Origin of the sequence: Pseudomonas sp. UMAB-40, assembly GCF_900095275.1 — a bacterium.
GTDB lineage: Bacteria > Pseudomonadota > Gammaproteobacteria > Pseudomonadales > Pseudomonadaceae > Aquipseudomonas > Aquipseudomonas mandelii_B.
Map to the genome: position 1 here is coordinate 57,248 of NZ_LT607572.1, position 56,539 is coordinate 113,786.

Annotated in this window: 55 protein-coding genes, 1 tRNA gene and 1 pseudogene (2 of these 57 cut by a window edge); 27 read left to right on the forward strand and 30 right to left on the reverse strand. The window is 58.1% G+C overall.

Going from position 1 to position 56,539, the window contains the following annotated elements; genetic code table 11:
• Together rlmD and cysM are read right to left on the reverse strand one after the other, a co-directional pair.
• On the reverse strand, positions 1-585 hold the beginning of the coding sequence (gene rlmD / locus K0F88_RS26115) for a 23S rRNA (uracil(1939)-C(5))-methyltransferase RlmD (protein ID WP_219097150.1). It extends 768 nt beyond the left edge of the window; the window shows 585 of its 1,353 coding nt (coding positions 1-585); the start codon lies at positions 583-585; its stop codon lies beyond the left edge, outside the window.
• Complete coding sequence (cysM, locus tag K0F88_RS26120) at positions 585-1,487, reverse strand: cysteine synthase CysM (RefSeq protein ID WP_219097151.1); 903 nt, start codon at positions 1,485-1,487, stop codon at positions 585-587. The genes rlmD and cysM overlap by 1 nt, the downstream gene beginning before the upstream one ends.
• Positions 1,488-1,835: 348 nt before the next feature.
• Between cysM and K0F88_RS26125 the strand changes: the two genes are divergently transcribed.
• The 6 genes from K0F88_RS26125 to K0F88_RS26150 all read left to right on the forward strand — a co-directional run bounded on the left by K0F88_RS26125 (position 1,836) and on the right by K0F88_RS26150 (position 8,765).
• Entirely contained in the window at positions 1,836-3,116 is a 1,281-nt protein-coding gene (locus tag K0F88_RS26125; RefSeq protein ID WP_219097152.1) for an HlyD family secretion protein, read from the forward strand.
• A gap of 39 nt (positions 3,117-3,155) precedes the next feature.
• Positions 3,156-3,341, forward strand: a complete 186-nt coding sequence (locus K0F88_RS26130; RefSeq protein ID WP_219097153.1) for a response regulator transcription factor — start codon at positions 3,156-3,158, stop codon at positions 3,339-3,341.
• A gap of 469 nt (positions 3,342-3,810) precedes the next feature.
• Entirely contained in the window at positions 3,811-4,122 is a 312-nt protein-coding gene (locus K0F88_RS26135; RefSeq protein ID WP_219097154.1) for a hypothetical protein, read from the forward strand.
• Between the two features lie 58 nt (positions 4,123-4,180).
• Positions 4,181-5,335 carry a JmjC domain-containing protein gene (locus K0F88_RS26140; RefSeq protein WP_219097155.1) on the forward strand — a complete coding sequence of 385 codons (1,155 nt, stop codon included), beginning with the start codon at positions 4,181-4,183 and terminating at the stop codon, positions 5,333-5,335.
• A 32-nt stretch (positions 5,336-5,367) separates the two neighbouring features.
• A complete protein-coding gene (locus K0F88_RS26145) occupies positions 5,368-7,455 on the forward strand; it encodes a peptidase domain-containing ABC transporter (RefSeq protein WP_219097156.1) in 2,088 nt (695 codons plus the stop codon).
• Positions 7,452-8,765, forward strand: coding sequence for a TolC family outer membrane protein (locus K0F88_RS26150; protein WP_219097157.1), 1,314 nt, complete (start codon positions 7,452-7,454; stop codon positions 8,763-8,765). The genes K0F88_RS26145 and K0F88_RS26150 overlap by 4 nt, the downstream gene beginning before the upstream one ends.
• A gap of 21 nt (positions 8,766-8,786) precedes the next feature.
• Here the strand turns inward: K0F88_RS26150 and K0F88_RS26155 are convergent.
• The 3 genes and pseudogenes from K0F88_RS26155 to K0F88_RS26165 all read right to left on the reverse strand — a co-directional run.
• A pseudogene (locus K0F88_RS26155) lies at positions 8,787-9,001 on the reverse strand (DUF1016 N-terminal domain-containing protein); the annotation flags it as partial.
• 218 nt (positions 9,002-9,219) lie between these two features.
• Complete coding sequence (locus K0F88_RS26160; RefSeq protein WP_219097158.1) at positions 9,220-10,638, reverse strand: sensor histidine kinase; 1,419 nt, start codon at positions 10,636-10,638, stop codon at positions 9,220-9,222.
• Positions 10,625-11,347 carry a response regulator transcription factor gene (locus K0F88_RS26165; RefSeq protein ID WP_219097159.1) on the reverse strand — a complete coding sequence of 241 codons (723 nt, stop codon included), beginning with the start codon at positions 11,345-11,347 and terminating at the stop codon, positions 10,625-10,627. The genes K0F88_RS26160 and K0F88_RS26165 overlap by 14 nt, the downstream gene beginning before the upstream one ends.
• A 214-nt stretch (positions 11,348-11,561) precedes the next feature.
• On the opposite strand from K0F88_RS26165, the gene K0F88_RS26170 reads away from it, so the two are divergent.
• Positions 11,562-14,315, forward strand: coding sequence for a response regulator (locus K0F88_RS26170; RefSeq protein WP_219097160.1), 2,754 nt, complete (start codon positions 11,562-11,564; stop codon positions 14,313-14,315).
• A gap of 117 nt (positions 14,316-14,432) precedes the next feature.
• Entirely contained in the window at positions 14,433-15,422 is a 990-nt protein-coding gene (locus K0F88_RS26175; protein WP_219097161.1) for a 2-hydroxyacid dehydrogenase, read from the forward strand.
• A gap of 5 nt (positions 15,423-15,427) precedes the next feature.
• Here the strand turns inward: K0F88_RS26175 and K0F88_RS26180 are convergent, their stop codons facing one another.
• Entirely contained in the window at positions 15,428-15,829 is a 402-nt protein-coding gene (locus K0F88_RS26180) for a hypothetical protein (RefSeq protein ID WP_094471155.1), read from the reverse strand.
• Positions 15,830-15,963: 134 nt separating this feature from the next.
• On the opposite strand from K0F88_RS26180, the gene K0F88_RS26185 reads away from it, so the two are divergent.
• Together K0F88_RS26185 and K0F88_RS26190 are read left to right on the forward strand one after the other, a co-directional pair.
• Positions 15,964-16,398 (forward strand): hypothetical protein, encoded by a 435-nt coding sequence (locus K0F88_RS26185; protein WP_010457109.1) that lies wholly within the window; start codon positions 15,964-15,966, stop codon positions 16,396-16,398.
• Positions 16,398-16,802, forward strand: a complete 405-nt coding sequence (locus tag K0F88_RS26190) for an META domain-containing protein (RefSeq protein ID WP_010457111.1) — start codon at positions 16,398-16,400, stop codon at positions 16,800-16,802. Before K0F88_RS26185 ends, K0F88_RS26190 begins: the two co-directional genes overlap by 1 nt.
• Before the next feature lie 177 nt (positions 16,803-16,979).
• Here K0F88_RS26190 and K0F88_RS26195 read toward each other — a convergent pair whose 3' ends face one another.
• On the reverse strand, positions 16,980-17,447 hold the full coding sequence (locus K0F88_RS26195) for a TlpA disulfide reductase family protein (protein ID WP_219097162.1): 468 nt from the start codon (positions 17,445-17,447) through the stop codon (positions 16,980-16,982).
• Positions 17,448-17,561: 114 nt separating this feature from the next.
• Here K0F88_RS26195 and arsC point away from each other — a divergent pair, with 114 nt between their 5' ends.
• From arsC to K0F88_RS26210, 3 genes are read left to right on the forward strand one after another with little or no spacing between them, the layout of a single operon-like run.
• On the forward strand, positions 17,562-17,915 hold the full coding sequence (gene arsC / locus K0F88_RS26200) for an arsenate reductase (glutaredoxin) (RefSeq protein WP_192411056.1): 354 nt from the start codon (positions 17,562-17,564) through the stop codon (positions 17,913-17,915).
• Positions 17,912-18,508 (forward strand): NAD(P)H:quinone oxidoreductase, encoded by a 597-nt coding sequence (gene wrbA, locus K0F88_RS26205; RefSeq protein ID WP_219097163.1) that lies wholly within the window; start codon positions 17,912-17,914, stop codon positions 18,506-18,508. The genes arsC and wrbA overlap by 4 nt, the downstream gene beginning before the upstream one ends.
• A 1-nt stretch (position 18,509) precedes the next feature.
• Positions 18,510-18,935, forward strand: coding sequence for a DUF2069 domain-containing protein (locus tag K0F88_RS26210; RefSeq protein ID WP_219097164.1), 426 nt, complete (start codon positions 18,510-18,512; stop codon positions 18,933-18,935).
• A gap of 129 nt (positions 18,936-19,064) precedes the next feature.
• On the opposite strand, the gene K0F88_RS26215 is transcribed toward K0F88_RS26210, so the two are convergent.
• Complete coding sequence (locus K0F88_RS26215; RefSeq protein ID WP_219097165.1) at positions 19,065-19,739, reverse strand: DNA-3-methyladenine glycosylase I; 675 nt, start codon at positions 19,737-19,739, stop codon at positions 19,065-19,067.
• A 134-nt stretch (positions 19,740-19,873) separates the two neighbouring features.
• Positions 19,874-20,698 (reverse strand): tRNA 2-thiocytidine(32) synthetase TtcA, encoded by an 825-nt coding sequence (ttcA, locus tag K0F88_RS26220; RefSeq protein WP_219097166.1) that lies wholly within the window; start codon positions 20,696-20,698, stop codon positions 19,874-19,876.
• Between the two features lie 439 nt (positions 20,699-21,137).
• On the opposite strand from ttcA, the gene K0F88_RS26225 reads away from it, so the two are divergent.
• A complete protein-coding gene (locus tag K0F88_RS26225; RefSeq protein ID WP_010457124.1) occupies positions 21,138-21,740 on the forward strand; it encodes a Yip1 family protein in 603 nt (200 codons plus the stop codon).
• A gap of 155 nt (positions 21,741-21,895) precedes the next feature.
• A complete protein-coding gene (locus K0F88_RS26230) occupies positions 21,896-22,390 on the forward strand; it encodes a SprT family zinc-dependent metalloprotease (RefSeq protein WP_219097167.1) in 495 nt (164 codons plus the stop codon).
• 136 nt (positions 22,391-22,526) lie between these two features.
• Here K0F88_RS26230 and K0F88_RS26235 read toward each other — a convergent pair whose 3' ends face one another.
• Together K0F88_RS26235 and K0F88_RS26240 are read right to left on the reverse strand one after the other, a co-directional pair.
• Positions 22,527-23,708, reverse strand: a complete 1,182-nt coding sequence (locus K0F88_RS26235) for a CaiB/BaiF CoA-transferase family protein (protein ID WP_219097168.1) — start codon at positions 23,706-23,708, stop codon at positions 22,527-22,529.
• A 144-nt stretch (positions 23,709-23,852) separates the two neighbouring features.
• Positions 23,853-25,187 (reverse strand): dicarboxylate/amino acid:cation symporter, encoded by a 1,335-nt coding sequence (locus K0F88_RS26240; RefSeq protein WP_219097169.1) that lies wholly within the window; start codon positions 25,185-25,187, stop codon positions 23,853-23,855.
• 24 nt (positions 25,188-25,211) lie between these two features.
• Between K0F88_RS26240 and K0F88_RS26245 the strand changes: the two genes are divergently transcribed.
• Positions 25,212-25,535 carry a hypothetical protein gene (locus K0F88_RS26245; RefSeq protein WP_219097170.1) on the forward strand — a complete coding sequence of 108 codons (324 nt, stop codon included), beginning with the start codon at positions 25,212-25,214 and terminating at the stop codon, positions 25,533-25,535.
• Positions 25,528-26,526 carry an AraC family transcriptional regulator gene (locus tag K0F88_RS26250; RefSeq protein ID WP_219097171.1) on the forward strand — a complete coding sequence of 333 codons (999 nt, stop codon included), beginning with the start codon at positions 25,528-25,530 and terminating at the stop codon, positions 26,524-26,526. Before K0F88_RS26245 ends, K0F88_RS26250 begins: the two co-directional genes overlap by 8 nt.
• Before the next feature lie 148 nt (positions 26,527-26,674).
• Here the strand turns inward: K0F88_RS26250 and K0F88_RS26255 are convergent, their stop codons facing one another.
• The 3 genes from K0F88_RS26255 to K0F88_RS26265 form a co-directional block, all read right to left on the reverse strand.
• Positions 26,675-28,021: an ATP-binding protein gene (locus tag K0F88_RS26255; RefSeq protein WP_219097172.1), complete on the reverse strand. Its 1,347-nt coding sequence runs from the start codon at positions 28,019-28,021 to the stop codon at positions 26,675-26,677.
• Positions 28,018-28,695 (reverse strand): response regulator, encoded by a 678-nt coding sequence (locus tag K0F88_RS26260; RefSeq protein ID WP_219097173.1) that lies wholly within the window; start codon positions 28,693-28,695, stop codon positions 28,018-28,020. Before K0F88_RS26260 ends, K0F88_RS26255 begins: the two co-directional genes overlap by 4 nt.
• A 164-nt stretch (positions 28,696-28,859) precedes the next feature.
• Positions 28,860-29,462 carry a hypothetical protein gene (locus K0F88_RS26265; RefSeq protein ID WP_094471139.1) on the reverse strand — a complete coding sequence of 201 codons (603 nt, stop codon included), beginning with the start codon at positions 29,460-29,462 and terminating at the stop codon, positions 28,860-28,862.
• 147 nt (positions 29,463-29,609) lie between these two features.
• Here K0F88_RS26265 and K0F88_RS26270 point away from each other — a divergent pair, with 147 nt between their 5' ends.
• Positions 29,610-30,401 carry a dienelactone hydrolase family protein gene (locus K0F88_RS26270; protein WP_094471138.1) on the forward strand — a complete coding sequence of 264 codons (792 nt, stop codon included), beginning with the start codon at positions 29,610-29,612 and terminating at the stop codon, positions 30,399-30,401.
• A 162-nt stretch (positions 30,402-30,563) separates the two neighbouring features.
• Positions 30,564-31,289 (forward strand): 4'-phosphopantetheinyl transferase, encoded by a 726-nt coding sequence (locus K0F88_RS26275; protein ID WP_219097174.1) that lies wholly within the window; start codon positions 30,564-30,566, stop codon positions 31,287-31,289.
• 24 nt (positions 31,290-31,313) lie between these two features.
• Here the strand turns inward: K0F88_RS26275 and K0F88_RS26280 are convergent, their stop codons facing one another.
• The 3 genes from K0F88_RS26280 to K0F88_RS32600 form a co-directional block, all read right to left on the reverse strand.
• Complete coding sequence (locus K0F88_RS26280; RefSeq protein ID WP_219097175.1) at positions 31,314-32,924, reverse strand: ATP-binding protein; 1,611 nt, start codon at positions 32,922-32,924, stop codon at positions 31,314-31,316.
• On the reverse strand, positions 32,921-33,634 hold the full coding sequence (locus K0F88_RS26285; protein WP_219097176.1) for a response regulator: 714 nt from the start codon (positions 33,632-33,634) through the stop codon (positions 32,921-32,923). The genes K0F88_RS26280 and K0F88_RS26285 overlap by 4 nt, the downstream gene beginning before the upstream one ends.
• Positions 33,635-34,032: 398 nt before the next feature.
• Complete coding sequence (locus K0F88_RS32600) at positions 34,033-34,167, reverse strand: hypothetical protein (protein WP_255142588.1); 135 nt, start codon at positions 34,165-34,167, stop codon at positions 34,033-34,035.
• A gap of 199 nt (positions 34,168-34,366) precedes the next feature.
• Here K0F88_RS32600 and K0F88_RS26290 point away from each other — a divergent pair, with 199 nt between their 5' ends.
• Positions 34,367-37,261, forward strand: coding sequence for a ribonucleoside-diphosphate reductase subunit alpha (locus tag K0F88_RS26290; protein WP_219097177.1), 2,895 nt, complete (start codon positions 34,367-34,369; stop codon positions 37,259-37,261).
• A gap of 303 nt (positions 37,262-37,564) precedes the next feature.
• Here the strand turns inward: K0F88_RS26290 and flgE are convergent, their stop codons facing one another.
• The 6 genes from flgE to K0F88_RS26320 all read right to left on the reverse strand — a co-directional run bounded on the left by flgE (position 37,565) and on the right by K0F88_RS26320 (position 42,695).
• On the reverse strand, positions 37,565-38,881 hold the full coding sequence (gene flgE / locus K0F88_RS26295; RefSeq protein WP_219097178.1) for a flagellar hook protein FlgE: 1,317 nt from the start codon (positions 38,879-38,881) through the stop codon (positions 37,565-37,567).
• Between the two features lie 31 nt (positions 38,882-38,912).
• Positions 38,913-39,635 carry a flagellar hook assembly protein FlgD gene (gene flgD / locus K0F88_RS26300; RefSeq protein WP_094471132.1) on the reverse strand — a complete coding sequence of 241 codons (723 nt, stop codon included), beginning with the start codon at positions 39,633-39,635 and terminating at the stop codon, positions 38,913-38,915.
• 15 nt (positions 39,636-39,650) lie between these two features.
• On the reverse strand, positions 39,651-40,094 hold the full coding sequence (gene flgC / locus K0F88_RS26305; protein ID WP_010457154.1) for a flagellar basal body rod protein FlgC: 444 nt from the start codon (positions 40,092-40,094) through the stop codon (positions 39,651-39,653).
• Positions 40,095-40,097: 3 nt separating this feature from the next.
• Positions 40,098-40,505: a flagellar basal body rod protein FlgB gene (gene flgB, locus K0F88_RS26310; protein ID WP_010457156.1), complete on the reverse strand. Its 408-nt coding sequence runs from the start codon at positions 40,503-40,505 to the stop codon at positions 40,098-40,100.
• A gap of 383 nt (positions 40,506-40,888) precedes the next feature.
• Positions 40,889-41,716: a protein-glutamate O-methyltransferase CheR gene (gene cheR / locus K0F88_RS26315; protein WP_010457158.1), complete on the reverse strand. Its 828-nt coding sequence runs from the start codon at positions 41,714-41,716 to the stop codon at positions 40,889-40,891.
• A gap of 46 nt (positions 41,717-41,762) precedes the next feature.
• Complete coding sequence (locus K0F88_RS26320; protein ID WP_219097179.1) at positions 41,763-42,695, reverse strand: chemotaxis protein CheV; 933 nt, start codon at positions 42,693-42,695, stop codon at positions 41,763-41,765.
• A gap of 82 nt (positions 42,696-42,777) precedes the next feature.
• Between K0F88_RS26320 and flgA the strand changes: the two genes are divergently transcribed.
• From flgA to K0F88_RS26340, 4 genes are all read left to right on the forward strand, one after another.
• The gene (flgA, locus tag K0F88_RS26325; RefSeq protein ID WP_219097180.1) at positions 42,778-43,539 is read left to right on the forward strand and encodes a flagellar basal body P-ring formation chaperone FlgA; all 762 of its coding nucleotides are present in this window, start codon (positions 42,778-42,780) and stop codon (positions 43,537-43,539) included.
• 165 nt (positions 43,540-43,704) lie between these two features.
• Positions 43,705-44,031, forward strand: a complete 327-nt coding sequence (flgM, locus tag K0F88_RS26330) for a flagellar biosynthesis anti-sigma factor FlgM (RefSeq protein ID WP_109633993.1) — start codon at positions 43,705-43,707, stop codon at positions 44,029-44,031.
• A gap of 48 nt (positions 44,032-44,079) precedes the next feature.
• Positions 44,080-44,547, forward strand: a complete 468-nt coding sequence (locus K0F88_RS26335) for a flagella synthesis protein FlgN (RefSeq protein ID WP_094471126.1) — start codon at positions 44,080-44,082, stop codon at positions 44,545-44,547.
• A gap of 92 nt (positions 44,548-44,639) precedes the next feature.
• Positions 44,640-45,386, forward strand: coding sequence for a flagellar brake protein (locus K0F88_RS26340; protein WP_219097181.1), 747 nt, complete (start codon positions 44,640-44,642; stop codon positions 45,384-45,386).
• A gap of 65 nt (positions 45,387-45,451) precedes the next feature.
• Here the strand turns inward: K0F88_RS26340 and K0F88_RS26345 are convergent, their stop codons facing one another.
• From K0F88_RS26345 to K0F88_RS26360, 4 genes are all read right to left on the reverse strand, one after another.
• Positions 45,452-46,822, reverse strand: a complete 1,371-nt coding sequence (locus K0F88_RS26345; protein WP_219097182.1) for an MFS transporter — start codon at positions 46,820-46,822, stop codon at positions 45,452-45,454.
• 69 nt (positions 46,823-46,891) lie between these two features.
• Positions 46,892-48,133 (reverse strand): glutamine synthetase family protein, encoded by a 1,242-nt coding sequence (locus K0F88_RS26350; RefSeq protein ID WP_176457769.1) that lies wholly within the window; start codon positions 48,131-48,133, stop codon positions 46,892-46,894.
• 200 nt (positions 48,134-48,333) lie between these two features.
• Positions 48,334-49,026 (reverse strand): sensor histidine kinase KdpD, encoded by a 693-nt coding sequence (locus K0F88_RS26355; protein ID WP_094471122.1) that lies wholly within the window; start codon positions 49,024-49,026, stop codon positions 48,334-48,336.
• Complete coding sequence (locus K0F88_RS26360) at positions 49,023-50,627, reverse strand: tetratricopeptide repeat-containing response regulator (RefSeq protein WP_094471121.1); 1,605 nt, start codon at positions 50,625-50,627, stop codon at positions 49,023-49,025. Before K0F88_RS26360 ends, K0F88_RS26355 begins: the two co-directional genes overlap by 4 nt.
• 204 nt (positions 50,628-50,831) lie before the next feature.
• On the opposite strand from K0F88_RS26360, the gene K0F88_RS26365 reads away from it, so the two are divergent.
• Positions 50,832-54,977, forward strand: a complete 4,146-nt coding sequence (locus K0F88_RS26365) for a CheR family methyltransferase (RefSeq protein WP_094471120.1) — start codon at positions 50,832-50,834, stop codon at positions 54,975-54,977.
• Position 54,978: 1 nt separating this feature from the next.
• Here the strand turns inward: K0F88_RS26365 and K0F88_RS26370 are convergent, their stop codons facing one another.
• Positions 54,979-55,518, reverse strand: coding sequence for a hypothetical protein (locus K0F88_RS26370; protein ID WP_094471119.1), 540 nt, complete (start codon positions 55,516-55,518; stop codon positions 54,979-54,981).
• Positions 55,519-55,663: 145 nt separating this feature from the next.
• Positions 55,664-55,740: transfer RNA gene (locus K0F88_RS26375), tRNA-Arg, on the reverse strand.
• 290 nt (positions 55,741-56,030) lie between these two features.
• Here K0F88_RS26375 and K0F88_RS26380 point away from each other — a divergent pair.
• Both K0F88_RS26380 and K0F88_RS26385 read left to right on the forward strand, forming a co-directional pair.
• Positions 56,031-56,267 (forward strand): hypothetical protein, encoded by a 237-nt coding sequence (locus K0F88_RS26380; protein WP_094471118.1) that lies wholly within the window; start codon positions 56,031-56,033, stop codon positions 56,265-56,267.
• Between the two features lie 22 nt (positions 56,268-56,289).
• Positions 56,290-56,469: a PA3371 family protein gene (locus K0F88_RS26385; protein ID WP_094471117.1), complete on the forward strand. Its 180-nt coding sequence runs from the start codon at positions 56,290-56,292 to the stop codon at positions 56,467-56,469.
• On the opposite strand, the gene phnN is transcribed toward K0F88_RS26385, so the two are convergent.
• A protein-coding gene (phnN, locus tag K0F88_RS26390; protein WP_094471116.1) for a phosphonate metabolism protein/1,5-bisphosphokinase (PRPP-forming) PhnN crosses the window boundary here: on the reverse strand, positions 56,444-56,539 show its end. The gene runs 477 nt beyond the window's last position; the window shows 96 of its 573 coding nt (coding positions 478-573); its start codon lies beyond the right edge, outside the window; its stop codon occupies positions 56,444-56,446. The genes K0F88_RS26385 and phnN overlap by 26 nt on opposite strands.

Below are 56,539 nucleotides of genomic sequence, written 5' to 3' on the forward strand. Positions count from 1 at the left end.
TTCCGGCAAGCGGGTCATGATCGGCTGCAAGGGCGGGACCAGTACCGGGCATTCGTTGATGGCCACGATGTCCTGACTGCCCGCGGCGCGGAAACCGACTTCGAGTTTTTTCGCCTTCATGTCCCAACGTACCGCCACTCGGGCGCGACGGCGGTAACCGAACTCCGGACCGATCAACGGCGCTGCCCACTCTTGGGGTTCGACCCCGGCAACCTTGGACAGTTGCTCGGCGAGCATGCGCTGTTTCAGGGCGAGTTGCTCGGTGTGCGGCAGATGTTGCACGCTGCAACCGCCGCAACGACCGGCATGCGGACACGGTGCCGGACGACGCAATTCGCTGGCCTGGAACACCCGTTCGGTGCGCGCCTCGACCACTTTGCCGTGGGCGCCCAACACGCGCGCCTCGATTTCTTCACCGGCCAATGCGCCGATGACGAACCAGGTGCGACCTTCGAAAAACGCGATACCGCGACCGTCATTGGCCAGGCGCTCGATGCTCAAGCGCTGCTTTTTGCCGGTCGGAATTTGCGGGGCCTTGCTGCCACCGGTGGGTTGGAAGCGCAGGCCTCTCTCTTGCTTGGCCATCAGTTGGGCGCGTCGAAAATGCCGGTCGACAAGTAACGGTCGCCACGGTCGCAGATGATCGCGACGATCACCGCGTTTTCAACTTCTTTGGACAGGCGCAGCATGGCTGCCACCGCACCGCCCGAGGACACGCCACAGAAGATGCCTTCTTCGCGGGCCAGACGACGGGTCACGTCTTCGGCTTCGCTTTGCGCCATGTCGACGATCCGGTCGACGCGCTCGGCCTGGTAGATTTTCGGCAGGTATTCCTGCGGCCAGCGACGGATGCCCGGAATCGCCGAGCCTTCCATCGGTTGCAGGCCGATGATCTGCACGTTGTCGTTCTGCTCTTTCAAGTAGCGCGACACGCCCATGATGGTGCCGGTGGTGCCCATCGAACTGACGAAATGAGTGAGGGTGCCCTCGGTCTGGCGCCAGATTTCCGGGCCGGTGGTGGTGTAGTGCGCTTCGGGATTATCGCCGTTGGCGAACTGATCCAGCACCTTGCCACGGCCTTCGGCTTCCATTCGCTGAGCGAGGTCGCGTGCGCCTTCCATGCCTTCTTCCTGGGTGACCAGGATCAGCTCGGCGCCATAGGCCGTCATCGCGGCTTTACGTTCGGCGCTGGAGTTGTCCGGCATGATCAGGATCATCTTGTAACCCTTGATCGCGGCAGCCATGGCCAGCGCGATACCGGTGTTACCCGAAGTCGCTTCGATCAGCGTATCGCCGGCGTGGATCTGCCCACGCAATTCAGCGCGGGTAATCATCGACAGCGCCGGCCGGTCCTTGACCGAACCCGCCGGGTTATTCCCCTCGAGCTTGAGCAAAAGGGTATTGCTGGTGGCGCCTGGCAGGCGCTGCAAACGGACCAGCGGGGTGTTGCCGACGCAATCGGCGATGGTTGGGTACTGCAAGGTCATGGCGTATTCGCAATCCAGACTGCGGGGGCGCCTATCATACCGGCAAACGTTCGCAGGCCATATCACGCAAAGTGTGGTGCTTATGGCTTATGGGAATAAGGCCGATTGGATCAGCGATTCCTATCAGAGGCAGGCGGCGTCCTACAGCAAAAACGCGCTAATGGCGTAGGAAAAGAGTTGCTATTCAAAACGTCTCGCTCTTAGGAGACGCGTTTATCGGACATTTCACTCAGATTTTAACGACTAAATGAACTGGGCAGTAAAGGGCTTCATCGATAGCCTTTGTACTGCGCTCACGCTCAACAGCGTGATGCAGCAAACCGTAAACCTCCTGAAGACCAAAAAACGATGTCCGATGCTTTAGCTTTATTTCGCTCTGAAGCCGTTAATGCAAAGACCAAGCAACGCTTCGGCAGCGTACTGATCCATCAGCCTTGGGGTTATGGCGTGGCGTCCGTTCTGGCTGGAACATTAATACTGGTGGTCATGATCTATTCTTATTTTGGGACGTATACCCGTAAAGCGACCGTGGGTGGTTTGCTCATCCCTGAGCAGGGCATGTTACGCCTGACTTCTCCTACTACAGGGCTGCTCACTGAAGTTTTTGCTCACGAAGGCCAAACCGTAGGCGCCAGTGAAGACTTGTTAGTAATTTCCGGTGAACGCGTCAGTGGAACCGGCAGTACGCAACAGTTGATATCGGCAGAGCTCACCCAGCGCTTACTGGTACTGGAACGTAATCGCACATCCGCAAATGATCGCATCACAGGACAAGTTCGCCTACTTGACAGTCGACTCGTCACGATTAACGGAGAGCTGGGTCAGTATCGAGAAGAGATACGCCTGATCGCTCGACGTGTAGATTTATCCAAGATTCAACATCAGCGACTAAAAGACCTGTTGGCGGCTGGATTCATTTCTGTCGCCCAGTATCAACAAGAGGAAGGAGAACTTCTCGCATTACTTGGACAACAGCAAAGTATTCAGAGAGCTTGCGCTAGTCTCAATCGCGAACACATGGAATTGCAAATGCAGCGTCAGGAGGCCGAGTTACGGCATCGCAACGAAATTGCCGAGATAGACAAAGGTATCTCACTAGTTAGACAGGAACAGGCTGAAAACGACATCCGCAGCAAGCAAGTTATCTCTGCGCCATTTGCCGGAACTATAACCGGATTAAATATTCAAGTTGGCCAGCAAGTCACAGCCGGGACACTTCTTGCCAGCCTCATCCCCCAAGATGCTGACCTTATAGCTCATCTATATGTAGCCTCACGAAAGATGGGTTTCATAGAAAAGGGCCAGACAGTACTCATCCGATACTCCGCATATCCCTATCAAAAATTCGGTATGGCACGAGGTCGAATTATCGATCTGGCGAAAAGCCCTTATGCGGTTCAGGAACTACCAACACACATTGCAAGCGTTGTTCATGAAACAACCCTGCCAACCGAACTCTTCTACCGCGCAACCGTCAAGCTCGATTCTCAGACAATTAATCTATACGGCAACTTACACCCACTACAGGCCGGCATGTTGCTTGTGGCTGATATCGTGCAAGACAAACGCCGACTCTATGAATGGGCCCTGGAGCCGATCTATTCAATCACTGGAAAACGCTCGCATTGAATCTGTCTTTAATCACGAACAGCCTGGAGCAACACCTAATTGACTAACAGGGAAAAAGAAATCCTGCATTTACTTCTACAAGGAAAGACAAACAAACAAATCGCTCGGGAGCTTGGGATAAGCGACTTTACAGTGCGTGATTACGCATCCTCAATCTTTCATCAACATGGGGTTAATTCTAGAGTTGAGCTATTGGCAAAAAAAATGAAAAATCCAAATATTTAAGCCATACCCTACACATGTAGGGTTCCATCACCAAACCGTCAAAGCAATACTCTTACACAGACCTACCACAACAAAACCAAACATACTTTAAAGCTCAAGCCGATAGACCGCAATCCGACTTCTCACCGACTAAAAAACAACCATATAGGTAATATACAATAAAGAGAACGCAACCTCATGACCAAGCAAAATCTTGTTGATAACATCGAAGAGATGAGTATACATATATTTGGCATACGCTTTATGGATGGCACAGTCTCTGACGCCCTTACCCCATCTATTGTCGTCGCCATTGTATTTCTTCTCTACTACTGTTTTTTTAAACTACTACGCATGCGATGGGGGATACAGAGAAGTCTAGCAATCACCATACTGACAGCCTACATAGTCCCACTAATAGCATATTTAACAATAAAGCATATTCTCCCCACCATCTCAAAATAGATAAATAGAATAATGGAGCTCAATCATGAAAGAACTTTCTATAGATGATTTAGAATTTGTTTCCGGTGCCGTAGGGCCACCCGGTGCCTTAATTGGTGGTGTTACAGCAGCTGCTGGATATGTAGGAAACTCCATGGCAACCGGAGGAGGTAATGTTGAAGGACTTATTGGAGCTACCGTGACCGGCGCAGTCGGAGGTTTTATCTTAGGGCCCGCAGGTTTAGGGGCGGGTCAAATAGCAGCATCAACCGCTGTTGGCGCCCACGTTGGTTATTACAGTGGAATGCTAGGCGGCCAGATTCAAAACGCTTTCACTGCCGGGACAAATTACAACTAATACTTGCTGCTAAAAAACCATCTAAACAAACAATTAAAACGCATTTGAGGTCTATCGGATGAGCATCACTTTCAACATATCTCCTGGTGATTTCGCCGAGCAATATCAGGAAAAAAAGCCACTATTAATAAAAAGCGCAGTTGCTAAAACCTATTTTCCTTGGCAAGAGGCTAATGAAGTATATAACAACAGTGACGTCGCATCCGAAGACCTCAAGTTATTTCTGAATGGCTTGATACCCAAACACGAATACATTGAAAGATACTTAGAAGTCGGAACGTTGAGACATAGACTTGTCAAACCGAATGTATATGAGTATTTAAAAAATGGCGCTACATTAATCGCTAACAAAATCAAGCACTCTGCAAAAGCCGAACAACTCTCAAGACAAGTAGCAGCATTTACTGGAAGACAGGTAGTTAATAGTGCTTACGTGGCACTAGGTGAAAGGGAGTCTTCTCCCTGCCACTGGGATACCCGTGATGTGTTTGCAATCCAATTGATTGGTCGCAAGCGCTGGATAATTTACAAGCCTTCAATGGAGTCGCCCATATTTACTCAACAAAGCAAAGACTACAAAGATCAGCATCCCTGCCCATCAGATCCTTACATGGACATTATCTTGGAAGCGGGAGATATTTTATATATTCCACGCGGCTGGTGGCATAACCCACTGCCATTGGGAGAGCCAACTTTCCATTTATCCGTGGGGACATTTCCTGCCTTGGCTGTAGATTATCTATCTTGGCTGTTCACACATATTGGAAATTACGCAGACTCACGAAAATCTCTCAATAATTGGCAACAGGACACTCAAACTCTCGCCTCCGTAGGTAATCATATTAATGAATTAATAAACAACCCTGAAAACTATTGCCGTTTCATGGATGAGTTCACTGGCGCCACTCGCATAGATTCGCCATTAGCTCTGGAACTTTTTGGAAACCCTAGTGCTAGCGCACTACCCGAGCACCTTGGAATTCGGATTTGTGCAATCTGTCACCCAGGGTTAGACAGTGGTTATATTATTGCTAATGGCACTCGACTAAATCTCGACCAGAAGAGTTTAAAGATAATTCAACATATAGCAGATTCACCTGGATCCAACATTTTTGAACTAAGAGGAAAACTTCCAGAAATCCCTTCCGATGAACTTATGGCAATAATTACCGAACTATGCCGGCAAGACATATTAGAAATATTCGATCACTGATTGAAGTTTTTATTTTTAGAGCACGCTAAACTATGCGAGTAACTTTACAAACAGAAAGGCCGGAGTGCGGACTCGCCTGCCTAGTCATGATCGCGGCATTCCATGGATTGCATTTGGACTTAGCAAATATTCGCAGACGCTTCTCCATTTCCCTAAAAGGAACAAACTTAGCTCAACTTATGCGCTACGCCCATTCACTAAACTTCTCGCCTCGCCCACTGCGCTTGGAATTGGACGAAGTATTTAAGTTGAAAACCCCATGCATCTTGCACTGGGACCTTGATCACTTCGTAGTATTGGAAAAATTAAAAGGAAAAAAACTAATACTGCTAGATCCTGCTTTTGGTCGAAAAACCATGACAATAGCAGAGTCATCACAACATTTTACCGGAGTAGCATTAGAGTTAACGCCCAATGCAGTTTTTAAACCCGAGCCTCTGAAACCTCGGATTCGCCTAAGTTATTTCACTAAACATATTGTCGGATTAAAGCGTGCGTTGGCCAACATTTTTGTCCTTGCATTAGGAATAGAAATGGTTGCACTGCTAGCTCCGCAAGTAACTCAGTGGGTGGTAGATGGCGCTTTGGTATCGGCGGATCACGATCTATTGCTACTAGCAGCTATTGGTGGCTGCCTGTTAATGGTGACTAGTTTCGTGTTGAAAATGGCGCAAGGATGGATGGGACTGCGCCTGAGTCAACAATTAGCAATCCAACTCTCGGGGAATTTATTCAGTCATATGTTACGCCTCCCTTGGGCGTATTTTGAAAAGCGTCAACTTGGAGATATTGCAGCTCGCTTTCAATCGCTTTCCGCTATTCGCAACGTTTTGACCAACAGTGCAATTACGGCGACCCTCGACGGGGTGGTCACATTGATTACTCTGACCATGATGTTTCTATACAGCACGACACTAACAGCGATAGTTTTAACCGCGCTAGCCTTTTACTGCATATTAAGAATTGTATTTTACTTCCCCTTGCGCAATGCTTCTGAAGAACGCATCGCGTTAAGCGCACGGGAAAACTCGTACTTTTTGGAAACTATAAGAGCAGTTTTACCTCTCAAGCTATTCAATGGCACTACATTGCGTCTGGCAACTTGGCAAAATCTGATTATCGACGTTCAAAACAGAGACATAACAACACAGAAGCTATTATTGATGTTTGCCAGTCTTAACACTCTGATATTTGGACTGGAAGGAATGTTACTTCTATATGTCGGAGGAGTGGCCGTACTACACGGCGCGCTATCGCTAGGTATGCTACTGGCCTTCATTGCCTACAAGGGGCAATTCACAGGACGTGCAAGCAAACTAATAGATCTGAGCATCGAAATCCGGATGCTTTCGCTCCATACCGATCGACTAGCAGACATTGCGCTAGAAGTACCAGAGCCGAACGAAACAACTGAAACGGATCTTGATCGTATAGAACCAAGTATTGAATTCAGAGAAATTTCTTTCAGATACGCGCCAAATGAACCATGGGTAATTAAAAATCTTTCACTCATGGTCCACGCAGGAGACTCAGTTGCTATAGTTGGCCGTTCTGGCTGCGGAAAAACAACATTATTCAAATTATTACTTGGTTTACTTACACCGACAGAAGGGGAGATTTTGATCGGAGGAATACCAACGCGTCAACTCGGAAGTTTGGCTTGTCGAAATCTGGTCGGATCAGTGATGCAAGATGATCAATTGCTGGCTGGCTCATTAGCTGAAAACATATGTTGTTTCGAACCTCACTTCTGCCAGAAGCGCATGAAAGAAGCAGCCAAATTTGCAGATATCGACAAAATCATAGACAGTATGCCTATGGGCTACCAGACATTGGTATCTGAGTTGGGAGCGGGACTTTCCGGAGGAGAGAAACAGAGGATTTTAATAGCGCGAGCCTTATATCGAAACCCCAAAATACTTGCTTTGGATGAAGCCACTAGCCATCTCGATTTACACAGTGAACAGAATATAACTAAGGCATTAGACGAAATGCCGACGACTCGAGTATTTATTGCTCACCGTCATGAAACACTTGCTTTCGCTAAGCGTCTTGTTCGCTTAGATAATGGGGCGCTCGTGGAGGACGTCTGTCTCGATAGAACAAAGGATCACGTGTGAAGAGCGAAAATGTTGTCTTGGGTGCAATAACGTTGCTAGGTACGATAGCAGCTCAGGCCACCGACTTTGACCTTCTGCAAATCTATCGTCAAGCATTACTTCATGATGCCCATTACTCTGCGGCAAAAGCCCAACTACGCGCGGGATATGAACGCTCAACACAAGGTAAAGCTGGGCTTTTTCCTCATGTATCGCTTGATGCCCAGATTCATTGGGTGGAAACAGACTACCAAATCCCGAACGGTAACATCCAACACAAAAGGCAAAATCGTAGTTACGGTATACAGCTAATACAGCCAGTCTTTCGGCGGCAGAATTGGATTCAGTTTCAGCAGGGAGAACTTCAACATTTACAAGCGCGAGTTCAGTTCGAACGCGCGGTGCAGGATTTGTTGCTGCGGGTTGTTCAAGCCTACTTTGAGATCCTAAATGCAACTGACGTACTAGAGGCGGTTCGGGATCTGCGAACTGCGGATGCTGAACAACTGGAGAGCGCCAAAAAAATGTTTGAAATTGGAAACGTCAGCATTATCGATGTGCATGAAGCTCAAGCGAGTTTCGATCGAAGTATGGGGCAGTTTATAAAAGCTAGAAGTGATCTTGATCTAGCTCAATTCACCTTATTTCGAATCACTGGTCAGAATCCCAGCACATTGAAAGGCTTGCACGACAGCGTGGTACTTTCACCTCCGCAGCCATTTGAGCTCGACACATGGGTAGCGGCGGCTCAGCGGGATAATCTTGATGTACAAGCTCAAGAGCTTCTCCTGGATATTGCTGGTAACGAAGTACGTATCCGAAAGGCTGAACACCTGCCGACCGTTGATCTAGTTATCAGTCAAAACATGCAGCAAAACCCTAATGCTAATACCACTCGCACTGACTCATCTAGTATCGGGCTGCGTATGAACATACCACTTTATAGTGGAGGCCGACTTGGCTCTGCTACTCGGCAAGCGTTGGCTATCCAGGAGCAAACCGAGTTTGAACTGGATGATGCACGCCGTGCGGCTACTCTAGCAGCCAGACAGGCTTGGTCGGGGGTAGTGGATGGAATGGCACAGGTTAAGGCACTGGAGGCTGCGAAGTCGTCCGCACATTTGGCGCTGGACTCCAATCACATCGGCTACAAGGTAGGCATGCGAGTTGGTATCGATGTATTGGGGGCTCAGGGCAAACTGAGTGACATCGTTCAACAGTTGTCTCGCGCCCGTTATGACACTTTGATGGCTAAGCTACAGCTCAAGGCCGCGGCCGGGACCTTAAGTGAAGTTGATATTACTGAAATCAACGCATTGTTGAGTGGATAAAAACACGAACTTTTACGGACTTTGAAATTCAAGAGTCAACCACTTTTCCTGGACTGCCATACACACATAGAAGCCCCTCTCTTCCGGGTGTTTGCTCCGACTGAAGATGATCACGTTATGTATTAGGATAATTGTCGCACCAGTGGTGCGACTTTCTTTTCAGCATGGTAGATCTCATAGAGTTGGCGCATCCGGAACAAATTCGACCGGACAAACCCGCGCATTCCTGATTGAGTCTGAACCGATGATGGGAACGGCAAATTAGAACGGTAGTAATAGGTAGGGCTTCTTCGTCGGAACACCACCGGAGCAAGCTCGCTCCTAAAGGGGAGAGTTGTTTATTCAGTTTGTAGGCTAAATGTCTCACCAGTGGTGAGACTTTCTCTTCAGCAAGGTAGAGGGTAATGACCGAAAGGGATTTCATTGAAACAGCAACGTTGCTCCATCAATTGTGTCAGCAGCGCTGACACTTTTTCATCGGATGGTAAGGTCTCATCGCGATGGCGTCGTCACTAGCGCCATCAACACCCGCCAACAACCGCATATTCAACCGCAACCCCACCTCAGTGTTCTCAGCCCAAAGCGTCCCACCCTGGCGCTGCACCGCATTCCTGGCAATGCTCAATCCCAACCCGAATCCGCCATCCCCCGGTCGCGAGCCGTCGAGTCGAATGAACGGGCAGAAGATGCGCTCCAGATCCGCCTCAGCCACCCCGCCGCCTTCGTCTTCCAGCCACAGATGCCAGAAGTCGCCCTCACGTTGCCCGCCGAAACGAACGATGCCGGCACTCGGCGAATGACGAATGGCATTGCGCAGAATGTTTTCCAGCGCTTGGGCCAAGGTGTTGAGATTGCCGCGAACCCAGCACGACGAATCCACCAGACACTGCAACTGGCTTGCTGGCCAGCCGCTTTCATAGCAGGCGTTTTCCGTGAGCATTTCCCACAGCGCCTGGACCTGGATCGCTTCGTCGGGCAACGGTGTGCGCTCGGTGTCGAGCCAGGCCAGTTGCAGGGTGTCTTCTACCAGCCGCTGCATGCCATCGACTTCTCGACCAATGCGCTCGCGCAATTGCACCAGCCCCTGTTCGCTTTCGCTGGCGACCCGCAGACGGCTCAGCGGCGTGCGCAGTTCGTGGGACAAGTCGCGCAGCAATTGCTGCTGCAGGGCGACGGTGCTTTGCAAACGCTCGGACATGTGATCGAACGCCCTGCCCAGTTCGCCAAGTTCATCCGAACGATTGGTGGTTCTGCTCGACAAGCGCACGTTCAACTGGTCGGCACGCCAGGCATTGGCCTGTTCGCGCAGTTGGTTCAACGGCACGACCAGCAATCGATAAAGACCGACGCACAATAAAAGGGTGAACAGGCCGGGGATCACGCCGTTGGTGATCACGCGCCAGAACACCCGGTATTGGCCGGGCATGAAGCGCTGGGGCAGTTCGATCACCAGGTTGCCGGCGTAGGGGTTGCCGGGGAACGGCACGCGCAGCCACGGCAGGTTTTTCTTGTGAATAGGCCAATCCAGGCCACGCAGAAAAGTCAGTCGCTCGATTTCCTTGTCCGTGAGCGGCTGGCTGCTCAGGGATTGCAAATCGCCGCCGATGACGCCAACCCAGCCGGTTTCACGCTGTTTCATACCTTGCAGCCAGGCATCGACGCCCGCGCTCTGCCCTTGGCGCCACGCCTGTTCGGCCTCGGCGGCATACCCCGTCAGCGTGCCTCGGGCCTCGTTCGACAGAAACTGGTTTCGCTGCTCCATGTAGCGACCCCAGGACCAGCTCAGCCAGATCATCAGCAGACAGAACGCCACCAGCAGACACGCCAGCTTCCAGAACAGCGAGTGCCGGCCCGGCAGGTCAGACCATTTCATCGCCGGCACTCAACACGTAACCCTTGCCCCAGACAGTACGCACTTCCCGCTCGGTGTAGCCGATGCCTTTGAGTTTGCGGCGAATCTGACTGATGTGCATGTCGAGGCTGCGGTCATGGGCGGCAAAACCGCGTTGCAACACGTGCTGATAAAGGAAAGCTTTGCTCAGCACTTCATCGCCATTGCGATTCAGCGTGTCCAGCAATCGATACTCACTGCGGGTCAGGCCGGCGGCGTGTTCGCCATAGAAAACCTCACTGAGCTCGTCGTCGAAACGCAGGCTGTCGACCGTGGACGCCGCCACTGCCGGCTCCGGCCGACGGTCGAGTGCCACCCGGCGCAGGATCGCTTCGATGCGCACGCGCAACTCGGCCATGCTGAAGGGTTTGGGCAGGTAATCATCGGCCCCCAGGCGAAAACCGCTGATGCGATCCGCCTCCGCGCCCAGCGCCGACATCAGCACCACCGGGGTCGAATGGCTCTGGCGCAATTGCGTCAGCACGTTCAACCCGTTCAGCCCTGGCAGCAAAATGTCCATCAGCACCACGTCGAAGGGCTGCTGGCGGGCAATGTCCAGGCCTTCCTGCCCGTTCTGGCACCAGGTCACCTGAAAACCGCAACGGCCCAAATGCTCGTGCACATAAGCGCCGAGCACGAGATCGTCTTCAATGGACAGAATGCGGGGATGGCCAACAGAGATGGGAGTCATTAGTATCTGCAAATAATTCTCAGTTGGCGATTATTCAAGATTGCCTGACGATGGGCAACCCAAGGTTTGCCCGTGGCGCAAAAGAGGCGATCCGGCCGACGAATGACGACATCAATTTTACGAAGATTGCCTGCCTGCAAATCGCTACACTGGCCCGGTGGCGCGTGCCGGACGCACGTGCAGGTCAATCAATAGCTGGATGCAGGAGAGATGCGTGCTCAAGAAACTGGGAATTAAAGGCCGCGTGCTGTTGCTGACCCTGTTGCCGACCAGCCTGATGGCGCTGGTCCTGGGCGGCTATTTCACCTGGATGCAGCAATCCGACCTGCAAACCCAACTGATGCAGCGCGGCGAGATGATCGCCGAACAGCTCGCGCCCTTGGTGGCCCCAGCCATGGGTCACAAAGACAACGAGTTGCTGGAGCGTATCGCCACCCAGTCGCTGGAAACACCGGACGTGCGCGCCGTGACCTTCCTCGCCCCCGACCGCACGCCCGTGGCCCACGCCGGCCCGACCATGCTCAACCCGGCGCCGATGGGCAGTGGCTCGCAGATGCTGCGCCGCAGTGGCAACGATGCGACGCGTTATCTGCTGCCGGTATTCGGCAAGCACCGCAACCTCGCCGGCGACTTGATACCTGATGAATCCGACCGCCTGCTGGGCTGGGTCGAACTCGAACTGTCCCACAGCGGCATGCTGCTGCGCGGTTACCGCAGTCTGTTCGCCAGCCTGCTGCTGATCGGCGCGGGCCTGGCGGGTGCGGCGCTGCTTGCCTTGCGCATGGGCCGGACCATCAATCGGCCGATCAGCCAGATCAAACTGGCGGTGGCCCAACTCAAGGACGGCCATCTGGAAACCCGCCTGCCGCCCCTCGGCAGTCAGGAACTGGATGAGCTCGCGTCCGGCATCAACCGCATGGCCGGCACGTTGCAAAACGCTCAGGAAGAGTTGCAGAACAGTGTCGACCAGGCCACCGAAGACGTGCGCCAGAACCTGGAGACTATCGAGATCCAGAACATCGAACTGGACCTGGCGCGCAAGGAAGCCCTGGAAGCGAGCCGGATCAAATCCGAGTTCCTGGCCAACATGAGCCATGAAATCCGCACCCCGCTCAATGGCATTCTCGGCTTCACGCACCTGCTGCAAAAAAGCGAACTGACACCGCGTCAGCTCGACTATCTGGGCACCATCGAAAAGTCCGCCGACAGTCTGCTGGGGATCATCAACGAGATCCTCGACTTCTCGAAAATCGAGGCCGGCAAACTGGTGCTCGACAATATTCCGTTCAACCTGCGCGACCTGCTGCAAGACACCCTGACCATCCTTGCCCCGGCCGCCCATGCCAAACAGCTTGAGCTGGTGAGTCTGGTTTATCGCGACACGCCGTTGTCGCTGGTGGGCGATCCGCTGCGACTCAAGCAGATCCTCACCAACCTGGTGAGCAACGCGATCAAGTTCACCCGCGAAGGCACCATCGTCGCCCGGGCCATGCTCGAAGAAGAACACGAAGACAGCGTGCAACTGCGCATCAGCATTCAGGACACCGGCATCGGTTTGTCGAGCCAGGACGTGCGCGCCCTGTTCCAGGCGTTCAGCCAGGCTGATAACTCGCTGTCCCGCCAGCCAGGTGGCACCGGTTTGGGGCTGGTGATTTCCAAGCGTCTGATCGAACAGATGGGCGGCGAGATCGGCGTCGACAGCACGCCGGGCGAAGGTTCGGAATTCTGGATCAGCCTCAGCCTGCCCAAGACCCGCGACGACGCCGAAGACCTGCCCGGCCCGCCGCTGCTCGGGCGCCGCGTGGCGGTGCTGGAAAACCATGAACTGGCCCGTCAGGCCTTGCAGCATCAGCTGGAAGATTGCGGCTTGGTCGTGACGCCGTTCAATACCCTGGAAAGCCTGGCCAATGGCGTGACCGGCGCGCATCAGACCGATCAGGCGATCGATCTGGCGGTGCTCGGCATCACCAGCAACGACATGCCACCGGAGCGTCTCAACCAGCACATCTGGGACCTCGAACACCTGGGCTGCAAGGTGCTGGTGCTGTGCCCGACCACCGAACAGACGCTGTTCCACCTCTCGGTGCCCAACCCGCACAGTCAGCTTCAAGCCAAGCCGGCCTGCACCCGCAAGTTGCGTCGGGCGTTGTCCGATCTGGTCAACCCGCGCCAGCAGCGCAGCGAACCCGGCGAACCGGTATCGAGCCGCGCACCGAAGGTGCTGTGCGTCGACGACAACCCGGCCAACTTGCTGCTGGTGCAAACCCTGCTCGAAGACATGGGCGCCAAGGTGCTCGCGGTGGAAAGCGGTTACGCGGCAGTCAAAGCCGTGCAAAGCGAGACGTTTGACCTGGTGTTGATGGACGTGCAAATGCCCGGCATGGACGGGCGTCAAAGCACCGAGGCGATTCGTCAGTGGGAAAGCGAGCGGCATTGCACGCCGCTGCCGATCGTCGCCCTCACCGCCCACGCCATGGCCAACGAAAAACGCGCCCTGCTGCAAAGCGGCATGGACGACTACCTGACCAAACCGATCAGCGAGCGGCAACTGGCTCAGGTGGTGTTGAAGTGGACCGGCCTGGCGTTGCGCAATCACGGACCGGAGCGTTCCAGCGACAGCCATGGCGGCGCCCATGAACTGCAGGTGCTCGACCACGACGAAGGCTTGCGCCTGGCCGCGGGCAAGGCCGATCTGGCCGCGGACATGCTGGCGATGTTGCTGGCCTCCCTGGAAGCCGATCGCGAGGCCATTCGCCTGGCCCGGGAAACCAATGACAACAACGCCTTGATCGAGCGCGTCCACCGCCTGCACGGCGCGACTCGTTACTGCGGTGTCCCGCAATTGCGTGCTGCCTGCCAGCGCAGCGAAACCCTGCTCAAGCAACAGGACCCCAAAGCTCCCGGCGCCCTGGAAGAACTCGATCGGGCGATCAACCGCCTGGCCGCCCATGCCCGGATAAACGCTTGATGCAGCGCAATGGCGCCGGCCAGCATCGGCGCTAAGCTCACCGATCCCTGTAGCAGCCGGACGCAGGCTTCGCCAGCTGCTACATAAAAGCGTGATCGCGTTTTTCAGGAGGACCGTATGCGCACGATTCTTTTCAGCAGCCAGACCTACGACCGCGACAGTTTTCTCGGCACCGAGCTGCCCGCCGGTATCGAGTTGCACTTTCAATCGGCGCGGCTGAGCGTCGATACGGTGGCGCTGGCGGAGCATCACGAAGTGGTCTGCGCGTTCATCAATGATGACTTGAGCGCTCCGGTGCTGGAACGCCTGGCAGCGGGCGGCACGCGCTTGATCGCCCTGCGCTCGGCTGGTTACAACCATGTCGACCTGACGGCGGCGAAGCTATTGGGGCTGTCGATTGTGCGGGTTCCGGCGTACTCGCCGCACGCGGTGGCCGAACACGCGGTGGCGCTGATCCTGGCGCTCAACCGACATCTGCATCGGGCCTACAACCGCACCCGCGAAGGGGATTTCAGCCTCCACGGCCTGACCGGTTTCGACTTGGTGGGCAAGACGGTCGGCGTGGTCGGTACCGGGCAGATCGGCGCGACCTTCGCGAAAATCATGCACGGTTTCGGTTGCCTGTTGCTGGCCTACGACCCCTACCCCAATCCGCAGGTCGAAGCCCTCGGCGCCCGCTACCTGAGCTTGCCCGAGCTGCTGGCCGAATCGCAGATCATCAGCCTGCACTGCCCGCTCAATGAGCAGAGCAAACACTTGATCAACCGTGAATCACTGGCGCACCTGCAGCCCGGCGCGATGTTGATCAACACCGGACGCGGCGGCCTGGTGGACACGCCGGCGCTGATCGACGCGTTGAAGGACGGCCAATTGGGTTACTTGGGGCTGGATGTCTATGAAGAGGAGGCGCAACTGTTTTTCGAAGACCGTTCCGACCTGCCGCTGCAGGACGATGTGCTGGCGCGGCTGCTGACTTTTCCGAACGTGATCATCACCGCGCACCAGGCCTTCCTCACCCGCGAAGCCCTGGACGCGATTGCCACGACCACCCTGCAGAACATCGCGGCCTGGGCCGCTGGCGCGCCGCAGAATCAGGTCGAAGGCTGAGCCGATCAGGCCTTGGACAAGAGGATCATCAGGCCCAGCCAGCCGAACCCCAGCAAGCGTTGCCCCAGCGAATGCCCGCGACGCAGCAGGAACCAGACAAAAAACGGCGGCAGAAAGAAAATCATCAGCTTCAGCCACAGTTCCACCGGACGCACGCCGTTGGAGGCAGGCATCGGTGCCGCCACCTCGGCTTCGACTGCGGTTTTTCGTTTACGTCCGAACGCGGCCGGGGTCACCCTGGCCACCTTCTCATCGGCCGGCAAACGCCCGAAAGAAAGGGGTGCCTGTGCCGGCGTTGCCGTCGAAGTGGCCGCTTGCACCGTTCCCGCCGGTGCACCGCAATGAATGCAAGCAGGCGCCGTGGAGCTGATGCTTTGCTTGCACTCATAACATTCGATTAACGCCATGTCCGTTCCTTAGAGATGCAAAAGCGGCAGTGTGCCATGAGTCGGTCGGTCATTTGAACCAGATCGAAGGTCATCTGCCCGCGCCATGCTGCGAGCAGGCCCGTGATAGCATACCGCGCATATTTGGAGGACCCATGGTCGAACACGATTTCCGCTACAGCCTGATGAACCCGCAACACACCCTCACCGAATGCCGCGCCCTTGTGCCGGGGCGTTATCAAGTCACCGGCAACGGCGGCTCGATTCGTAATAACGACGTGCTGGTCGTGACCCTCAAAGGTGCCAAGGACCTGTCCATGCGCCTGACCGTGGAAACGGTTCGCCATTTGATCAACCCGCCCGGCCAATGGGTCGCGGTGGCCAGTGGTCCGGTGTTCGGCGAATTGGCGATCCACACCTGGAAAGTCAACTGCGACAGCTGCGCCAAAGAGCTGAGCTTTGAGTTTGCAGTGGACGCCAAACTGGGTAACAAGGCTGAAAAACCTGCCGCCACTGCGCGGATTGCCGAGCTGGGCTGGACCACCGTTGGCGAGAAGCACCTGTGCCCGACATGCCAGGAGCCCGCGTGATGAAACGCCTCGCCCTGACCGCCCTGGTCGGTGCCAGCCTGCTGGGCTGCGCCGCCGAGCCGGTGAAATTGCAACAAAACCGCAGCTACATCCTGGAATGGATCGGCGAACGTCCGCTGATGGATTACAGCCACCTGACCATCACCCTCGGTGAAGACGGCCGGGCCTACGGCAATGGCGGCTGCAACCACTGGTTTGCGCCGTACACGCTGGAAGGCGACAAGCTGAGTTTCGGCAAGATCGGCAGCACCCGCAAAATGTGCGCGCCAGCCGTGATGGAGCAGGAAAAGCGCTTCATGCAGGCCCTGGAAAATGTGCAGCGCTGGGACGTTTCGCCGATCGAGCAGATGCGCTTCTGGCCCGCCGAAGGCAAGCCGTTGCGTTGGTGGCTTGAAGAGGGTTGATAACCCCGAGCTGTGGCCAAGTGAATACCTGTGGCGAGGGAGCTTGCTCCCGCTGGGCTGCGCAGCAGCCCTAAAACCCGTCACCTCGGTTCATCAGGAACACCGTTTGTACCGGTTTTGCGACTGCTGCGCAGCCCAGCGGGAGCAAGCTCCCTCGCCACAAGAGCTTCTGTGCAATCACTTGAGCGCTTGCAACGCCTCAAGCTTGGCCATCACCCCCGCCGCGGTCTGCTCGCCCATCAACTGCTCACGTACCTTGCCCTTGTTATCGATGATGTAGGTCACCGGCAACGCTTCGCTGCGAGGCAACTCGAAAAGATCCGCCGGGTCCGACGCCAGCACGGTGAACTTGATCCCCAGCTTCTCGCTGGCGCTTTTCAGCTCTTCCCCCTGCACATTGTCGAAATTGACCCCGAACACACCAATCTTCTTGTCCTTCAGCTGATCGGCCAACCCATTCAGCTCCGGGATCTCGGTGCGGCACGGGCCACACCATTCGGCCCAGTAGTTGAGCACCACCCATTGGTTGTCCAGACGTTCGGCGGCGACTTTCTGGCCGTTCTGGTCGATACCATAGTCGTTGCCACAGCCCCCCAGCATCAACGCACCGATGATCGCCAATGCTGCTGCCAGTCGTCTTGTCATGTCGTAATCCTTGTTCAAAATTGAATGCGCCTGCGACCCATCGCCTCCCGAGGTTCTGGATTACGCGCTGCACAGTTAGAATAGCCGCCACCTTACGCAAGATGCGACCCGCACATGACCGATCTGACGCTTTATCACAACCCGCGCTGCTCGAAATCCCGCGGTGCGCTCGAACTGCTGGAAGCCCGTGGCCTGACACCAACCGTGGTCCGTTACCTGGACACCCCGCTGGACGCCGCGCAAATCCAGAGCCTGCTGACCAAACTGGGCATCAGCGCCCGGCAACTGCTGCGCACCGGCGAGGACGAGTACAAGACTCTCAATCTGGCCGACAGCAGCCTGAGCGAGGCGCAATTGATCGCTGCCATCGCCGCCCATCCGAAACTCATGGAGCGACCGATTCTCGAAGTCGGCGACAAAGCCATCATCGGCCGTCCGCCGGAGAACGTGCTGGAGTTGCTGCCGTGAGCGCGCCGTACATTCTGGTTCTGTATTACAGCCGTAGCGGCTCGACCAATGAAATGGCCCGGCAGATTGCCCGTGGTGTCGAGCAGGCCGGGATGGAAGCGCGCCTGCGCACGGTGCCGCCGATCTCTACCGAATGCGAAGCCGTGTCGCCGGACATCCCCGACGAAGGCGCGCTGTACGCCAGCCTCGACGACTTGAAGCACTGCGCGGGTCTGGCCATGGGCAGTCCGACCCGTTTCGGCAATATGGCGGCGCCGCTCAAGTACTTCCTCGACGGCACCAGCAATCTTTGGCTGACCGGCGCCCTGGTGGGCAAACCGGCCGGAGTGTTCACCTCCACCGCGAGCCTGCACGGCGGTCAGGAAACCACGCTGCTGTCGATGATGTTGCCGTTGTTGCACCACGGCATGCTGATCACCGGCCTGCCGTATAGCGAATCGGCGCTGCTGGAAACCCGTGGCGGCGGCACGCCTTACGGTGCCAGCCATCACGCCGGGGCCGATGGCAAACAGGGTTTGAATGAACACGAAGTGGCGCTGTGCCGAGCCTTGGGCCTGCGCTTGGCGAAGACTGCGCAAAAACTGGGGAACTGACGTGGCGAAAAAGCCGAAGATTCTGCCCTCGATCGAATGGCTCGAACCGCGGGTGCGGGCGATGCGCGCGATCAGCCTGCTGTGCTTTTTCGGGCTGGTGGGGCTGCTGTGCGCCTACTACCTGGTGTTTGCCGACCTGCACGGCGCCCGGCCGTGGGTGATTTTGCTGATTGAACTGGTGCCCCTGCTATTGCTCGCACCGGGGATGGTCATCGGCAGCGCGCGCGGGCATTCGTGGATGTGTTTTGTGGTGAATCTGTATTTCATCAAGGGCGCACTGGCCGCGTATGACCCCAACCGGCAGCTGTTTGGTTTGCTGGAAATGGGCGCGAGCCTGGCGGTGTTCTGTTCGGCGCTGTTGTATGTGCGGTGGCGGTTTCAGTTGAATCGTAAACTGGCTGGCGAGGGCGAAATCTCCGCTGCCTGACACACCTCCATCGCGGGCGAGTCGAATCGTCGCACCGCCGCTCCCACAGGTTTTTGAGTTGATCACACAATTGTGTTTCAACAGAGATCCTGTGAGAGCGGGCTTGCCTGCGATGGAGTCAACTCGGTCTCAATGATTGACGGTATAGGCCAGCATCATCGAAATCTGGCTCATCGCCCGCCCGCCACTCTGTTCATGCCACTGGTTGAACACATCCTGCACCAACGCCAGGTCTCGCTGGCTGGTCGGCACCTTGTCGACGATCTTCTGCGCGTTCAGCCCCGCGACCACGTCGTAACTCGGTACGAACGTGTCCTTGCCGACCATGCGCAAGAAACGCGGCGCCGACAACCCGCCCAATTGGTGGCCGCGCTTTTTCAGGTACGTCCACAGCCCGACGATGTCCGTCACCGGCCAATCGGCAATCAATGCGCCGAAGCTGCCCTTCTCCTGCGCCACGTCCAGCACGAACTGCGCATTGCGCGGCACGCTCTTGAGCTTGCCCAGGTGACGGATGATCCGCGCGTCCTGCATCAGACGCTCAAGGTGTTCGGCGCTCATCAGCACCACCTTTTCCGGGTCGAACTTGAAGAACACTTCTTCGAACGACGGCCACTTGGCGTCCACCAGGCTGTGCTTGAGCCCGGCGCGAAACACCCGCAGCGCCATGGTCGAGAGGTAGCGGTCGTCGCTGATCTTGCGCAATTGCGCCGGGGTCTTGGGAACGGGCAGATGGGCTTCCAGTTCAGCTGCTGAACCGAAGCGGTTCAGACAGTATTCGTGCAGCCACTTGTAATCGCGCATGCCCTCTCCTGAGGAGTAAGTGAATAGACCCATGTGGGAGCAAGCCTGCTGGCGATGGCAGTGGGTCAGTCAACCATGAGGTGTCTGACCCACCGCCATCGCCAGCAGGCTGGCTGGCTCCCGCAGTGATTTTTTTAGAGGTTGACGACGTTGACGAACCGCGACGCGGCCGTTTCGTCGATCTTGAGGCTGGTGAAGTCGAACAGGTTGCGGTCCGCCAGTTGCGACGGCTGTACATTTTGCAAGCTGCGGAAAATGCTTTCGGTACGGCCCGGGGTCTTGCGTTCCCACTCTTGCAGCATGTCCTTGACCACCTGGCGTTGCAGGTTTTCCTGGGAGCCGCAGAGGTTGCACGGGATGATCGGGAATTGCTTGAAGTCCGAGTAGGCCTGAATGTCTTTCTCGTTGCAGTAGGCCAGCGGACGGATCACCACGTTGCGGCCGTCGTCGGCGCGCAGCTTTGGCGGCATGGCCTTGAGCGAACCGTTGAAGAACATGTTGAGGAAGAACGTCTCGACGATGTCGTCGCGGTGGTGACCGAGGGCCATTTTGGTCGCGCCGATTTCGTCGGCGAAGGTGTAGAGCGTGCCGCGACGCAGGCGCGAGCACAGCGAGCAGGTGGTCTTGCCTTCCGGGATCAGTTCCTTGACTACCGAGTAGGTGTCTTTCTCAACGATGTGATACTCGATGCCCAACTCTTTCAGGTAGGCCGGCAGCACGTGCTCAGGGAAGCCGGGCTGTTTCTGGTCCATGTTCACGGCCACGATCTCGAACTGGATCGGAGCGACCTTCTGCAAGTGCAAAAGCACGTCGAGCAGGGTGTAGCTGTCCTTGCCACCGGACAGGCAGACCATGACCTTGTCGCCGTCTTCAATCATGTTGAAATCGGCAACAGCCTCACCCGCCTGACGGCGAAGACGCTTTTGCAGTTTGTTCTGGTTGACCGTAAGAGTGCCCATGACGCGAAATCCGTGAGGTGTGACGAAAGGCCGGCATTTTACGCAAAAACCCATCATCGGCGAAGTGCCTGGCGACTGCACTTTATCTGAGCTGAGCATACCCCTGTGGCGAGGGAGCTTGCTCCCGTTGGGTCGCGCAGCGGCCCCAAAACCATCCCGTCCCATTGTGTCAGACAAATCCCGTCGACCGTTTTTGCGACTGCTGCGCAGCCGAACGGGAGCAAGCTCCCTCGCCACATAGGTCGCGCAAGACCCTGCGGCGATTAACAGCGGGGTTTACAGCGCGATTTGCTCTAACGCCCTCGCACCTGTGCCGGTAAGACCTTTCTATACTGCGACATAAGGTCGCATACATATCCAGACCTATTACTTACTTGGCCACTTAGGCCTGTAGGCGCTCCACTGGGGGGCGACGGTAAAAACAAGAGGAGTGACTGGCATGATCCATCACGTAGTGGGGCTCTTCACCCACCCCGACCAGGAATGGAAAGAAATCCGTGGCGACCAAGAGGAAAGCATCAGCCACATGTACCTGACTCACACGCTGATTCTGGCGGCAATTCCCGCTGTGTCGGCGTTTATCGGCACCACTCAGGTCGGTTGGGTCATCGGCAATCGAGCGCCGGTCATGTTGACCCAGGAAAGCGCGCTATGGATGACGATCATGTCGTACCTGGCGATGCTCGGCGGCGTCGCGGTCATGGGCGCATTCATCCACTGGATGGCCCGTACCTATGACGCCAATCCAAGTCTGGCCCGCTGCGTCGCATTTGCGACCTACACCGCGACCCCGCTGTTCATCGGCGGTCTGGCGGCGCTGTACCCACACATGTGGCTGGGGATGATCGTCGGGACGGCGGCCATCTGCTACACGGTGTACTTGCTGTATGTGGGGCTACCCACTTTCATGAACATTCCATCAGACGAGGGCTTTTTGTTTTCAAGTTCGGTACTTGCCGTAGGCCTGGTGGTGCTGGTCGCCATCATGGCGTTTACAGTGATTGTCTGGGGACTCGGCGTGGGGCCGGTCTATACCAATTAGCAACACACCACCCAAAAACAAGATCTGCCAACACAGGCCGCCGCAAGGCGGCCTTCTAATGTAAGGAGCAATGACCATTCGGCGCCTCGGCGCCTCGGCGATTCGCAAGGCCCCGGCGTTGCGGCATACTCGACGTCTCTGGAGATCCATCAAGCATGCCCGAGCAACTCAATTCCCGCGTCGAAGACTGTTACCAACTAGCTGAATCCTTTTTCAAACGACCTTTCAAACGCCCCGTGGTGAGCCTCAAGCTGCGCGGTCAAAAAGCCGGTGTCGCGCATTTGCACGAGAACCTGCTGCGTTTCAATCCGCAGCTGTACCGGGAAAACACTGAAGACTTCCTCAAGCAGACCGTGGCCCACGAGGTCGCGCACTTGATCGCCCATCAACTGTTCGGCGACCGCATCCAGCCACATGGCGAAGAGTGGCAATTGATCATGCGCGGCGTATACGAGCTGCCGCCCAATCGCTGCCACACCTACGACGTTAAACGCCGCAGCGTGACGCGCTACATCTACAAATGCCCGTGCGTCGACAGCGATTTCCCGTTTTCGGCCCAGCGCCATGGCCTGGTGCGACAGGGGCGGCGGTATTTGTGCCGGCGGTGCCGGAGCACGTTGGTGTTTAGTGGGGAGATGCGGGTCGAGTAATCTGGATGTGTGCTGTCTGGTCTGGCCTCATCGCGGGCAAGCCCGCTCCCACAGGTATTTGCTTCGAACACAAATGTAGTGAACGCCTCAAACCACTGTGGGAGCGGGCTTGCCCGCGATGAGGCCCGAAAAGGCGCTAGAGAATCACCTTGGCTCGCCGCAATTCCTCGATCCGCTCAGCACTCATCCCCAACTCCGCCAACACCTGATCCGTATGCTGCCCCAACACCGATCCAATATGCCGCGGCGCCGGCAACCCCTCGGAAAACTTCAACGGGCAGGCCATCTGCGCCTGAGTCGAACCATCCCCCCGCGGCACCTCCGTCACCAACGCCCGCGCCTGCAACTGCGGATGCTGCACCGCCTCGCCGACACTCAGCACCGGCTCGACACACGCATCGACCCCGGCAAACAACTCGCACAACTGCGCAAAGTCATGCTTCTCGAATTCGGCTTTCAACTCATTTTTCAGCGCCTGTTGCTCGGAGGGTTTGGGCGACAGGCCCTTGGCCGCCAGTTCCGGTCGTCCCAACGCCGTACACAGTTGCTGCATGAAGGCCGATTCCAGACTGCCCACCGATAACCAGCGCCCGTCCCGCGAACGGTAGTAGTCGTAGAAGCTGCCGCCATTGAGCATCTGATCCTCCCTGCCCGGCTCCACGCCACAGGCCAGGTACCCGGCGCCGGCCATGGCGTTCAGGCTGAACGCGCAGTCGGTCATGCTCACATCCAGATGCTGCCCCACCCCGCTGTGCTGGCGAGCAATCACCGCCGCCAGCAACCCGATCACCCCATGCAGCGAGCCGCCGGCGACATCTGCCACCTGCATGCCCAATGGCAGCGGCCCGCTCTCGGTGCGGCCGGTGTAGCTGGCCAGCCCCGCCAGCGCCAGGTAGTTGATGTCGTGACCGGCGCGGTCCTTGTAGGGGCCGGTCTGGCCGTAACCGGTAATCGACACGTAGATCAGCCGAGGATTGATCGCCTTCAACGCTTCATAACCCAGGCCCAGGCGTTCCATCACACCGGGGCGGAACTGCTCCAGCACGATGTCGTGGTCCGCCAGCAATTGCTTGATCACCTCCAGCGCCTCGGGCTGCTTGAGGTCCAGCGCCAGGCTGCGCTTGTTGCGATTGAGGTAGGCGTGACTGGCCGACACCCCCTGATCGTGCGGCGGCAACACCCGCAGCAAATCCATGCGGGTCGGTGATTCGATGCGCAAGACTTGCGCGCCCATGTCCGCCAGCAACAACGAGGCAAACGGCCCCGGCAGCAGCGTCGAGAAATCCAGAACCTTGAGTGATGCCAGTGGACCGGGCATGAGCGACCTCCGTGAACGATGTCTTCAGCCTAGGCAGGCAAACGCATTGCAGCAATCACCCGAAGTGTCAGTAGCTGTGACCGTTACGCTCAAATCCCGGGCAAGAAAAAACCCGCCGAAGCGGGTTTTTCATGACAGCGAGTCTTACTTGACGTTGCTAGGGGTTGGGCCTTCGGCCACGCCCAGGTCGTCTTCTTCACGCTCGTCGGAGATACCGCGACCGCCAGAAGCCAGCTCGGATTGCAGTACGTCGGTGTCCAGCTCCTTGACCCACTTGGCCACAACGATGGTGGCAACGGCGTTGCCGACCAGGTTGGTCAGGGCACGGGCTTCGGACATGAAGCGGTCGATACCGAGGATCAGTGCCAGGCCGGCAACCGGCAGGTGGCCAACGGCGGACAAGGTGGCGGCCAACACGATGAAGCCACTACCCGTCACGCCAGCAGCGCCTTTGGAGGAGAGCAGCAACACCACCAGCAGGGTGATCTGGTGGGTGATGTCCATGTGGGTGTCAGTTGCCTGGGCAATGAACACGGCCGCCATGGTCAGGTAGATCGCAGTACCGTCCAGGTTGAACGAGTAACCGGTCGGGATCACCAGACCCACCACGGATTTCTTCGCGCCCAGACGCTCCATCTTGATCAGCATGCGTGGCAGTACCGATTCCGAGGAGGAAGTACCCAGCACGATCAGCAGTTCTTCACGGATGTAGCGAATCATTTTCAGGACGCTGAAGCCGTGAGCGCGAGCGATACCGCCCAGCACCACCAGGACGAACAGCAGGCACGTGATGTAGAAGCAGGCCATCAGCTGACCCAGTTGCACCAGCGAACCGACACCATAGGCACCGATGGTGAACGCCATGGCACCGAAGGCACCGATCGGCGCGAGCTTCATGATCATGTTGATGATGTTGAACATCACGTGGGCGAAGCGATCAATGAAGTCCAGGATCGGCTTGCCGTAGGCACCCAGGCGATGCAGGGCGAAACCGAAGATCACCGAGAACATCAGCACTTGCAGGATATCGCCCGTGGCGAACGCGCCAACGATGGTGGACGGGATCACGTTCAGCAGGAAGCCGACGACGCTTTGATCAGCACCGGCCGCTACATATTGAGCGACTTTGGAGGCATCCAGCGTGGTCACGTCGATGTGCATGCCGTTGCCCGGCTGGACGATGTTGACCACCACCAGACCGACCAGCAAAGCGATGGTCGAAACGATTTCGAAGTAGAGCAGCGCATAACCGCCGGTCTTGCCGACCGACTTCATGTTCTGCATGCCCGCGATACCACTGACGACGGTGCAGAAAATGATGGGGGCGATGATCATTTTGATCAGTTTGATGAACCCGTCACCCAGCGGCTTGAGGGCCACACCGGTCTGCGGGTAGAAGTGACCGAGCAGGATGCCGATGGCAATAGCAACGATCACCTGGAAATACAGGGATTTATACAGTGGCTGACGAGTCGTCATTGCAAAGTTCCTCAAGAGTGCCCGGTGACAACATCCATCTGTTGCCATAGACACTTCAATTGCGAACCCTCCTGCACTGGAGGGATTTGTTTTGTCGAGCTGCGCAATGGCAGGCATCTGCTCGTTGTATCGCAAGGCTCGTGCCACCTTCGTCAAAAAGCCTGCAAGCCTTTTGACATCAAGGGTTACAGGTTCAACCTTGTCACCGACCGGTTACAACAATGTGGCGGGTTTCCGCCCATCGACCAGACCTCGTCCTACAATTTGGCGGATATCCGCCTGTTCATCATCAAGACTGGCGACTACCATCCGTCGTTCAATGGGACGGAACTGCCCTGCCATGCGTGAACGCACCATCGCCAGTCATTTCGCCCGTGCCGTCTTAGGTGGCGCGCGCCGGCTGGGTTATGACTACTCAAATCTGCTGCAACAACTCGGCATCAGCCCCGAGTTGCTGGATGAACCGCGGGCGCGGATTGCGCCGGAGCAGTTCACGCGACTGATCCAGGGTTTGTGGCTGGCCCTCGACGACGAGTACCTCGGTTTTGGGCCGACGCCGAGTAAAACCGGCACCTTCGCGATGATGTGCCACGCCGTGATCCACTGCCGCAACCTCGAAAAAGCTCTGCATCGCGGCTTATTGTTTTATAGCCTATTCCCCGAGGGTCCGCGCCTGACCCTGACCCGCGAAGACGAAATGATCCGCCTGAGCCTCGATGACTCGAAGTTCCAGGACCCGGACCATTTCCTCACCGAAAGCCAATTGATGGTGTGGCATCGCCTCGGCAGCTGGCTGATCGGCCAGCGCATTCGGCTGGAGCAGGCGACGTTCAGTTACCCAAGGCCCGAGCACGGCGCCGAATACGACTTGCTGTTCCCCTGCCCCATGGTGTTTTCCACGGCGCAGAGCAGCCTGCTGTTCCACAGCCGCTACCTGCACATGCCGTTGTTGCAGGACGAGCGCACCCTCAAGCATTTCCTCCAACATTCCCCCGCCGACCTGCTGTCGCGCCCGGATGATGGCGACAGTTTGAGCAGCCAGCTGCGCCGTTTGCTCAGCCGCGACAGTGCACGCTGGCCGGACCTGGAAGCGGTGGCCGCGCACCTGCACATCAGCCCGCAGACCTTGCGTCGGCACTTGCGTGAGGAAGGGTCGAGTTTTCAGGAGTTGAAGGATCAGTTGCGCCGGGACATTGCGATTTATCACCTGGGCCGGGCGGATCTGTCGTTGCAGCAGATTGCCGAGCAGCTAGGGTTTTCCGAGCCTTCGGCGTTTCATCGGGCGTTCAAGAAGTGGACCGGGTTGACGCCGGGTGCCTATCGCGCGCAAGAGAACTGATGTGTGGGGTGAATTCACTGGCCTCATCGCGGGCAAGACCGCTCCCACAGTGATTTGAGTCGTTCACAACATCTGTATTCGAAGCAACTACCTGTGGGAGCGGGCTTGCCCGCGATGAGGACCGAAAGAACACCACCAAACCCTGCGATCAAACCACCGGAAAATGAATCCGGAACGCCGCCCCGCCCATCGGCGAATCCCCCAGCGTCAGCTTCGCGCTGTAGCTCTCGATAATGTCCTTGACCACCGCCAACCCGATCCCCTGCCCCGGATGCTGGCGATCCAGCCGCTCGCCCCTTTGCAGAATCCGCGCGCGCTGATCCGGCGGTACGCCCGGCCCGTCATCCTCAACGCATAACTCAACCCCGGCGAGGGTTTCGCGCACGCTGATGCGCACTTCGCTCAGGCACAGGCGATAGGCGTTTTCCAACAGATTGCCCATCATTTCCAGCAAGGCGCCCTGTTCGATCGGCACGTAACACTGATCCGGCAAATCGAAAGCAACGCGCACGCGTTTGTCGCGGTAGACCTTGTCCAGCGTGTCGCACAGGCTTTGCAGCACCGGTTGCAGGCGCACCTGATGGCGCACCAGACCGCTTTTGCGCAGGCTGGCGCGTTGCAGTTGGTAGCCGATCTGCTGGCTCATGCGTTCGATCTGGGTTTGCAGCACCCAGGCCTGATCGCGGTTTTCCGGGCGCTGGGCCATGTCTTCGCTGACCCCTTGCAGCACGGTCAGCGGGGTTTTCAGGCTGTGGGCGAGGTCGTCGAGGGAGTCGCGGTAGCGGCTGCGCTGTTCGCGTTCGCTGTGCAGCAAGCGGTTAAGCGAGCCGGTCAGGCGCAGCAGTTCGCGCGGGTGTTGTTCGCTGAGGCTTTCGCGGGCGCCGCTTTCGATTTCGTCGAGTTCCTGACTGAGCCGACGCAAGGCCTGCAAGCCCCAGGTCAGGCCGATCCATAGCAGCGCCAGCAACACCAGCAACGCGGCGCCGAAACCGAGGTAGAGGTTTTCGCGCAGGCCTTCGAGGGTCACTTCGTATTCGTGCACCGGTTGCAGGGCGACGATGCTGAACGCCGCGCTTTTACCGCTGAGCAGTTTGACTTCGACGTCGTAGACGAAGAATTCCTGACCGTCGGCCTCGCTAATGCGCGCGAACTCATTGCCGCGTCCGTCGTAACGCGGTTTGTAGTTGATCTTCTCTTCGCCGGTGGCCTTCGAGCGCCAGACCAAATGACCTTCACGGTCATAGATGTAGCCGAGCAAGCGGCTGTCAGTCAGGTTGAAGCGCTCATCGGGCAACTGCGCCGGCATCTGCAGGGCGTTGTTTTCCACCCGTGCGGCGGAAATCAACGTGTTCACGTCCGATGCCAGGCGTTGCTCGATGGAATCCTGCAACGCCAGGCTGAACGCGCCCTGCATCGCCGGCAGCAACGCCAGCATGAACAGCACCGCCAGGGTGGTGGCGGCAAGCATCAAGCGGACACGAAGAGAACGAATCAACTGCAGCGCTCATTGAACAGGTAGCCGAGGCCACGCACGGTGTCGATCGGTTTGAAACCGGCCGGGCCTTCGAGCTTGCGGCGCAGACGGCCAACCAGCACTTCGATGACGTTCGGATCGCGCTCGTCGTCGTCCGGGTACAGCTGCTCCATCAAGCGGTCCTTGGCCACCACTTGCTGGTGATGCCGCATCAGGTACTCGAGGATTCGGTACTCGTAGGCGGTCAGCGCCAGCGGTTGTTCATCCAGGGACGCCTGTTTGCGATTGAGGTCCAGCAGCAGCGGCCCGGCGACGATGGTCGACTGGGTGAAACCGCTGGAGCGGCGCAGCAAGGCATTCAGGCGCGCGTCGAGTTCTTCGAACTGGAACGGCTTGACCACGTAATCGTCGGCGCCGGCGGCGAGGCCTTCGACCTTGTCCTGCCAGTTGCCGCGAGCGGTGAGGATCAGGATCGGGAAGGTTTTGCCGCGCGAGCGCAGATGACGGATCAGGTCGAGCCCGCTCATGCCCGGCAGGCCGAGGTCGATCACCGCCAGGTCGTGGTTGAACTGCTCGGTCTGGTACAGCGCCTCCTCGGCGTTGGCCACGGACTCGACCACGTGGCCGCTGTCCGTCAGGCGGGTTTGCAGGTGATGGCGCAACAGCGCTTCATCTTCAACGACCAGCAGTTTCATAACGCTCTCCTAGGCAAATCGTTATCTCCAGCAGCACAGCTCTCAGTTACACCGCGAAACCTGTGGGAGCGGGCTTGCTCGCGAAAGCGGCGTGTCAGGCAACATCAATGTCGACTGTGCCGCCGTCTTCGCGAGCAAGCCCGCTCCCACAAGGGTTGCGCCTATCAGAAAGCGTAGTTCGCCGACAGGTACGTCTGGGCGCTGCTGGTCAGGTCCAGCGAACCCTGTTTGCTGCCACCGCGCTCGCTCATCTCGGTGCTGGCGTTGCTGCGCAGGTAACGGTAACCCATCTCGACCGAGGTGTTTTGCGACACTTGCTGCAATACGCCAACTTGGCCGCCGATGGCGTAACCGATGTTGCTGTCGCGGCTGAAGCCTGGGGACTCCTGGGTCATTTTGGTCAGACCGGCCGTGGCACCGCCGAACAATTTGGTGCTGCCGCCCACCGGGTAGAACAGATCGTAGCTGCCCAACAGGTTTTCCTGACGCAGTTTAATGCCATTGTGCGAGCCCGACACGTTGTCGTAAGTGGCGTAGTAGCGGCCCTGGCTGTTTTGCTGGCCCAGACGCACACCCCAGGTGGTGTCCTTGCCGATCACGCCGTCGGCGTTCGGGCTGTTGAGGTTGTCGTTCAGGGCGTGGGACTTTTTGACCTTGTCGCTGGTCTGTCCAAGAGTAAGGCTGGCGAAATTATCGTCGGAAGCGAAAGCCGCCGCGCTCGCGCCCATGACGGTGAAAGCCAGAAGCAGTTTTTTGAAGTGAGTCATTGGGGAATTTCCTCATGCGCTATTTGCTTTTTGGGTACGGGGCAAGGTTACGCACCCACCCCTGAACTCCCCCTGAACGCACTCTGAACCTAAGCTGAATCAACTCTACCCGGCTGTTTTGATGACTTTTATGCAGGAGATCCGACAATGCGCGTTTTCCTCGCCCTCGTATTACTGGCCTTGAGCGGGCTCAGCCACGCCGCGATCAAGACTCAGGAAATCCCCTATCAGAGCCCCGACGGCACGAAGCTGATCGGCTATTACGCTTACGACGATGCTATTAAAGGCCAACGTCCGGGCGTGGTGGTGGTGCATGAATGGTGGGGCCTCAACGACTACACCAAGCGCCGCGCCCGCGACTTGGCCGGCCTGGGTTACAGCGCGCTGGCCATTGATATGTATGGCGATGGCAAGAACACCGAGCATCCCAAGGACGCCATGGCCTTCATGCAAGCGGCGTCGAAAGACAGTGCGGCGTCCAGCGCCCGCTTCCAGGCCGGGCTCGATTTGCTGAAGAAACAGCCACAGACCAATCCGGATAAAGTCGCTGCCATCGGTTACTGCTTCGGTGGTGCCGTGGTGTTGAATGCAGCGCGTCAAGGCGTACCGCTGGCGGGCGTGGTGAGTTTCCACGGCGCGCTGGCGACCAAAACGCCCGCAACGCCGGGCAGCGTGAAAGCGAAAATCCTGGTGGAACATGGCGCGCTGGACAGCATGGTGACGGCGGATAACGTCGCGGCGTTCAAGGCTGAGATGGACAAGGCCGGGGCCGACTATCAATTCGTCAGCCTTGAGGGCGCCAAGCATGGATTCAGCAATCCGGACGCGGATCGGTTGGGCCATGGCGATCATGGTGGGCCGGATATCGGGTACAGCAAGACGGCGGATGAAAAGTCCTGGGCGGATATGCAGGCGTTCTTCAAGAAGATTTTTGGTTGAACAGATAGACCGCGTCGCTGCCTTCGCGAGCAAGCCCGCTCCCACATTGGATTTGTGTCACGACGAAGATCCAATGTGGGAGCGGGCTTGCTCGCGAATGGCAACACCTCGGTCTAACGTCGGGACTACCCAGCCTGAGAGCAACCCGGCAAAATGCCCGACATGAACCCCACCCCCGCCCTACCCGCCTGCTGCACCCCGCTCGATGCCCATTGGCCGCTGCCGTTTGTGCTGCCTGACACGGTGCTGTTGAGTACGCACTTCGATACCTCGCAACTGGCCAGCGATGATTTCCGGCGCAGCGCCATCGAGCCGCCGGCGAGCATCCAGCGCTCGGTCGCCAAGCGTCAGGCCGAGTTTCTGGCCGGTCGGGTGTGCGCCCGGGCGGCGCTGCAGCAGCTGGAAGGACTGAGTTTCAGCCCGGCCATCGGTGAAGACCGGGCGCCGGTGTGGCCTGCGCATATCAGCGGCTCAATTACCCACAGCACCGGCCGGGCCGCGGCGATTGTCGCGAACAAGACCCACTGGCGTGGATTGGGGATGGACCTGGAAAACCTGCTAAACCCTGAACGGGCCGAGCGCCTGGCCGGGGAAATCCTCACCCCGCCGGAGTTGCAGCGCATGGCCGCAGGTCATCGTGACCAGTTAGCGATGCTGGTCACGCTGACGTTTTCGGTGAAGGAGAGTCTGTTCAAGGCGCTGTATCCGATTGTTCAACAGCGGTTTTATTTTGAACATGCCGAGGTGTTGGAATGGACCGAGGCGGGTGAAGTGCGGCTGCGTTTGCTCACGGACCTGTCCAGCGAATGGCGCAATGGTACGGAGCTGGATGCTCAGTTTGGGGTGGTGGATGGGCAATTGTTGAGTCTGGTCAGTATCAAGGCCTGAGGATTTGCGGTGTATTGAAGGGCCTCATCGCTTCTCCTGATTCCTCGGCCAACTCAGGCTGAAACACGCCCCACCCAGACTCTTGCTCTTGCTGATCAACGCCCGCCCGTCATGCCAATGGATAATCCGTCGCACGATGGAAAGCCCCAAGCCATGCCCGCCCGATGCCCGGGTACGGCTGTCATCAAGGCGCAGGAACGGCGTAAAGATTTTCTCCCAGGCCGACTCCGGCACGCCCGGCCCGTCATCTTCGATGTCTACCCGGCAACGCTGCTGCCCCACCTGATAGCTGACGGTCACCCGCGACGAGGCATGGCGCATGGCGTTGCTCACCAGGTTCTGGATCGCCCGGTGTAAATAGCGCGGCTCGGCCTCGACCCAGGCATCGTCACAATCGGCGGCGGACAGGCACAGCCCGCGCTGCACCGTGACCTCGGCGCGTAACGGTGCCAATTCCTCGATCACTTGATTGACCAACGCATCCAGATCGATCCTCTGGAAATTCAGCGCTGGCGAGCCCTGCTCCAAACGCGCGTAGGTCAGCATCTCGTCCACCAGTTTGTCGAGGTCCTCGATGTCGTGGTCCATGCCTTCGCGGTATTTCTCCAGAGCCTGTGGCGTGGTGGCCGAGCCGATCATCTCCAGGCCAAAACGCAGGCGCGCCACCGGGGTGCGCAATTCGTGGGACACCGCGCGCACCAGTTCACGCTGGATCGCCAGCAACTGTTGCAAGTGCTCGGCCATGCCGTTGAACGCAGAGGCCAGTCGCCCCACCGAGTCCGCGCCGCGCGCCGGCACGCGGGTTTCCAGGCTGCCCTTGGCAATGCGCGTGGCAGCAGCTTCGAGGCCACGCAAGCGGCGCTCAAGTTGGCGCACCAATAAATAGACGATCAAACCGATCAGGCTCAAACCGAGGGCCGCAATCAGCACCAGCCATTCCGGCGGATAAGGATTCATCTGGTACAGCGGGCCAATTTCCAGGACCCACGGCGTGCCGACCATGCCGGCAAACACCCGGATCGAGTCACCGCCCTTGCCCAATGCCATCACCGTGTCGCCTTCGGAGATCCGGCGGCTCTGGTCTTCGTCCATGTCTGCCTGGTCGACGGTGACCAGGCGCAAGTCGAAACCGAAGCCCTTTTCTTGTTTCAATTGCGCCAGGCGCTTGGGCTGTTCAGCCACCGGCACGCGCACCAATTCGTCGGCCAGCAGGTAGATAGTCGCTCGCGCCAGCTGCTCGCTGATCTGCTGGACTTCACCCGTCAGAACCAACTGTTCCTTGTCGCTGACCAGTCGATAGACCTTCGCCGCATGCGGGCCGGTCTGTTCCACCAGCGCCTGGCCGCGCAGCACGCGGGTGCGCTGCGTCAGGTCGAGGTCGGTCTGGGCAAAGGTCTTCAGCGCCAACGGAATCCCGAGCAAACGCTCCCACACCAGCAAGGCGCGGTGGCGTTCGGTTTCGTTCATCGGTTGCAGGTTGTCGGCCATCAACGAGAAGGTGCCGTGCGCCAGGCGTTCGCGGTATTGCTCGCTGCGCACCTGGTTGAGCAGGTGCAAGGCCAGCACGCCGAGCACCGCGACCAGAATCAACGCCGCGCACATGCCGCCGTAGATACGCAGGAAGATCGAGTTCACGGGGTACAGGCTTCCGGGACGAACAGATACCCTTTGCTGCGGATGGTTTTAATGAGTCGCGGATGCTCCGGGTCGTCGCCTATTTTCGGGCGGATGCGCGAGATGCGCACGTCGATGGAGCGATCCTGGCCGTCATAGCCAATGCCGCGCAGGGCGGTGAAAATCTCTTCCCGAGACAGGATGCGCCCGGCGTTGGCCACCAGCAGCCACAGCAGATCAAACTCAGCGCTGGTCAGTTCGATGCCGTTGTCATTCAACCAAGCCTCGCGCAAGGCGTTGTCCACCACCAGCGGGCCGAACTGCAGACGCCGTTGTTTTTCCGGGGCCACTTCAGGGGCTTCACTGCGGCGCAACAGCGCCTGGATGCGCGCCAGCAGCAGACGCGGGCGCACCGGTTTGCACACGTAATCGTCGGCGCCCAGGTCCAGACCAAGAATTTGATCGGTATCGTCGGTGCGGGCGGTGAGCATCAGGATCGGACCGTCATACTTGTCGCGGACCTTGCGGCAGATGCTCAGGCCATCTTCGCCCGGCAGCATCAGGTCGAGGATCACCAGGTCCGGCTTTTCATTAATGATGCGGGCCGCAGCCAGGGCGCCATTGCCCTCAATCGATACGCGCAGGCCATTGGCTTCCAGGTAATCGCGGGTCAGTTCGGCCAGACGCTGGTCGTCCTCCACAATCAATATCTGCCAGGCTTCTTGCTCCACGGTGACCTCTGCTTGCCAACAACACTTATAAGGAAGGATCCGCCCGTCTTTTTGTAATGATTGGGGAGGATAAGAATGCGTACACACTGGCCGATTGTATAAACGCCGAACGCCGAGAACACAAGCCGGCAAATGCGTTCGGACAACCTGGTTTTTTGTGATAGGGTTCGCGCCCTTAAAAATCCGAATGACTGTTTTCAGTCGCTGAAAATCAGTGAAAAACGGCCCGCTCCAGCTAGGTCGCGGCCTACACGCCTGTTCCCTGTTTCACACACAATTTACGCACAGGTTTATCCACAGGTAGTACGTTGCAACACCCTCCAAAACGCATTATCTTGTAGCCCGGCGCCAAAAAAACCCTACATGTAGGGTTTTCGCTTAAATAGCCCAACCACATTTCAGACCAGAAACTCAAGCGCTTTATTGCTGATTCCGGTTGAACCAAGCGTGTTTTTGAAAGCCCAAACCGCACCTGCGGATGGCACCGTTTTTTGAGGCCAGAACAGCCAGAACGGTACGGGTGTTGCAGTCATTACTGTCACCCTGAATGGAATCCGGTTTCGAGCCCTGGCTCGCGACCAAAGACTTCGGCAAGGAAGCGGCATCATTAGCCTTTTCCTACTGTCCCGAAGTTGTTATGCCCGACGCCCGTCGGTTGTAGTGCTTCAGGACAGAACGGTGGGCACCATGAAGGTGCTCAAACAAACATAGAGAATGTGGAGACACTCCCCCATGCAAACCGACACAACTCGCGAGAACCCGCAGGGCACCTTGCCGCAGGCCGCTGATTCGACTTCGGATCTGTCCGCCACCGCGCCTGGCCAACTGCGCGTGATCAAGCGTAACGGCACTGTCGTTCCTTATACCGATGACAAGATCACCGTCGCGATCACCAAAGCGTTTCTCGCAGTTGAGGGCGGCACCGCTGCCGCTTCGTCGCGAATCCATGACACCGTTGCCCGTCTGACCGAACAAGTCACCGCGACCTTCAAGCGTCGCATGCCGTCGGGCGGCACCATCCACATCGAAGAAATCCAGGACCAGGTCGAACTGGCCCTGATGCGTGCCGGCGAGCAGAAAGTGGCCCGCGACTACGTGATCTACCGTGACGGTCGTTCGAAAGAACGCGCCGCCCACGCACCGGCCGAGGAAGCGGTCAACGCTCACCCGTCGATCCGCATCACCCGCGCAGATGGCACCTTTGCTCCTCTGGACATGGGCCGCTTGAACACCATCGTCACCGAAGCGTGCGAAGGCCTGGAAGAAGTCGACGGCGACCTGATCCAGCGCGAAACCCTGAAAAACCTGTACGACGGTGTGGCCCTGACCGACGTCAACACCGCCCTGGTGATGACCGCCCGTACCCTGGTCGAGCGTGAGCCGAACTACTCGTTCGTGACCGCCCGCCTGCTGATGGACACCCTGCGTGCCGAAGGCCTGAGCTTCCTGGAAGTTGCCGAAAGCGCGACCCACCACGAGATGGTCGACCTGTACGCCAAGGCCCTGCCTTCGTACATCGCCAAGGGTATCGAATTCGAATTGCTGAACCCGGTCCTGGCCACCTTTGACCTGGAAAAACTCGGCAAGGCGATCAACCACGAGCGCGATCAGCAGTTCACCTACCTGGGCCTGCAAACCCTGTACGACCGTTACTTCATCCACAAGGACGGTATCCGTTTCGAACTGCCGCAGATCTTCTTCATGCGCGTGGCCATGGGCCTGGCGATCGAAGAGAAGAACAAGGAAGACCGTGCGATCGAGTTCTACAACCTGTTGTCGTCCTTCGACTACATGTCGTCGACTCCGACCCTGTTCAACGCCGGTACCCTGCGTCCACAGCTGTCCAGCTGCTACCTGACCACCGTGCCGGATGACCTGTCGGGCATCTACCACGCGATCCACGACAACGCCATGTTGTCGAAATTTGCCGGCGGCCTGGGCAACGACTGGACCCCTGTTCGTGCATTGGGCTCGTACATCAAGGGCACCAACGGCAAATCCCAGGGCGTCGTACCGTTCCTGAAAGTGGTGAACGACACCGCCGTCGCCGTCAACCAGGGTGGCAAGCGCAAAGGCGCTGTCTGTGCCTACCTGGAAACCTGGCACATGGACATCGAAGAGTTCATCGAACTCCGTAAGAACACCGGTGATGATCGTCGTCGTACCCACGACATGAACACCGCCAACTGGATCCCTGACCTGTTCATGAAGCGCGTCTTCGATGACGGCCCGTGGACCCTGTTCTCGCCGTCCGAAGTACCGGACCTGCACGACCTGACCGGCAAGGCCTTCGAAGAGCGTTACGAGTACTACGAAGCTCTGTCCCAGTACCCAGGCAAGATCAAGCTGTTCAAGACCATCCAGGCCAAAGACCTGTGGCGCAAAATGCTGTCCATGCTGTTTGAAACCGGCCACCCATGGCTGACCTTCAAAGACCCGTGCAACCTGCGCAGCCCGCAGCAGCACGTCGGCGTGGTCCACAGCTCGAACCTGTGCACCGAGATCACCTTGAACACCAACAAGGACGAGATCGCCGTTTGCAACCTGGGCTCGATCAACCTGCCGAACCACATCGTCAACGGCAAGCTGGACACCGCCAAGCTGGAACGCACCGTGAACACCGCCGTTCGCATGCTCGATAACGTCATCGACATCAACTACTACTCGGTGCCACAAGCGAAGAACTCCAACTTCAAGCATCGTCCGGTCGGCCTGGGCATCATGGGCTTCCAGGACGCTCTGTACCTGCAGCACATTCCTTACGGTTCCGACGCAGCCGTCGAGTTCGCCGACAAGTCCATGGAAGCGGTGAGCTACTACGCGATCCAGGCTTCCTGCGACCTGGCCGACGAGCGCGGCGCCTACGAGACGTTCCAGGGTTCGCTGTGGTCCAAAGGCATCCTGCCACTGGATTCGCAACAGATCCTGATAGAGCAACGTGGCCAGAAGTACATCGACGTTGACCTGAACGAATCCCTGGACTGGGCACCGGTTCGTGCCCGCGTGCAGAAAGGCATTCGTAACTCCAACATCATGGCCATCGCACCGACCGCGACCATCGCCAACATCACTGGCGTATCGCAGTCGATCGAACCGACCTACCAGAACCTCTACGTGAAATCGAACCTGTCGGGCGAATTCACCGTGATCAACCCGTACCTGGTTCGGGACCTGAAGGCTCGCGGCCTGTGGGACTCGGTCATGATCAACGACCTGAAGTACTACGACGGTTCGGTACAACAGATCGAGCGCATCCCGCAAGAACTCAAAGAGCTCTACGCGACCGCGTTCGAAGTGGACACCAAGTGGATCGTTGACGCGGCAAGCCGTCGTCAGAAGTGGATCGACCAGGCTCAGTCGCTGAACCTGTACATCGCTGGCGCATCGGGCAAGAAGCTGGACGTGACCTACCGCATGGCCTGGTACCGTGGTCTGAAAACCACTTACTACCTCCGTGCCCTGGCCGCGACCAGCACCGAGAAGTCGACCATCAACACCGGCAAGCTGAACGCTGTTTCCAGCGGCGGCAACCACGGTGAAGATTCGGTCCTGGCAGCACCGGCCGGCCCTGCTCCAGTGCCGAAGGCTTGCGCCATCGACGAGCCGGATTGCGAAGCTTGCCAATAAGCTGAGCCGGTGAGCGCTGAAAGGCGCTTACCTGGATAACCCCCGATCAGTCCTCTGGATTGGTCGGGGGTTTTCTTTTGCCTGAAGGAAAGTGGTGGCCGGGCTGACGCCTTCGCCGGCAAACCTCGCTCAGGGGACCGAGTTGGCTCGGAGGAATGCGATCAACTGTAGGAGTGAGCCTGCTCCGGGCGGCGTTCCGACGATGAGGCCAGCACTGATAACCAAGATGTCTACGCCAGGGACAAATCCCGGCCATAAAAAAGCCCCTCTGGCGAGGGGCTCTTTATTCAGCGCTAACCTGCATCAGGTCATCTGAATGATCGTCTGCATGATGGTGCTCTGGGTGGAGATGGTCTTGGCGTTCGCCTGGTAGTTGCTCTGCGCCTTGATCAAATCAACCAGTTCGTTGGTCAGGTTGACGTTGGACTCTTCCAGGGAGTTGGACACCACCGCACCCAGCGTACCGGTTTTCGGTGCATCGACACCCGCCACACCCGAAGCGAAGGTTTCTTTCCAGCGGGTACCGCCGATTGGCTGCAGGCCTTGCTCGTTGGCGAAGCTGGCGACCGCTACCTGGCCGATGGCCTTGGTTTGCTGGTTGCTGAAGTTGGCGGTCATGACACCGCTTTCGTCGATGGTCAGGCTGGCAATCTGGCCGGTGGCATAACCGTCCTGGTACTGCGCAGTACGGGCGGTTGGCGAAGCGTAGGAGGTGGTTTTGGTCATGTCGAACGCAATACCGCCGGCGGCTGCGTCCGAGCCGTTCAGGGCCCAGGTTGGCGGGTTGGAATTTGGGTTAACCAACACGCCCGGCTTCCAGCCTGTCATGGTCAGGGTGTTGCCGACTTTAGTCCAGCCTGCACCGGCCGTCAGCGTCTTGATGCTGCCATCAGGGTTGAAGGTGATGTCGGCAGTGATTGGCACCTGAGGAACGGCAGTCGGGTCCGTTGGGCTACGACCGTCCATGTAGGTGTAAACGGTCCAGGAGTTGGATGCCGCATTTTTTACGTAGTACTGATCCATCCTGTGCTCGTTACCTTGGGTGTCGTACACAGGGGTGGAAATGGTTTTGTTGTAGCTATTGGTGTCTTTGACGTTGAACGGCGTCACTGTCGGCAGTGGGTCCGACGAGTTCAGGTTCAGCGTCTGATCGATACGGGTCGTGGCATGTGGCGCCAGGCTTGAGGTGTCGATTTTCAGGTCGGTCAGCACACCGTTGATGATCTTGCCGTTGGCATCAACGCCATAACCCTGCAAGCGGTTACCGTTGTTGTCGACCACGTAGTTTTCAGCGTCAGTCTTGAACGCGCCGGCACGGGTGTAGCTCAGGGAGCCGTTGTCGCTGAGGATGAAGAAACCGTTGCCCTGGATACCCATGTCCAGCACGTTGCCGGTGTTGTTCACGTCGCCCTGGCCGAACTGCTGGGAAACGTTGGCCAGACGCACGCCGTTGCCGATGGTCTTGCTGCCGGTACCCAGGCGCGTGGCCGAGTACACGTCTTCGAATTCTGCACGGGACGATTTGAAACCGGTGGTCGCTACGTTGGCGATGTTGTTGCCGGTCACGTCCAGTTGTTTGTTGGCTGCATAGAGACCGCTAAGGCCGATATTGAAAGACATATTCCACTCCTTTGTGCCGTGTTAGTCGGCTCTATATACCAATGGTTTGTACTTTGGACAGGGCAACACTGCCCAGGCCTGCCAGGTTCAGCATCAACTCACCGCCGGTCTGGCTGATGGTCACACTGTTGACGGTTGCCGGCAGGTAAGTCACCAGCGAGGTCGCCTTGCTGTCATAGGTCGCGGTGGCGGCAAATTTGTACTTGCCGGCCTTGGCCACTTCGCCTGCATCGTTCTTGCCGTCCCAGATGAAGCTGGCGTTGCCGGCCTTCTGGCTGCCAAGGTCGATGGTGCGAATCACTTTGCCATCGGCGTCGGTGATCTTGATCGTCACCGGATCCACCGATGCCGGAACCACGGCCGTGCCGTTGAAGCTCTTGGAGGTATCGACGACCGCTGTGTCGGTCTGCGCGACCACTGAGCGGCCCACCAGCGAAGACGCTTGCAGCGCTTGCGACGAGTTGTAGTTGCCGGCAATGCCGCTGACCGTATCGTTCAGCGTGGTGATGCCTTCCAGGCTACTGAACTGTGCCAGCTGAGCGACGAAGTCACCGTTGTCCTGAGGCTCGAGCGGGTTCTGGTTTTTCAGCTGGGTGACCAGCAATTGCAGGAACGCATCCTTGCCCAACGCCTTCTTGCCGGTAGCGCTGTTGGTCGCCGAGGTCAGGCCGTCGGCGCTGGTGTTGGTCTTGACCGACGAATTGGCCAAGACATCCTTGATGTTCACGCCGCTGGTGGTATCGGTAACACTCATCTGAGTCGCCCCTTATCACTGACCGAGGGTCAGGACCTTCTGCATCATGGTTTTGGCGGTGTTCATCATTTCGGCGTTGGTCTGGAACGAGCGACTGGCGGAAATCATGTCGGCCATTTCTTCGACGACGTTGACGTTCGGGTAGTAGACGTAGCCCTTGGCATCGGCGGCCGGATGGTTTGGCTCGTAACGCGCATCAAGGTTGCTCTGGTCTTCGACCACGCCCAGCACTTGCACGCCTTGACCGGCGGCGTCCTGGTTCTGGAACAGCGAATCGCTGCCGCCGCTCTGGCCGCCCTGGAACATGGTGGCGAACACCGGGTGACGGGCGCGATAGGTCTGGTCGATGCTCGACGAGACGGTTTCGGCGTTGGCGATGTTCGAGGCCACGGTGTTCAAGCGCGTGGTCTGCGCACTCATGCCGCTACCGGCAATGTTGAAAACACTGGATAGAGACATGAATTACTCTCCGCGCAGGGCTGACATCAGCCCTTTGAATTTGCTGTTGAGCAGGGTGAAGCTGGCCTGGAAGCCGACGGCGTTTTCCGCGTAGTTCGACTGTTCCAGTTGGGCGTCCACGGTGTTCTGGTCGATCGACGGCTGCATCGGCGTGCGATACATCAGCGACTCGTCGCCATTGCCCAGGCCTTCGGCTTCGATATGACGGTTGTTGGTCATGTTCAAGGCAAAAGTACCGCCCTTGGTTTTCTCGTTCTGTGCGGCGAGCACTTTGGAGAACTCCAGGTCCCGAGCCTTGTAGTTCGGGGTGTCGGCGTTGGCGATGTTGTTGGCCAGGACTTCGGCACGCTGCGCGCGGAAGCCCAAGGCTTGTTCGTGGATACCGAGCGCTTTATCGAAGCTGATGCTCATGTCGGGAAACCTTCGGGTGACCTGATTTTTCGTATCAGAGACATAGCAAGCGGCGTGCCAATTCAAAAAAGCCCGGAAACCGGGGCTTTGCCGGCAGTGGCAAGGCGGCAATGCCAGAAAAGCGGCAACCGATGTCCGCCGTCTGCCGCTTTTCTGCCGCTTATCCCCTCTAAAGAACACCACCACCCCCTGTGGGAGCGAGCTTGCTCGCGATGGCGTCGTGTCTGCCGACATCTGCATGGTCTGACCCACCGCAATCGCGAGCAAGCTCGCTCCCACAGGGTTCAGCGGTGTTGGTGAGATATTGGCAGGCAAAAAAAAATTGGCAGGCAAAAAAAACGGGAGCCGCTGAGGGCTCCCGTTTTTTTGATGCTGCCAACGAATCACTTCGCCTGGTAAATGATCCCCGGGCTGCACTGGACCATCTGGTAATGATCCGGCAAACCGTTCAGCGCTTCGGAGGCGCCGAGGAACAGATAACCGCCTGGCTTGAGCGTGCTGTGAATACGCAACAGGATGTCTTTCTTCACCTCGGCGGAGAAGTAGATCAGCACGTTGCGGCAGAACACGATGTCGAACTTGCCCAGGGCCGCATAGCTGTCCAGCAGGTTGAACGAGCGAAACTCCACGCGGCTCTTGATCGGCGCCTTGATCGCCCAGCGCCCCGGCCCTTTGGGGTCGAAGTAACGCTGAAGGCGCTCGGGCGACAGGCCACGGCCGATGGCCAGGCTGTCGTACTCGCCGGTCTTGCAGTTGGTCAGCATGGTGCCGGACAAGTCGGTCGCGACGATTTGCGCGCCCATCTTCAACTGGCCCATGTTGACGCGCTCGAACTCATCGATGGACATCGACAGCGAATACGGTTCCTGACCCGACGAGCACGCCGCCGACCAGATCCGCAGGCGCTGGCCGGGGGCCGCCTTGATCGCTTCGGGCAACACCTTGTTCTTCAAGACTTCAAACGGATAGGTGTCACGAAACCACAGGGTTTCGTTGGTGGTCATGGCATCCACCACCATCTCGCGCAAACCGCTGCGCGGCTGGGTCTGGATGCGCTGAACCAGCTCACCCAGGGACTTGATGCCTTGCTGCTCCATCAGTTTGTTGAGACGGCTCGAGACCAGGTACTGCTTGTTTTCACCGAGCAAAATGCCACAGGCTTTTTCCAGGAATACCCGGAACTGTTCGAAATCCAAATTACCCGTAGACAAAGATGCCGCCTCTTAAATCGTGTTAATCACCAGGGGCAGAAGGCCCCTAGCTGATATCTGCTGCTTTGATCCGGTCGACTACCCGGGATGCCAGGTCATCAGGACGGAATTTGGCAAGGAAGTCATCCGCGCCGACCTTCTTGACCATTGCCTGATTGAATACACCCGACAACGAAGTATGCAGGATGATATGAAGCTTTTGCATGCGCGGGTCGTTGCGGATCTCGGCCGTCAGGGTGTACCCGTCCATTTCCGGCATCTCGATGTCGGAAATCATCATCAGGAACTCTTCTTCCGGCTTCTTGCCCTCATCGACCAGCTTGCGCAAGTAATCCAGCGCTTGCCTGCCGTCGTTCAATGCCACCACTTCGACGCCGACCGTTTGCAGACAACGAGTCACCTGCTTGCGCGCCACCGACGAGTCATCGACCGTCAACACCCGCAAGGACAGCGCCTTGTGCTGGGTTTCGACATCCACCACGCCGACCGAAATCGCTTCCGGTGTCGGCGCCACTTCTGCCAGCACTTTCTCGACGTCGATGATTTCGACTAACTGATTGTCGACCCGAGTCACAGCTGTCAGGTAATGATCGCGTCCCGTGCCCTTGGGTGGCGGATGAATCTCCTCCCAGTTCATGTTGACGATGCGCTCCACCGAGCGCACCAGGAAACCCTGGGTCTTGGTGTTGTACTCCGTGATGATCACGAACGGGTTGCTTTGATCTTTAAGGGCGCCGGAGCCGGTCGCCATTGCCAGATCAAGAATCGGAATGGTCGCCCCCCGGATACTTGCCACACCGCACACGACAGGACTGGACTTGGGCATCAGGGTCAGTTTGGGGCATTGCAGCACTTCCCGAACCTTGAACACGTTGATCCCATACAGCTGCTGGCCGTCGAGACGGAACAACAACAGCTCAAGGCGATTCTGCCCAACCAATTGCGTGCGCTGGTTTACTGCATCCATTACACCAGCCATGCACAGACTCCTACACCAACGCTTAAGTGTGTTGCGACGCACGTTCATTGCTAAACGGCACGGCGCTTGCTTTTTAACTCTTATGAACACAGAACCGACATTTTTCCGACGCCTGACATCAACCTTCCGCAAATTGCTTTGCGCGATGTCGGCCGTTTGCCTGTTCAACGCTGGCAGCCCTGCCCTTGCTGACGCGGTTACCTTGCCTGACATGCTTATCGGCGTCACTCAGGGCTTTCTTGAGTTCACCGTAGAAGACTATTTGGCTACGAGTCAAACGGAAGGTCGCTACGAAATCGAGGTCAACCAGCTCGATCCGCGACTGCGCATGCCCATGTGCGACAAGGAATTGACAGCCACCCTTGAGAGCCCGGCGACCCCGATCGGGCGGGTCACGGTCAAGGTCCGCTGCGACAGCACATCCCCTTGGACAGTCTTCGTGCCCGCTCAAGTCCGCCTGTTTCGGGACGTTGTCACCACCACCCGACCGCTCAAACGCGCCGGGGTCATCGAGCCAGGCGACGTCATGCTGCGCGAGCGGGACATCAGCCTGATCAACCAGGGTTATTTCACTTCCCTGGAACAAGCCGTGGGGCAGAAACTTACCCGACCAACGGTCGCCAATCAGGTCCTGACGCTGGTCCATCTCGAACAGGCGGAAGTCATCAGCAAGGGCGATCAAGTGGTGATTACCGCCCGCAGTGGTACGCTCAGCGTGCGTATGCCGGGCGAAGCCCTATCCAACGGCGGCCTGCGTGAACAGATTCGTGTGAAAAACCTCAACTCCCAACGGGTCATCAAGGCGCAAGTCACCGCGCCGGGCCAGGTGGAAGTGGCCATGTAGTACGATCTGCTGGTGAAAGATGGCGCGCCGCCCGGCGGTTCCCTAAACTGTGCTGCAGGCAGGACAAGCGCTGACGCATGCAAGCTCATTGATAAATGGGCCTAAAGTTTTCGCAGGGAGAGCCGAAAACATGGCAAGCGTCCAAATACCCAGAGGTTTTTTATCATGGTCATCGATTTCAGCCGTTTGAACAGCTCCTCGTCACTTACCGGTAGTACGCGTACCAGCACCGCGAAGGAAACCGCCGAAACCGGCAAATCCGCGCCGCTGAATACCCCGGCCGAACAGGCCAGTACCGCCAAAAGCGGGGAATCGGTACACCTCAGCAATGAGGCTCAACAGTTGCAGAAGGTCACTGACAAGCTGCGCGATCAGCCTGCCGTCGATAACGCCCGCGTGGCCGAGTTGAAAGCAGCGATTGCCGATGGCAGCTATAAAGTCGACAGCAACCGTGTAGCCAGCAAACTGCTCAACTTCGAAGCCCAGCGCTAGGCCACGGCCTGCGCCAGGCTTTTGGACGCTTAAACCCCAAGGCCAGCCATGCACGACACTAATTTACTGCAACTGATCACCGACGACTTTGCTCCAGCGCAATACCTGCTGGAGTTACTGCAAACCGAGTCCCTCGCCTTGCACGGTCGCGACATGCCGCTGCTCGAAGATATTCTGGCGCAGAAACAGGCAATGATCATTCTGCTTGAACAGCATGGCCGCAAGCGCAGTGAAATCCTCGCCAGCCTGAATCTGCCGACCGATCGCAGTGGCTTGGAGCAACTTGCCAGCCAGTCGAGCATCGGCGATCAATTGCTGGAACAGAGCGAGAAATTGACCGATCTGCTGGCTCAATGCCAGGCGGCCAACGTCAATAATGGCCAGTCGATCCTGGTCCAGCAGGCCGCCACGGCCAACCAGCTGAAAATCCTCACCGGCGGCGAACCGCCAGCGCTTTACGATGCCCGCGGATCAACCTCCATGCTCGCGAAGCCGCGCCCGCTTAGTCAGGCTTGAGCCTGTTAATGAGCACGCTCTATCAAGACGCCTCACATGCTGGCAGTATGCTAGCAAGTCGCAGTCATATTTTGTCTGGAGAATGATGAACCGTGTTCAATGCCTTAAACGCGGAAGATGCTCCGCAGCCACCCAAGGTGCTATCCACGCCGATGGAGATCGCCGGTAACCTGCGGCAGCTGCAAGAGAGCCATGACCCGCTGATCATCACGTTCCACGAACGCAGCCAGCGCTTCCAGAGCTATCTGGTGGACGTCGACCGTGACGGCAACCGCATTGCCCTGGACGAAATGGTGCCTCGCGATGGCGAACGCTATCTGCTGGCCGGCGAATCATTTCGGGTTGAAGGCTTCCACGAGGGCGTGCGCATTGCGTGGGAAAGCAACGGCACACTGACCATCGATGAGTCCGGTGGCGGTCGCTGCTACCGCGGCACTCTTCCCGATGAAGTGGTCTACCACCAGCGCCGCAATGCCTTCCGGGCTGCGCTGAAGCTGGCGCAACTGGTCGATGTCGAACTGGGCGGTGAAAAGCTCAAGTTCCCGATCAGAGGCAAGCTGCTCGACATCTCTGCCACGGGCTGCAAGCTGCGCTTTGAAGGTGACATCACCCCCCGGCTGCAACTGGGTCAGGTCTACGACCGCTTCGTCGCCGACCTGCCCTTCGGCAGCATGACCGCGCCGGTGGAACTGCGTTACCTGCACTTCGAAGAAAGAATCTCCACCACCTTCGCCGGCATCCGCTTCCACAACATGAGCGGACTGGTGCAGCGTCAGGTCGAACGATTCGTCTATCAGCTTCAGCGTGAAGCGCGCCGCTTCGATAAAGACGACATGTAATACAACGCTTCAACAAAAAACGGGCAGTCCCTTGCGGCGACTGCCCGTTTTTTTATGCGCCAGCTTTAAGGCCTGGCCTCGGTAAAGCTTTGCTCGCGACCTGCATCCGGGTCTTCTGGCGGTGGATCGTTTTCGGGATCCGGCTCGGGTTCGGGCTCCGGATCAGGGTTGATCGGGTTCTGCATCTGGTCCTGCACCACCTGTTCATCGACCCGTGGGTCAAGGCACGCCACCAGTGGCGAACTCGACATGCTGTCCGGCATGGCCACGTGATGCAGCGGCGCATCTTCGACCTGATGCAGGTTGGTGACGGCTTTCGGGCGAATCCGCCACACCAGCACCAACGCGAAGAAGCTGAAGAAGGCATACAGCATGTGGCTGCCAAACAGCTTCATCAGGACCCCGGCCACCAACGGCCCGATACTGGCGCCCACGCCGTAAGTCACCAGCAACATCGCAGTCAGGGACACGCGACGATCACCTTCGACGTGGTCGTTGGAGAAGGCCACCGCCAGCGGATACAGGCAGAACATCACCAGCGAGCAGAAGAACCCGGCGACAAACAGAACCTCCAGCGGTACCTGCTGCATGATCGCCAGCGGCAACGCGGTCAGGGCCAGGACCACCGCAAAACAGCGGATCAACAACGCTCGGTCATAACGGTCAGAGAGCCAGCCCAATGGCCACTGCACCAGCAGCCCGGCAAAAATGCAGCTACCCATGAACAGACCGACCTGCTCGGTGGACAATCCTTGCTGCGAGGCATACAACGGCGCCAGACCGTAGAAGGAGCCAATGATCAGCCCCGCCCCCAGCACCGTGCTCAATGACTGCGGCACCCGTTTGATGAAGAACCGTGGTTCCATCGGCGCCGGATGCAATGGCGCCGGGTGAATCCGCCGGGTCAGGGCCACCGGCACCAGGCACAGCGCGAAACACAAGGCGACCAGCATCAGCAGTTCCAGGCCCAGGGCCGGGTGCATGACCAGAATCAGCTGGCCCAGCACCAGCCCCAGGTAGGAAGCGATCATGTAGCCGCTGAACACCGTGCCACGCTGGGACGCTTCGGCCTGCTCATTGAGCCAGCTTTCGATGACCATGTACTGGCACATCATGCCGAGGCCAACGATCACCCGCAGGAATATCCACGCCGGCAGCCAGTCGATCAGGCCATGACCGAGCACCGCCGCGCCGACAATCCCGGCGCAAGCTGAATAGGCGCGAATGTGCCCGACCCGGGCGATCAGTCGGTGACCGATCTTGCCGCCCAGCACCAGGCCGAAATAGTTGGCCGCCATCAACGCACCGACCCACAAGCTGTCGACGTTATCCGCCGCCAGGCGCAGGCCCAGGTACGTACTCAGCAAGCCTGAGCCGATCAACATCATCAGCGAGGCAAAATAAAGCGCTCGAAAAGGTTTCCAGATTTGGCGCATCGGCGTTCCGAGCGGCTCCTTGCGGTAAGAACGGGCTATCCGAAAAGATAGCCCGAAGACGACAGGTCGTCAGGCCTGGGCAGCCAGGGTACGGCGCTCCCAGGGCGTAATTTCATCAAAGAAGCTGGTCAACTCCAGGGTCTTCGAAGCGACGTAGCCTTCGATGAACTCCTTGCCAAACAGTTCCTTCGCCAATTGGCTACGTTTCAGACGCTCAAGAGCGGCGTGCAAGGTACACGGCAATGAAAGATTATCCGGCACCTCGAACTCACCCTGGATCGCCGCGCTTGGCTCCAGTTCGTTTTCAATGCCATACAAACCGGCGGCGAGACTCGCGGCGATCGCCAGATACGGATTCGCATCGGCCCCCGGCAAGCGGTTCTCGACCCGACGAGCGGCCGGCGAACTGGCCGGAATGCGCAATCCGGCGGCACGGTTGTCGTGGGACCAGCAGGCATTGTTCGGCGAAGCGAACGGATGGCACAGTCGCTGATAGGAGTTCACGTTCGGCGCAAACAGCGCGGTGAAATCGGCCATGCCGGCCTGCTGCCCCCCAATAAAATGACGGAAGGTCGCCGTCGGCTGACCGGCCTCGTCGCTGAACACGTTCCGGCCGCTGCCGATCTCGACGATGCTCTGGTGAATGTGCATCGAACTGCCCGGCGTGTGCGCCAGCGGCTTGGCCATGCACACCACGGTCAGGCCGTGCTTGAGCGCGACTTCTTTGAGCAGGTGTTTGAACAGGAATGTCTGGTCGGCCAGCAGCAACGGATCACCGTGCAGCAAGTTGATCTCGAACTGGCTGACGCCCATCTCGTGCATGAAGGTGTCACGCGGCAAGCCCAGGGCCGCCATGCAGGCATAGACTTCACTGAAGAACGGCCGCAGACCGTTATTGGAACTGACACTGAACGCCGAATGCCCCTCCTCGCGACGACCGTCCAGGCCCAGCGGCGGCTGGAACGGTTGCGTCGGGTCGGGATTGGGCGCGAACACGAAGAATTCCAGCTCGGTTGCCACCACCGGCGCCAGACCCAGCGCCGCGTAACGGGCGATAACCGCCTTGAGTTGGCCACGGGTCGACAGCTTCGAGCTTTCGCCGCTCAGTTCATCGGCGTCGCAAATGGCCAGTGCCCGCGGTTGCTGGCTCCAGGGCAGGCGGTGAATGTGCGCCGGGTCAGGCACCAGCGCCAGGTCACCATCATCGCTGCCGTAAAAACGTGCCGGCGGATATCCGCCCATGATGCATTGCAGCAGCACACCCCGCGCCATCTGCAAACGCCGTCCTTCGAGAAACCCCTCGGCGGTCATTACCTTGCCACGGGGCACGCCGTTCAAATCCGGCGTGACACATTCAATCTCATCAATGCCCGTCAATCGCTGTGCGAGTGAACGCTGGCCATCGGTTGTCATGACGCAATCCTTTGTAATTGTGCGAGCCGCGAACGGCGACCCGTACAAAATAGGCTCCGCCTGTTCGGAATATCAAGCAGCGCACACAAAAAGAAACGTCAGGGCAGATAGAGGCTGAATACACCGCCGCCCAACGGGCCGCCGTTGCTGATTCGGGTGCGCCCGCCCACGCCATTGCGCTGGTGCAGCGCGGCAATCCGCCCGGCGAAGTACAGGCCCAGGCCGGTGCTGCTACTGCTGTAGTTGATGCCCTGCACATAGTCCGCCTGAAGCTCGATCATCTCGGCTGGATAGCCGTCGCCATCATCGTTGACGGTCAGCACCAATTCGCCGGCCTCATCGACGACGCTGATCAGCAACGATTGACGGGCGTAACGAATGGCGTTGTTGATGCAGTTGGCCAGCACCGAGGCCACCAGCTCCCGGTCGAAGAAACCCAGGGGGCTCAACGGGTCGACTTCATAGGTCGCGACGATGCCCCGACTGGCGAACACCTCTTGATGGCAAGCCAGTTGTGCTTCGAGGAAATCATCCAGCTCATGGTAGGCCGGCTGCAATGGCAGCTGATTGACGCCCAGCTTGTACAGCCCCAGCAACTGCACGAGCATGCCGTTGAGGTGCGCGAATTCGTACTCGATGACGCCCTGCTCCGGGCTGTGCCGCTCGGGATCGGGCAGGCGGGCCAGCCATTGGCTGTGGGCCTGCATCAGCATGGCCAACGAGTTCTTCATGTCGTGCACGGTGGAGGCAATCACCGTCGAAAAATCCAGTGCAGAGTTGTCTTGGCTCATCCGCTGAACGCCTTGATTTTCAGTTTCTGGTAGCGCGGGTAACGCGCATCGGTGTCGGGCATCATGCCGACCAGTTTCAGGCAGGCCCGGCATTCATCTAGTTCGGCCGACGGTACGCTGGTGTCCGTGCCGTGCAGCAGCGACTGCGCCATGTTCAGCGCGATGCTGATGTTCTTCGGTTGCATGTGCAGGGCCTTGCGAAACACCGCCCGGGCTTCCGCCAGGTTGCCGGTCTTGTACACCTGCACGCCTTGACGGTTGAGTTCGGAGGCCGCGTTGCTCTGACTGAGAATCGTCGGGTCATCGGTCAGTTTGGCGATCCCTTGCATCACCACCGGATCGTCGCCGTAGATTTCCGCGCAGTTTTTAAGCATCGACGCGCCGGCGCTCGCCTGGCCAAGCATTTGCAGCTGCTTGGCCACCAACAACGCCGCTTCGGCGCTCATGAACTGCTCCATGCCATCGAGGCGCATCATCGCCTGCTCGGTGAGCTTCTCGGCGGTTTCGGCGTCGTTGAGCAACAGGCTGGTGGCTTTCATCAGGCGCGCACGGATCTGCAAGCCAGGATCAGAAGGATTTTCCTTGGCCACCAGACTGAGGGTCGTGTTGATCTCCAGTCGGGTGCGGGTATCCAGGCCTTTCTCGCTGCCTTTGCTGATCAAGGCGTGAGCCAGGCCGAGGTTGCTTTCGGCATCCTTGAACCGCGATTGAGCGCCTTGGGACACGGCCTGACGATACGCCTTGGAGGCCGTGTCGAAATCTTCGTTGGCCATCGCCAGTTTGCCCAGCAGCGCTTGCCGACGCACGGCCAGCGGCGACAGGCGAATCGCCTCTTCCAATACTTTCTGCGCGCCCTTGTTATCCCCTTCGACCACCAGCACATCGGCCATGCCGTCATACAGCGCCGGCATCATCGGAAACACTTTCAGGGCTTTTTCGTAGATGCCTTTGGCCTGGCTGACCTGGCCGCGCTTGAACAGCAACTTGCCCAGCCCGGCAAACGCCCACGGCAAGGGGCGATCGGCAATGATGCTGTCGTAGAGACGCTCCAGCGCTTCGTTCTGATTCAGGTCGCGCAAGGCGTCCGCGCGGTAACGCAGGCACAGCGGCGAATAACGGATGTCCTTCTTGCACAGCTCGATGCAGGCATTGAGCACTTCGAGCGGCTTGCCACGATCGAGCGCTTGCAGGATCGGCTTGAGCAAATTCTTGCGTTGTTCCAGACGCTCCAGGCGCTGGGCCAGGCCGGAACGGTTGAACGGCTTGGTCAGGTAAGCGTCGGGTTCGTGTTCCAACGCGCTGAGCACCATGGCCTGACTGGTTTCGGCAGTGACCATGACAAACACGCTTTCATGGCTGATCAGCTTCTCGATCATCAAGTCTTCGAGGACTTGCTGGCCGTTTTTCTTGCCGTCGCCGAGGTGGAAGTCCTGCAGGATGAAATCGTAGGCCTTCTGCGAACACATGCGTAGCGCCTGCTCCCCGGTGTCCGCGGTGTCGACGTCCTTGACCCCCAGTTCACGCAGCATTGACCTGACGGAACTGCGGAAATCCGAGAAATCATCGACGATCAGAAAACTCTTTTGGTGATACGACAGCATCGAAGATTTCCAGGCAATTTGAGAAGAAGACCATGACCGTTCGGGTTATCGGCCAGGAGTGCCGTTCCCTTGAGAATTCCGGCTAATCAAGTGTCTCTAAATATTTGAAGGTGTTATTCATAAACGGGATTATCCTGCTTTATTGATGCGCTTTTTATAACCGCAGTTCTCAATAGACCGCAGTCGCCGACAAAGGCAGAAGAAATGACCAGCACCCCCCAGCACTCGGCCCCAGCTCCTGAGCGTAAGGCCCTGAAGCCCAGCACCCTGGATTTTCCAGTGGTAGGCATTGGCGCGTCGGCGGGTGGACTGCAAGCCATCAAACTGTTTTTCGAGAACATGCCGCATGACAACGGCATGGCGTTCGTGATCATTCTTCATCTGTCGCCCGATCACCAGAGCATCGCGGACAAGATCATCCAGGAATCGACCCGGATGCCGGTCCTGCAAGTCACCGAAACGGTGCCGATCGAGAAAAACCACGTCTATGTCATCTCACCGGCTCAGCGGCTGACGATGAACGACGGAGTGCTTGAAGTCAGCAGCAACGACCCGCGTGAGGCCCGACACGCCTCGATTGATCTGTTCTTTCGCGACCTGGCCGAAGTCCACCGCGAGCGAGCCTTCTGCTTGGTGCTGTCAGGCAGTGGCTCCGATGGCGCAGTCGGGCTGTCGCGCATCAAGGAACACGGTGGCATCACCATGGCCCAGGCGCCGGAAGATGCCGAGTTTGACGGCATGCCTCGCGCCGCCATTGAAACCGGCAATGTCGATTTGGTGTTGCCGGTGGTGGAAATGCCGCAAAAGCTGCTGGAACTGTGGCAAAACTCCCAGGAAATCAGCCTGCCCACCGCCAACGACCCAGACCTGCAAACGTTCGTCTCCGTGTCAGAGCGTGATGCAGCGCTCGCCGAACAGCTGCTCCACGACATCCTGATCCAGCTGCGCACCGGCACCGGTCATGACTTCAAGCACTACAAACGCGCGACCGTGTTACGGCGGATTGAGCGCCGGATGCAGGTCACGACCCAACCCGATCTGGGCGCCTATTTCCACTACCTGCAAAACAATCCCGAAGAAACCAAAGCCCTGCTGGGCGACATGTTGATTGGCGTGACCAACTTCTTCCGTGACCGCGAGGCGTTCGAAGCCCTGGAGCGGGACGTGCTGCCGCAACTGGTCAGTGCCGCCGTGTCGGCGCAGCCCGAGAAGGAAGAAATCCGCGTCTGGTCCGCCGGTTGTTCCACGGGCGAAGAAGCCTACAGCCTGGCGATGCTGCTCAACGATCAACTGCAACTGGACGCCAGCAAAGCCTCACTGCAACTGTTCGCCACCGACATCGACGAGCGCGCCATCAGCATCGGCCGGGCCGGTCTGTACCCGCAAGCGATCGTGACCGATGTACCACCGACGCGCCTGCGGCATTACTTCGTCAAGGAAGATGACCACTACCGGATTCGCAAGGAGATTCGCGAAAAGGTCCTGTTTGCCAAACACAGCCTGTTGTCCGACCCGCCCTTCTCGCAAATCGACCTGATCGTCTGCCGCAACCTGTTGATCTATCTGGATCGCGAAGTGCAGCGTGAAATCCTGCAGATGTTCCACTTCGCACTGCGCCCGGGTGGTTTCCTGTTCCTGGGTTCTTCCGAGAGCGCGGACGCTTGTCACGAGCTGTTCGCCCCGGTGGACAAGCGCAACCGTATCTTCCGCGCCAAGACCGGCACCGCCAGTAGCCGACGCACTCCGACCATGCCGCGTGGCGGTTACGTGCGCAGCAATATTTCCCGTGAGACGCCGCAAAACGCGGTGCAACGCAAACTGTCCTTTGCCGACATTCATCAGCGCGCCCTCGAACGCGCGGCACCGCCGAGCATGATTGTCGATGCCAACGCCGACATCCTGCACATGAGCGAAGGCGCCGGGCGTTTCCTGCGCCATGTCGGCGGTGAGTTGTCACGCAACCTGCTGACGCTGATCCTTCCCGAGTTGCGCCTGGAGATTCGCACCACGCTGTTTCAGGTCCAGCAGAGCGGTTTGGTGGTGAAATCCCGCGCGGTACCGATCTCCCGTGACAACCGGCGCTACAAGGTCGACCTGGTGGCGCAGCCTTATAAGGACGAAGCGTCGGACGGCGAGTTCGTCCTGGTGATTTTCGAAGAGGCCGAAGTCGATCCTTCCGAACAGGCCACCACCCTGCTGCAAACCGAAAGCCAAGTGCTGTCCAACCTTGAACGCGAACTGCAACGCACCAAACTGCACTTGCAGGACACCATCGAACAATCGGAAGTCTCCAGCGAAGAGCTCAAGGCTTCCAACGAAGAAATGCAGGCGATCAACGAAGAACTGCGCTCGGCCACTGAAGAGCTGGAGACCAGCAAGGAAGAACTGCAGTCGATCAACGAAGAGTTGCTGACGGTCAACTACGAGCTGAAAACCAAAGTTGAAGAAACCGACAAGATCAACGACTACCTGACCAACCTGATCGCCTCCACCGACATCGCCACAGTGTTCGTCGACCGCAGCATGCGCATCAAATGGTTCACCCCCCGCGCCACGGACATCTTCAGCATGTTGCCGGTGGATACCGGGCGCTCCTTGCTCGACATCACCCACCGTCTGCACTACGACGACCTGGCCCGCGATGCAGCGCTGGTCTTCGAATCATTGAACATGATCGAGCGCGAAGTCAGCAGCACCGACAACCGCTGGTACATCGCCCGCCTGCTGCCCTACCGCTCCAGCGAAGACCACATCGATGGCACGGTGCTGACCTTCATCGACATCACCAAGCGCCGCGCCGCCGAAGAAGACCTGCGCCTGGGCGAAGAACGCATGCGCCTGGTGGCTGAAAGCACCCGCGATTACGCGATCATCACCCTTGATGAGCAAGGGGTGATCACCAGCTGGAACAAAGGTGCCGAGCTGATTTTCGGTTACAGCAAGTCCGAAGCCGAAGGCGCTTACTACGACTTTATTTTCTCTGAAGCAGACCGCGCCTCCGGGGTGCCTGAAAACGAACTGCTGGCGGTTCGCACTCATGGCCGCTGCGATGACGAACGCTGGCACCTGCGCAAGGATGGCAGCCGGTTTTTCTGCAGCGGCGAGATGACCCTGCTCAGCGGCGACAACCTGCAGGGCTACGTTAAAATCGCCCGGGACCTGACCGGGCATAAACGCCAGCACGAGGAGCAAAGCCTGGCGCTGGCCGAGACCCGCAACACCAACTACCTCAAGGACGAGTTCTTCGCGGTCATGTCCCATGAGCTCAAGCACCCGCTGAACCTGATCCAGCTCAACGCCGAACTGCTGCGGCGCCTGCCGGCGACCAAGACGCTGGCGCCCGCCGCCAAGGCCGTCAACACGATCTGCGATGCGGTCAACAGCCAGGCCCGGATCATCGATGATCTGCTGGATGTCGCGCGGGTCCGTACTGGCAAGCTCAGACTGCAACCGGTTGCCGTGGACCTGGTCAGCGTGCTGCGCGATATCCACAGCGTCGTCCTCAACGAGCGGCACGAAACCACGGTCGAGTTGCAGGTGCCTTCGCAGCCTTTGATGGTGCATGCCGATCCGACACGCCTGGAACAGATCATCTGGAATCTGGTGAACAACGCACTGAAATTCACCCCACCCACTGGGCAAGTGCAGCTGGTCGCCAGCCAGGATGGGAACAGAGTGCGACTGGACATCATAGACAACGGCACCGGCATCGCCGCCGAGAATCTTGAGCACGTGTTCGATCTGTTTGGGCAGGCAGAGAAGCAACATGCCACGCACAACCGTGAAGGGCTGGGGATTGGCCTGTCGCTGGTCCGCCAACTGACAGAAGCGCAACGGGGTTCGGTTAAAGTGAGTTCACCCGGGTTGGGCGCAGGGTGCACGTTCAGTGTCTACTTGCCGATGGCCAAGACTGAACATGACGCTCAAACCGCTACGCAGGTCGAAGGTGCCGGACGGCTGAGCGGTTTGACCATCCTGCTGGTCGACGACTCTGCCGAAGTACTGGAAACCTTGAAGTTGCTGCTGGAAATGGAGGACGCGCAAGTGATTGCCTTCGACCGTCCGGTGGCCGCTCTGGACGCCGCAAAAGGCGCGCACTTCGACCTCATCATTTCGGACCTGGGCATGCCGGTCATGAACGGTCACGAGCTAATGAGCGCCTTGCGGCAACTCCCGCTGCTCAGGGACGTGCCGGCCATTGCGCTGACGGGTTACGGTGCCCAAAGCGATATTCAGAAATCCCGGCAATCAGGCTTCGACCAGCACATTGGCAAACCGGTCTCCTACGATGACTTGATCGAGACCATCGAAGAACTGCGGCGCTCGTCGAACCTGTCGATCGGCAAATGACTCAGCACAGATAGGCGCGTTGCACACTGATGCGCCGATCAATCGCCTGTCGCAGGCGCTCTTTGTGGTCCGCCCACACACCGGGGTCGACTTTGGTGGCGCGCATCAGCTCAAGCATCGCGGCTTTGGCTGCCAGATACTCCGACCAGGCGTCTTCGGAGCGGATTTTCAAACGCTCACGTTCAGTCATTTCCATCCGCCGCAGCGCCAGCGTCGGTTCATCGGTGATCACTGGGGTTAACGTGAACTGCACCCGGTGTGGCGCGACAAACGCCTGAGTGTCCGCCACCAGCTCTCTCGCCCGCCGAGCGCCCCACTTCAATGCGACGCAGTAATACTCACCCACAGTCCTGTCGTGAAATTCCTCGCAAATTGCCCAGCCACTGTCGGCATAAATACCGATAAACACCTGGGTCATGCCCTCATGGCCCACCCGTGCCTGAACCTCGACCTGCACACCATCGCTGAGCACTTCTTCATGGGTGTGGAGAGGCAGCCGGCTGTTGGTCCATAACCAGAAATGTGCGCCTCTGTGTCGCATGGCTTCGCTCCCTGAGTGGTACGAGGAGTAAGGCACAGCAATGACGGACTTGCCATGTAGGTCGTCGGGTTGACCGGGCACAAAAAAGCCCCGCTCGAGGATTTCTCGGGCGGGGCTTTGTCACAGCGCGATGCTGAAAATCAGATGGTGTCCCAGGGCAGGTTCGAACTGCCAACCTTCCCCTTAGGAGGGGGATGCTCTATCCAATTGAGCTACTGAGACACAGATCGCCCGCGAGGAATGCGGTGCGAGGGACGGCGTGCATGTTAACGGGCAGGCCTGCTTTTGTCATGTCGTCCGTAGGGCTTTTTAAGTGTAGGCAGCAGCCCTTTGTCATCGTGGCTTAATTTACCGTGCAAATTGCATCCTCTCAAAATGCCATCATTGCAATTTGCAACGACGACCTCTTTGAGCAATAAGTTAATTCTTTGTTTTTAAAGGATTTAATACCCGTTAGACTCTTGGCACGCGGGCTGCTTTAGCTGTTCTTACGAACAACCGAGGTCAGCCTCATGAACAGCGTCCTTTTACTCTCGAATGCGATCGCCCTCACCGTCCTGCTGGGTGTCCACTTTGCCCCCGAGGAGAACGGCGCTGTGCAGGTTGCGCAACGGATGCCCCATTACCTCCAGCTGCAAAAAGCCCCGCAATTGGCGGTCATGAACGATCAGCGCGGCTTTGTTGGCCAGGATGTGAGCCAGCACACTTATCCGCTGGTGTCTCAGTCTTCAGAACGCTTGGTATTTTGAATCACCCTATCAGGAGCACAGCATGTCCAAATCAGCCGCAGGATGTTTGATCCTCGCCTTACTGAGCGGCGTTCTTCATTTGTCATGGGTTCCGGATGCGCTCGCCACCCTGCCCCTGATTGCCTGCGGCGTATTCGGCGCGTTGTTCGTGCTGGCGCTGATTGTCGGGCGCAAAATCAAGTTCGATCCGGTTTTGCGCTGATGTTCAGCAATTTCAGAAGATTGGCGACAGTGTCGGCAAGCTCGCCAGAGTTGTCGAGTCGATAGATCTT

Bases quoted from the DNA above. Each gene is read 5' to 3' on its own strand.
- K0F88_RS26265 (WP_094471139.1), bottom strand. From the start codon at position 29,462: ATGACTCACTTCAAAAAACTGCTTCTGGCTTTCACCGTCATGGGCGCG.
- K0F88_RS26190 (WP_010457111.1), top strand. From the start codon at position 16,398: ATGAAACGCCTCGCCCTGACCGCCCTGGTCGGTGCCAGCCTGCTGGGC.
- K0F88_RS26185 (WP_010457109.1), top strand. From the start codon at position 15,964: ATGGTCGAACACGATTTCCGCTACAGCCTGATGAACCCGCAACACACC.
- K0F88_RS26370 (WP_094471119.1), bottom strand. From the start codon at position 55,518: ATGCGACACAGAGGCGCACATTTCTGGTTATGGACCAACAGCCGGCTG.
- ttcA (WP_219097166.1), bottom strand. From the start codon at position 20,698: ATGGGCACTCTTACGGTCAACCAGAACAAACTGCAAAAGCGTCTTCGC.
- K0F88_RS26225 (WP_010457124.1), top strand. From the start codon at position 21,138: ATGATCCATCACGTAGTGGGGCTCTTCACCCACCCCGACCAGGAATGG.
- K0F88_RS32600 (WP_255142588.1), bottom strand. From the start codon at position 34,167: ATGACTGCAACACCCGTACCGTTCTGGCTGTTCTGGCCTCAAAAAACG.
- K0F88_RS26195 (WP_219097162.1), bottom strand. From the start codon at position 17,447: ATGACAAGACGACTGGCAGCAGCATTGGCGATCATCGGTGCGTTGATG.
- flgE (WP_219097178.1), bottom strand. From the start codon at position 38,881: ATGTCTTTCAATATCGGCCTTAGCGGTCTCTATGCAGCCAACAAACAA.
- K0F88_RS26175 (WP_219097161.1), top strand. From the start codon at position 14,433: ATGCGCACGATTCTTTTCAGCAGCCAGACCTACGACCGCGACAGTTTT.
- K0F88_RS26360 (WP_094471121.1), bottom strand. From the start codon at position 50,627: ATGCTGTCGTATCACCAAAAGAGTTTTCTGATCGTCGATGATTTCTCG.
- K0F88_RS26385 (WP_094471117.1), top strand. From the start codon at position 56,290: ATGTCCAAATCAGCCGCAGGATGTTTGATCCTCGCCTTACTGAGCGGC.
- K0F88_RS26355 (WP_094471122.1), bottom strand. From the start codon at position 49,026: ATGAGCCAAGACAACTCTGCACTGGATTTTTCGACGGTGATTGCCTCC.
- K0F88_RS26250 (WP_219097171.1), top strand. From the start codon at position 25,528: ATGCGTGAACGCACCATCGCCAGTCATTTCGCCCGTGCCGTCTTAGGT.
- K0F88_RS26380 (WP_094471118.1), top strand. From the start codon at position 56,031: ATGAACAGCGTCCTTTTACTCTCGAATGCGATCGCCCTCACCGTCCTG.
- K0F88_RS26160 (WP_219097158.1), bottom strand. From the start codon at position 10,638: ATGAAATGGTCTGACCTGCCGGGCCGGCACTCGCTGTTCTGGAAGCTG.
- K0F88_RS26270 (WP_094471138.1), top strand. From the start codon at position 29,610: ATGCGCGTTTTCCTCGCCCTCGTATTACTGGCCTTGAGCGGGCTCAGC.
- K0F88_RS26350 (WP_176457769.1), bottom strand. From the start codon at position 48,133: ATGACCGCCGAGGGGTTTCTCGAAGGACGGCGTTTGCAGATGGCGCGG.
- flgD (WP_094471132.1), bottom strand. From the start codon at position 39,635: ATGAGTGTTACCGATACCACCAGCGGCGTGAACATCAAGGATGTCTTG.
- flgM (WP_109633993.1), top strand. From the start codon at position 43,705: ATGGTCATCGATTTCAGCCGTTTGAACAGCTCCTCGTCACTTACCGGT.
- arsC (WP_192411056.1), top strand. From the start codon at position 17,562: ATGACCGATCTGACGCTTTATCACAACCCGCGCTGCTCGAAATCCCGC.
- K0F88_RS26365 (WP_094471120.1), top strand. From the start codon at position 50,832: ATGACCAGCACCCCCCAGCACTCGGCCCCAGCTCCTGAGCGTAAGGCC.
- K0F88_RS26180 (WP_094471155.1), bottom strand. From the start codon at position 15,829: ATGGCGTTAATCGAATGTTATGAGTGCAAGCAAAGCATCAGCTCCACG.
- K0F88_RS26235 (WP_219097168.1), bottom strand. From the start codon at position 23,708: ATGCCCGGTCCACTGGCATCACTCAAGGTTCTGGATTTCTCGACGCTG.
- K0F88_RS26135 (WP_219097154.1), top strand. From the start codon at position 3,811: ATGAAAGAACTTTCTATAGATGATTTAGAATTTGTTTCCGGTGCCGTA.
- K0F88_RS26215 (WP_219097165.1), bottom strand. From the start codon at position 19,739: ATGCGCGATTACAAGTGGCTGCACGAATACTGTCTGAACCGCTTCGGT.
- K0F88_RS26145 (WP_219097156.1), top strand. From the start codon at position 5,368: ATGCGAGTAACTTTACAAACAGAAAGGCCGGAGTGCGGACTCGCCTGC.
- K0F88_RS26260 (WP_219097173.1), bottom strand. From the start codon at position 28,695: ATGAAACTGCTGGTCGTTGAAGATGAAGCGCTGTTGCGCCATCACCTG.
- K0F88_RS26230 (WP_219097167.1), top strand. From the start codon at position 21,896: ATGCCCGAGCAACTCAATTCCCGCGTCGAAGACTGTTACCAACTAGCT.
- K0F88_RS26320 (WP_219097179.1), bottom strand. From the start codon at position 42,695: ATGGCTGGTGTAATGGATGCAGTAAACCAGCGCACGCAATTGGTTGGG.
- flgC (WP_010457154.1), bottom strand. From the start codon at position 40,094: ATGTCTCTATCCAGTGTTTTCAACATTGCCGGTAGCGGCATGAGTGCG.
- K0F88_RS26275 (WP_219097174.1), top strand. From the start codon at position 30,564: ATGAACCCCACCCCCGCCCTACCCGCCTGCTGCACCCCGCTCGATGCC.
- K0F88_RS26290 (WP_219097177.1), top strand. From the start codon at position 34,367: ATGCAAACCGACACAACTCGCGAGAACCCGCAGGGCACCTTGCCGCAG.
- K0F88_RS26140 (WP_219097155.1), top strand. From the start codon at position 4,181: ATGAGCATCACTTTCAACATATCTCCTGGTGATTTCGCCGAGCAATAT.
- K0F88_RS26165 (WP_219097159.1), bottom strand. From the start codon at position 11,347: ATGACTCCCATCTCTGTTGGCCATCCCCGCATTCTGTCCATTGAAGAC.
- K0F88_RS26335 (WP_094471126.1), top strand. From the start codon at position 44,080: ATGCACGACACTAATTTACTGCAACTGATCACCGACGACTTTGCTCCA.
- cysM (WP_219097151.1), bottom strand. From the start codon at position 1,487: ATGACCTTGCAGTACCCAACCATCGCCGATTGCGTCGGCAACACCCCG.
- K0F88_RS26125 (WP_219097152.1), top strand. From the start codon at position 1,836: ATGTCCGATGCTTTAGCTTTATTTCGCTCTGAAGCCGTTAATGCAAAG.
- flgA (WP_219097180.1), top strand. From the start codon at position 42,778: ATGAACACAGAACCGACATTTTTCCGACGCCTGACATCAACCTTCCGC.
- K0F88_RS26345 (WP_219097182.1), bottom strand. From the start codon at position 46,822: ATGCGCCAAATCTGGAAACCTTTTCGAGCGCTTTATTTTGCCTCGCTG.
- K0F88_RS26240 (WP_219097169.1), bottom strand. From the start codon at position 25,187: ATGACGACTCGTCAGCCACTGTATAAATCCCTGTATTTCCAGGTGATC.
- flgB (WP_010457156.1), bottom strand. From the start codon at position 40,505: ATGAGCATCAGCTTCGATAAAGCGCTCGGTATCCACGAACAAGCCTTG.